The following is a 57,671-nucleotide window of genomic DNA, read 5'->3' as shown; positions in this document are numbered from 1 at the left end:
CCTCACAACTGCTGTTATTGCGTCTATACCGTCGTCGAAGGTAAACAAGTACGCATTAACCCAGCAGATGAAGTAGTTGCGGAGATGCGCCAATTATACGATCGCGGCATTCGCAATTTCTGGTTTACCGATGCCCAATTCATCCCAGCGAAAAAATTTATCGCCGATGCCGTAGAACTATTGCAAAAAATCGTCGATTCTGGTATGACAGATATCCACTGGGCAGCATATATCAGAGCCGACAATTTGACACCCGAATTGTGTGACTTGATGGCGAAAACCGGGATGAACTACTTTGAAATCGGGATTACCAGTGGTTCTCAAGAACTCGTGCGAAAAATGCGGATGGGGTATAACCTGCGAAACGTCTTGCAAAATTGCCGTGACTTAAAAGCAGCTGGTTTTAACGATTTGGTTTCCGTCAACTACTCCTTTAACGTTATTGACGAACGTCCCGAAACCATCCGCCAAACCATTGCTTATCACCGCGAACTAGAACGGATTTTCGGTGCTGATAAAGTCGAACCCGCCATCTTTTTTATTGGACTACAACCCCATACTCACTTAGAAGAATATGCTTTCAAAGAAGGCATCCTCAAACCAGGGTATGATCCAATGAGTTTGATGCCGTGGACAGCCAAAAAACTCCTTTGGAATCCTGAACCCCTTGGTTCATTTTTCGGTGAAGTTTGCTTGCAAGCTTGGCAACAAAACCCCAACGACTTCGGGCGCGAAGTCATGAAAATCTTAGAAGAAAAGCTGGGTTGTGCTGATTTAGAAGCAGCACTTACAGCACCATTAGAGACGAAAGAAAAACAGTTAGCAGGTGTATCCTAGAAAACACGAATTCTGAATTTCTCTCACTCTCTTCCTCTGTGCCTCTGCGGTTATTTTTACCAAATCCCATGTTAGAAGGTTCAATCCTACAACAGCTAGAAACAGCCCATCGCCATACCACCAGGCCAATTCGATTCGGTGTTTACTACAAAAATACCCTAGTTGCCCTGTGCCACGCCCTAGAAGACCATATCTTAACCGATGACGGTACACCCCTAGTGATCACAGCCTTCCAACAGGGGAAATGGTATCTACAAGAAGCTGAACGATATGCAGACATCGCCCAGCACAGCCGCCAAATTGCGATCATGGCTGCCTCTGAATCCGGTTTTGCTAAACATCCCACCAGCCAGCTACCCAATGTAGACTTAGTAGGATTAGATGCAGGCGATCCAGTTGAACAGGAGTGGCACTTAATTATTTTATCGCCTAAATACACAGCAATGGTAATTTGTCAAGAATTATCAGAGGCAGATTATGGCAGCGCGGGAGTGCCGACATCAGACTTAGAGCGTAAATTCTATGGTTTGTGGACATTTGAGCCAGAGTTAGTGCAAGATACAGCAGAAATAGCGATCGCTCACATCAAAAAATACAACCCAGAACTGGCAAAAAAACTCACAGCCGATAAAGAACAAATTGTACCGTCAATGGACAGATCCCAAAATTTAGGTGCAGTTGTCTCCCGTGTAGTAGATTACCTCCAGACTGGGCAAGATAATTTATCCATCCCTACAGCGCTTCAGAAACAAACCCTAGATCGCAACTTGGTTTCTAACGAAATCCAAGCCTTTTTGCGAATGGCGCAACTGATGGATATGGCAGATGTCAACAATCCAATGGCAGCTGCGGAAGTAGTAGTACTTGCTGAAGCGATCGCCCAGCTTTTGGATCTTCCCGCATGGCAGATTAAGAGGTTGCGGCTAGCGGCTTTGTTACATCGCATAGATCCATTACAAAAAGCAGAAAGCTTACTCACTGGCGGTATAGCCACACGCTACCAAGAAGATGCCCCCAGTTCTCCCTTAACTTGTCCCTTAGTACCAGGGGCGCAAGTATTGCGAACTATGCCACGGCTGCGAGCAGTTGCCCAAATTATTACTCACCAAAGCGAGTGGTGGAATGGCACAGGGGAACCAGCAGGTTTAGCTGGAGATGAAATACCCCTAGAGTCGAGAATTTTGGCATTGTTGGCACATTTTCAGTGGCGACTCAATGAGCGAAAATCGTCAAATCAAAGCCGGGAACTGATATTTACTCAAGCTTTAGATGAGTGCAGACAGCAACAATCTACCCGCTTTGACCCTAAACTTGTAGATACCCTAGCTTTATTAGTTATGGGTTTACAACAGGGACTCGACTTACCCTTGATAACACCCAAATTCAGCGCCGGTATCTGGATACTTGATTCCCAATGGGATAGCCACAGCAAGATCAGTGAAGAGATTGGTAGTTACTTTACATGAATATTGAAGCCATTAGATTAGGAAAACTCAAACAACTTCCAGGGGCAAATTTAGAAGACGAGGAACTCTCCCGATTGGATTTAAGCAGGATTAATCTTGCTGGCGCTACCCTTGTAGGCACTAATTTTGCTGGTTCTAAACTCGAAGGTGGACATTTCGAGGGGGCAAATTTGATGGGAGCAAACCTCCAAGAAACTGACTTGCGGGCAAACTTGATGGGAGCGAACCTGATGCAAGCAGATTTAACCGGCGCTGACTTGCGGGGTAGTAATTTACGCGGCGCTAACTTGATGGGAGCAAGACTCAGTGATGTGTCATTGGTGGGTGCTTTCTTAAGTGGTGCCAATTTGATGAATGTGAATTTGCAAGGCGTTGACTTGCGGGGCGCTGACTTACGCGGTGCAAACCTGACTGGGGCAAATCTCAAAGGTGCAGATTTGAGTCGCGCCGATTTGCAAGGGACTTTGTTGAGTGAAGCAAACCTGGAAGAAGCCGACTTGCGGGGCGCAAATTTAGCGGGGGCGAATTTTTCAGGAGCGAATTTACTCTGTGCAGAATTAGAAGGTGCAAATTTGAGCGGCGTTAATTTGAATAAAGCTTGTGTGGTGGGGACAGTGGTTGAGACGAGTTTATGAGGATCGCAAATAGTTCTAATATTCTTTGCGATCGCTGGTATTTAATGGTGTTAGATTGCGTCATCGTTTAATTAAAGACTTCCCCTAAGTGCGCTCTTAATTTATCGATACTACCCCACTGCTTCATCAAGTTGTCACTAGACAACAATTTAGCTTTAGTGTTCTGAAAACTCCAATTGGCTCTCATTTCCTTCTGATCAAGAGGAATACGGCTGACATCTGTGAAATCAGCAATCCAATGAACCTTAACCCATCGGAAAATACCCCATGTACCTGTTTCCCATTGAGGTTTATCTTCACTTCCCTCATTAACCAGTTCAACTACGTGCGTCAAGTATCGGTCATGATACCCATCTGGTTTTTGAGAAAGGATGATAAGAGATCCTTTTGGTAAGTAAAAGGCGTGAGTATCTACACCTATACCCTCTTTAAAGTTTAACTGAAAGTAAGCTCCAACAGGAAAACTTTCATACGCCCAATCTTCATCATCATTGACATTTTTTATATATTCCAAACGAGCTAAATCCATTATTTATAACCCTAAATATTTGTTTGATGTTGAATCTTTAAAAACCTTTTGGCTACACTCTGACACTTTGCCTAAATGGAATATTAATTAATGTAGTTTCTTTTTAGCCGATATTTTATTTTTGTACAAGTTCATTACCCATTTTTAATTTTTCACTGTTCGCCCTCGTATCCACAAAGCTAGTACACTCATTAACAACACTCCCATAACTCCTTGTAGGGGATTATTATTTACACCAGTTACCCAATCAGGAACCTGACCAGAATATTTCACTAATTCCCCAACATTAATAATGTAGTAACCCCAAACTAAACCACCATGCAAAGCAATTGGAAAACCCAAGCGTCCCCTCCGCCAACGCTTTCCCCACACTTGCGTTAACCCCAGCAGTACTAAAGCTGGAAATTGCGGCAGTGTATGAATAATTGCCTCCAAGGGTTTAATAAAGTGCAATGTAGCAAAGGCAGTTGCATCTGTCCACAGTGCCACACGCGGACTGTAATCTCGTTGTAATTCATCTAACAACCAGCCTCGGAATAACAATTCCTCAGCAAATCCAACACCTAAGCCAACAAGTAAACCCTCTAAAACAACTTTCAGCAAAAAAACTTTCGGTTGTTGCCACACCAACCAACCCAACAAACTTTCTACCCCAAAAATTATCAGAATATTAATTATCCCCAGAGCCAAGCCACGCAGTAAATCCACACCATTTTGCCGCGTGAATTCTAAGCCATAATGTCGCAGAATTTGGGGCTGTTGGTAGACATATTTACCCCATAGTCTCAGGACAAAAATAAATACTACATATAACAATACCAATGTCAATATACTTTCTAAGTTTGAATCATGTACTAGTAAGTATATTGGTGTAGCCAATGGCAACCATAGCAACAATAAAGTCAAAATAAAACAACCCAGCCTGATAGGGGCAGAGCGTTCAGCAAGACGGGCAAGGTTTTTTTTCATACTAAATAGGTCAAAATAATGCGTAATCCGTAATTCCAATCAGTCTGAGCTAAGAACTTTCCACAGTTTTGCTCTCCACTAAATTAAAAATTCAGCGTGGGCTGCTGTACCCTCTTGAATTACGAATTACGAATTACGAATTACGAATTATTTGACTATTCATCAGGTTCAATCGTGCTACTTAAACCGTGACTTATCAATGTTTCGCAATAAAACTCAGCGTGTTCCAGAGCGCAAGTAATGACTAAAGCTAGCCCGTTAGTATGGGCTTCCATCATGATACTCACGGCTTGGGGTTGGGTAAGGCTTGGTACAGTGGCTATTAGTGACTGTACAACATGCTCCATAGAGTTGTAGTCGTCGTTATGGAGCAAAACGCGATACCGAGGCGCGAGCTTGCGGGTTGTGGAAGGCTTTTGAATAGTTTCAACTGACACGGCTCTTTGCTCTTTTCTCGTTACTTCACTACAACAAAGTCTCTGTTTTGCGATCGCTAAACAGTCGTTCACCTATTCTATAGTATTTCTGCTCAGATACTATGCTAGGAAAACCCTTTGCTGCTAGGGATTGCTCGTATTAGTTTTGCGTAGCAACTTGTGAGGCAGATGTCTAAGACATGGCTGCCGTCAGAGTGCTACCATAATCTTACAGAAGCTTTCCTTAAACGTAGCGCATTTTCACTTTTAAGATTAAGGAAGTTGCAAAATAATCCTTGCCCCTGCCCAAAGTGCATAATGATGGACATCAGCCTAGATTTTCTTCAACCGGGACAAATTGTGTCTTTAGAGCATGGTGACAGGAATCTCTATGCAGAAGTCATTCAATTTGTAGTTTCCCGTCAGTTGTGCTGGGTGCGTCCTTTATTAATGGTTACTTTTATTGAAGAATCGCCCCTAATTACCGATTTGCGAGATGCATCTGATTTGCTTTGGCCTGCCAATTTATTTCGCCCAGCTTTAGACACAGAAGTAATTACCTTCTTGAGTCAGGTTTTAGCAAAAGAACCAAAAACTGAACCTGACTCAGCAGCGAAGCAGCAACTCAACCAGTTTATTCACCAACTTTGGCAAGCATATCAATAGGGATTGGGTATGGGGCATTGGGCATTGGGCATTTATCATTCTCCCCTTGCTCCCTCATCTCCCTACTGCCAATTTCTCATTCCCCATCCCCTTATCAACCGTAGCGAATACCAGCATCTTTATTACGAATTACGAATTACGAATTATTTTAAAATCCCAGGCTAGGAACCAACTGGATTCGGCCAGCATCCATCTCTGCCATTAATAATTCTAAGGCTTCGTAATCAACATCAGAAATGTAACCCCTTTCCGTTAGTTCTGAGTTTATTTCATTTTCTATCTCAGGAGTTAGTTTTTTAATGTCAAGAGCTTTTTCTACCAATTTACGAATAGCGTACTGAGTTCTCATAAGTAATAACCCAACTGTATATGATAATAATCATCCCCGATTAGTCTAGGTATAAAGAGTGATCAAATACTAACTTACTAGTGACATATATCACAACCTAATTAGTTAGATAGATGATGTGCGATAACCTTGCCACAAGACATCAGCAACGGTAAGGCTTGAGATTTCACCTACCATTAAGACTTGGCTAAATTAGGTTGAGTTATAGACTAAGCAAGTTTTCTCAGCATAGTTACTGATGAATTTGTCTGTTCTATGGCTGTCTATAGTTGATTGTTTTTGAACTGGGATAAAAAAAAAGTATACATAAACACATTTTAACCTGGAATTATAACAATCTTTAAACAGAGATACTAAAGCAATAAAGATTCAGCAAAGAGAGCTAAGACATAAGGACGATGCTACAAAATAGAGTTTATGTTCAAATGATCCTTAGCTTGACGCTCTCACAATTCTCGATAGGATGTAACTATGCAAGCAGTGCTTAACTATCCCAAGATTGCAGTTATTCGCCCCCAAGGGTGTTTGAATGCTGCAAATGCCTTGGAATTTGAACGAGATATGACCACAGCGTTGGCACAAAATGGTATTTCCATCTTGGTAGTAGATCTAGCATTGGTAGAATCCTTAGACAGCGCGGGGTTGATGGCATTGTTATCTACACACAAGTTGGCTCTTACTTTAGGACGGAGTTTCAGACTTTGCGCGATCGCTCCGTCAATTAGAATTATTTTTGAACTGACGCAACTTGATAGGATATTTGAAATCTTAGACGGCGAAGCCGAGTTGGCCGTAACATAAATTTATGTAAAAGCACAAAGGTTCGGGCAAGAAGTGGACTTTATGTAAAGGAGTTGTAAGTTACAACGATAAACTCTGTTATAAGAGCTAATTCAATGCTAAGGTTGGGGTTGAGTAGCTGTAATTAAGGTAGCTAGAAGATAGCACAGTGGTTGTTGCAGTTGAAAGATTAATAACGTCAGATATTTCAAAACCAGCCCGTTACCTGGGTAACGAGCTGTTAGCAGTACACAAACCTTGGGATACGACAGCAATACATTGGGTTTTAACCTACCCAGAAGTGTATGAAGTCGGTGCATCTAACTTGGGGCACATCATCCTTTATAACATCTTGAATGCCCAACCGCGTCAATTATGCGATCGCGCCTACCTCCCAGGACAAGACTTGGTAGCCAAACTACGCGAAACTAATACGCCGTTGTTTGCGGTAGAGTCAAAGCGATCGCTGACAGAATTCGACATTTTAGGCTTTAGCCTCAGTTACGAACTGGGTGCAACTAATATCCTCGAAATGTTGGATTTGGCTGGAATTCCCTTGACGTGGAGAGAGAGGCAGGAGGGCAGGGGAGAGTTGAGTGATACCCAGTCCTCCTATCCTTTGATTTTTGCTGGTGGGCAAACAGCGACATCAAATCCTGAGCCTTATGCCGACTTCTTCGACTTTTTCGCCCTTGGGGATGGAGAAGAACTGCTGCCAGAAATTGGTTTAGTGTTGGAAGAAGGCAAACAAGCAGGATTGAGTCGGGAACATCTGTTACTGGATTTGGCACAGATACCAGGCGTATATGTTCCTCAGTTTTACGAAATGGCAGAGGATGGCTCAGTTCATCCTCGTCGCCCAGACATCCCAAAACGAATTTTGCGAAGGGTTGCAACTCCCATACCAGCATATTCCATTGGGTTAGTTCCTTACGTAGAAACGGTACATGACCGTCTGACCATTGAGATTCGGCGTGGTTGCACTCGTGGCTGTCGCTTCTGTCAACCAGGAATGCTGACTCGACCAGCCCGGGATGTAGAACCCGATCAGGTTGTGGAAGCAATTGAACAGGGAATGCGAGCAACTGGTTACAATGAGTTTTCTCTACTATCTCTGAGTTGTTCTGATTATTTGTCCCTACCAGCAGTGGGGATGGAAATCAAAAATCGCTTAAAAAATGAAAACATTTCTCTGACTCTACCAAGCCAACGGGTAGACAGATTTGATGAGAATATTGCCAACATCCTGGGAGGTACACGCCAAGGGGGACTGACTTTTGCTCCCGAAGCTGGTACTCAGAGGATGCGAGATATCGTAAACAAGGGTTTGACGAATGAAGAATTGTTGCGGGGGGTGAAAACGGCTTGGGAGCAAGGCTGGGATAAAATCAAGTTGTATTTTATGATTGGCTTGCCGGGTGAGACGGATGTTGACGTTTTGGGCATTGGGGAAACAGTAAGCTGGCTACAGCGAGAATGTCGAGGTAAAGCCAGAAAACCCCTAAACTTTAACCTGACAATTTCTAACTTTACACCCAAGCCCCATACACCATTCCAGTGGCACTCAGTTTCTACGGCTGAATTTAAGCGTAAACAAAACCTGTTGCGGCAAGAATTCCGCCGAATAAAGGGAGTGAAGGTAAATTTCACCGATGTCCGTATTTCGGCAATGGAAGATTTTGTGGGACGAGGCGATCGCAATTTGGGCAAAGTAGTCCGCCGCGCCTGGGAATTAGGTGCAGGTATGGATTCCTGGTATGACAATTTAGAGCAAGCTTTTAGTGCTTGGGGATCTGCGATCGCCCAAGCAGGTTTAGATTGGAAATACCGCCAAGTAGAAAATGGCGAATGGAACTTGTTTCACCCAGAAGCGCCCAAGAGCAGAGAAGATGGAGAAAATACCCAACTCCTAACTCCTAACTCCCCACTTACCACTCCCCACTCCCTCGATATTCCCCTTCCTTGGGATCATATTGATACCGGGATTGACAAAAAGTGGCTCAAAGAAGACTTGCAACGCGCTCTAGAAGCCGCAATTGTACCCGACTGTTCTTTTGAAGGGTGTTCTCACTGTGGCGTTTGTGGCACAGACTTTGGGCATAACATCGTGATTGAATCACCTGCTATCCCAAAATTCGCTGGCGAGTTTATCCCCAACAAAACTAAGGCGCAAAGACTGCGAGTTTGGTTTGGCAAACAGGGTAATATCGCTTTAATCAGCCATCTAGATTTAATCCGTCTGTTTGATCGAGTTGTGCGGCGAGCAGCCTTGCCAATCGCTTTCACTGGTGGATTTCACCCAATGCCGCGAATTTCTCTAGCAACTGCGTTGGCTCTAGGGGCTACTAGTAGTGGTGAAATTGCAGATTTTGAGTTAACCGTGCCAGTGGAAATTGATACTTTCCGAGAACAGTTGGCTCGTGAAATGCCCACAGACATACCTATATATAATGTGGAGCAGATAGATTTAAAAGCAAGTGCCGCTACCCAACTGTTAGAGTCGGCAGAGTATTTGATTACTGTAGCAGCACTTGCAGAAACAACATCTATACAATGGCAAGACTGGATTGATACAATCAAAGCAAAAGAGGAGTTTTGGTACGAGCAAATAACTAAATCAGGCAAGAGCCAATTAATAAATCTGCGCGATCGCTTATTTGAACTCGAATTAGTCGAAACCCACAATAGCAGAGCAGAATCTATCTCATCTGTGATCCGTTATTTAGGTAGTTATCGCCAGGACGGTTTACTGTTGCGTCCCGAACAAATCCTGTTTATGTTAGAGACAGTGGCTAATGTAGAATTTCAACTCCTGCATATTCACCGCAATCGGCTAATTTTAGAGGTATAATCCCTGTAGGCCAATTTGCTAGTAGTTGTCCTAACACGGCAGATCGCAGGAATTGATTTTTAGCAAGGTTGCGTTAGAATAGGGTGAAGAGAAATTTTCTGGCGCTGCATTGAATTAGCTGGTTCACTACCCTGGTATTCAGGGGGCGAAAGCAAAGATATTAGAGTGCAACTTCTAGGATTTTATCCTAGACAAACAAAAAGCAGATTAAAGAATGCACACTCTCTCTATAGCTACCTTGTGAATCAGTAACTAACAGCAGGCTCGGTTAGCTTCTCTAAATCCATGCTTTTTAAACAACTGCTGAATGTCTAATCCACGTAGTGCCCACGAGCTAGTGCATTACTTTTTTAGAGTTGAAGCACTACTGTTGGTTATACCAACTTGTAGAAGTTCACAGACGCGGAAGGCGAGGCTTGTCTTAGGCTAGAGCGGCTCAAGGCAGGATGGCTACTGGCGCTGCTGAGTATAACCCTAAGATAAATCCGGGGAATGGAAAATAGAAATAGTTTCTTTTTCTTAACGAATTCAGTAGGTTACTCTCAAATAAAGCGTCCTGAGTTAAAATTCTTACTCAGGATTTAGAACTTTCAACTCAGAACTCTCAAGATTTGAGGGTATTGCATCACAAATCAACCACGGACGGTTGATTAACGGTTGATTTAATTTCTTAAACGATATGCAGCCGTTCTCGAATCATCAGCAGTGGAAATGCTCTTAAGAGCGCCAATAGCTATTTAACTTAGAAGCTCAGATTGACGATTTTTATTACCAGTAGCGCCTTTTGAGGGTTGTGAGGGCAGCAAAAGTATAATATCAAACCGATAAAACACTGATAATTCAAACTGAGGCGGAGACGCGGGTAGTTTTGAAATATAAGTAATTAACCGGATTTGATACAACAAACCTCAAACCTGTAAGTGCTGCCAATTTTTGAGGAAATTGAATGCCAAAACAAATTATCATTGCGGAGCAGCACCAAATTGCTGCAGTTTTTTCTGAAGATCAAATACAGGAACTCGTTGTTGCTACGGGTCATCATCAAATAGGTGATATCTACTTAGGAGTAGTAGAAAACGTATTGCCTGGGATAGATGCGGCTTTTGTCAATATTGGCGATCCAGAGCGAAACGGTTTTATTCACGTCACCGACTTGGGGCCATTGAAGCTCAAACGTACCGCAGCCGCAATTACAGAACTACTAGCACCACAGCAGAAAGTTTTGGTGCAAGTAATGAAAGAGCCAACGGGGACAAAAGGCCCCAGGCTCACAGGTAATATCACCTTACCTGGACGCTACGTAGTACTAATGCCCTATGGTCGGGGCGTAAATTTATCCCGACGAATTAAAAGTGAAAGTGAGCGCAACCGCTTGCGGGCACTGGCGATTTTGGTAAAGCCGGCGGGAATGGGTTTGCTCGTGCGTACAGAAGCCGAAGGCAAACCCGAAGAAGCGATTATGGAAGATTTGGAATTGCTGCAAAAGCAATGGGAGGCCATTCAGCAGGAAGCCCATTCCACCCGCGCTCCAGCACTGCTCAACCGAGACGATGACTTTATCCAGCGCGTATTGCGAGATATGTACGGCGCGGATGTAAATCGGATTGTTGTGGATTCTAGTACTGGTTTGAAGCGCGTGAAACAGTACTTGCAGAATTGGAGTGGCGGTCAAACACCGCAGGGATTGTTGATTGACCATCACCGCGATCGCTCCCCAATTTTAGAGTATTTCCGCATCACTGCCGCCATTAGAGAAGCCCTAAAACCCAGAGTGGACTTACCTTCTGGAGGTTACGTCATCATCGAGCCGACAGAGGCATTAACCGTAATCGATGTTAACTCAGGTTCCTTCACGCGATCGGCAACAGCTAGAGAAACAGTTTTGTGGACAAACTGCGAAGCTGCAACCGAAATCGCTCGCCAATTGCGTCTGCGGAATATCGCTGGGGTGATTGTCGTTGATTTTATTGATATGGAATCACGACGTGACCAACTACAAGTTCTCGAACACTTTAATAAAGGACTCAAAGCAGACAAAGCTCGTCCCCAGATTGCCCAACTCACCGAACTAGGTTTAGTAGAATTGACCCGCAAACGTCAGGGTCAAAATATTTACGAATTATTTGGTGAAACTTGCCCCACCTGTGGCGGTTTAGGACATACTGTGCGTCTCCCTGGAGAAATCGAAAACCGATTACCAATACCGGCAGAGACACCAGACCGTGAGCGTTTTGTATCCCTACCTCACCGAGAACCACGTCAGCCATCTGCCCGTACCCCGGAACCACGAGAAACTTATGATGGATTTGGGGAAGCATTTGATGGCGACCCAGAATTGAGTAACCTAAATCTGATCAATCATCCTAGTTATCAAGAGCTTAATGATAAGCGTCGTACCCGCACTCGCCGCAGTCGAATTGGTGTCAATGGCTTAAATGGGAAAGATGAAACTCGGATTGTTCCCAATCCCCTGACTTTTGTCAATGAGCCAGATTTAGATATTGATGTAGAACCAGAAATAGGAGTTGCACCAGAGATCCCCTCACCAACCCTTGGAAAACCAGGTTGGAGTGAAAGAGCAGAGCGGACTAAAGTTATCAAGGCAGACCCAATCAAACCAGTGGTAGAACCACCGGAAATTAGAACTGTAGAAATGAGCCTCCAAGAACAGGATATGTTTGCCTTGATGGGAATATCTCCCTTGGTGAAGTTAGAGCAAGAGGTTAAAAATACCAAGTCTGTGATTATTAATGTGATTCAGCCTGGCCAATTGCCAACTACCCCAACAGAATCAACCTCAGAATCAACTATTGTCCAAAAAGCAATACCTGAAATAACCCCTATTGTCCAAAAAGCAACACCTGAAATAACCACTATTGCTCAAAAAGCAATACCTGAAATAACTGCAAGCAAAATACCCACACCAAAAGTTATTGAAGCAGAACAAAAATCTTTGATCGAAGAGACAACCGAAGCATCGGAGTTGACTGTGAATCCTTCGGGACGCTTGGCGGCAAAAGCCGTCGCCAACGAGAGTGCCGATGAAAGTGAAGCTGAAGCTAATAGCAGCGCTACTGCCAGTCGTCGCCGTCGTCGTCGTTCCTCTGCGATCGAGGATAATTAGTTTCCTTTATGGTAGAAACATCGCCGGCATCCTTGGAACAATCTAGTTGGCTAGAGTTTTCTACCTTCTCAGGGATTCCAGGGTTGCTTGCAGGTGTAGATGAAGTCGGGCGAGGTGCTTTATTTGGTCCTGTGGTGGCGGCAGCAGTGATCCTACCAGATCACGCTTTGCCAATACTGATGGCAGCTAAAATTAAAGACAGTAAAAAGTTGTCTAGTTCTCGTAGAACTCAGCTAGCACAGCAAATTTGTGAGCTAGCTATAGACTGGAAAATTGGGTTTGCTTCCACTGCTGAAATTGACAAGATAAATATTTTGCAAGCGACGCTGTTAGCAATGAAGCGGGCTGTGCTGAAGTTAAAGGTACAGCCTGCCCTCTGTTTGATTGATGGCAATCAGTTAATCAAAGATTTGCTATTGCCACAACATACAATAGTCAAAGGAGACGAGCGATCACTCGCTATTGCCTCTGCTAGTATTGTTGCTAAGGTTTGGCGTGACGATCTAGTAATGCGTCTAGCATTAAAATACCCTATGTACAACCTGGAGTGTAACAAGGGTTATGGTAGCCAGCGCCATTTGCTGGCTTTGCAACAATACGGGTCTTCGCCCCTGCATCGTCAGTCTTTTCGTCCTTGCCAAATCAAACTACCAAATGCTGACTGATGAAATAATTACTCAGCATTCAAGATTGGTAATTCAGTACTATCACCGTCAAGTCCTCTATCTTTGGTTTGTGATATCACCCAGTAGCGATAATCCGCCAAAAGTTGATTTAATAACCTTTGTTTAACTGACAACAGTACGCTTTTGAGCAAACCATTGCCAGTAGCTTCTAAAATTGGCTTAGGAGTGAAGGAAAATGGCGGGGGGAAATCCACCAGCACTTCTAAATCAGCCCTTCCTTGCAGGCGAGTGCCAGTGCTAAACTCTTTCGGAGACAAATACCCTTTTAAATTGAGAGCAAAGCGCTGGTTAATATACTCGAAACCCAAGATTTCACAGCCTAGCGATCGCAAATAAATTATTCCATTTGATTCTGCCCAGACTCTCATATCCACAGTAGGTTGAATACTTAGTGACATAAAAGTTAGCGGACGCATTTTCAAGCGAAATACTTCCTCAGAAAGCTGCTGAATCCGGCTATTGTCAACCAAAGCCTTAACCAGACGTTGAGGCTGACGCAAGTATTGCTGAATGGGAATAGGCTGCTCTGGAACAGCTATTTCAACCGATTGGGAGGCAGTGAACCGGGTAGCCATGAGCGGGTAAAAGTATCTTTCTTCTTAATTTTAATATTTTTTAACAAGTTATATCTAATTACAGAAAAGTATATAGTTTATTCACTATGAAAATTATAGTTGCTTATTAGCTATACATTATTAGCAAAAAGTTGTTACGCTCGTTATTATCTTCACTTTCAGAAAGTCTAGATTAAAAATTAAGCCTTGACAAAACGCTATAAATATGCAGGAAAAATTGTAGAAACTAATATAGTTTATCTTAAATCTTCAGAGGGATTTAATGAAAAAGTTGCCCAGAAATTTGACAGTGAAACTATCAACTCAAGGTTAAAGGCATGACTATATTGATCGCACATTTAGGTCCACCCGGCACTTACACGGAACAAGCAGCTGCTTTTTATATCAACTGGCTGGGCACAAGTATGGGAGTTGAAGCTACATTATGCTTATGCCCCTATCCCACCATATCCCAATCACTGCATGCGGTTGCCGATGGTCATGCCCACTTCGCTGTTGTGCCAGTGGAAAATTCTATTGAAGGGAGTGTCACCACAACACTGGATACACTTTGGCAGTTGGACAGTTTGCGAATTCAGTTGGCTTTAGTATTACCTATTGCCCATACATTAATTTCTTGTGCGCCTAATTTAGATAGCATTAAAACTATTTATTCTCACCCACAAGCTTTGGCACAATGTCAGGGATGGTTAGAGCGGTTTCTCCCAACTGTACAAATTATTCCCAGCAATTCAACAACCGAGGCACTACAGGGATTAGAGCAAGAAACAACAGCAGCAGCGATCGCTTCTAGTAGAGCTGCTCAATTATACAACTTGCCGATACTTGCTAGTGGTATCAACGACAATCCAGAAAACTTTACTCGTTTTTGGGTAGTAAGTCAGGGTGAAATGAAGGCTGGATACCAGACATCAAAAGTGCCTACCAGTCATACATCCTTGGCTTTTAGTATGCCTGCTAACACACCTGGAGCATTAGTCAAACCTTTGCAAATATTTGCTCAACGAGGGATTAACCTCAGCCGGATTGAATCTCGTCCGACGAAGCGATCGCTAGGCGAATATTTATTTTTCATGGATTTAGAAGCAGATGCCAACGAAGCACAAATGCAATCTGCTTTAGCAGAGTTAACTATCCACACAGAAATTTTAAAAATTCTTGGCGCTTACAATGTTTTGCCGATTAGCGCTGTTACTTGAGAAGTTAGGATTTAAGAGTTATAAGTTATCAGTTAGGGGATATCAATTATAAGTTGTCAATGTTTTATTTTTTGTTATTTTTTCCTAACTTCTCACTCCTCATAATTTTAACTCCCAACTCCTCACTTTTCACTAAATGTGTCTTTGAGAACAGCGCGAGCTGCCAAGTGATTCCGAGTAGAAGTTAAAATTTCTGCTTCCCGCTCTAGACGAGTTACAGTATCTTGCATTTCTAGCAATAATTGCTGCTCTGCGGCGACACCATAAAGATTACTAGCTACCCAATAAGATAACTCTGTTGGTAGATCAGGCAAATCTTCTGGCAATTCGATATTTTGTTCGGTTAATTTAGCTGACAGACGCACAACATCTCGCAGTAGCTGTTCTACTTCAGTTGATAAAGGTCGTAAATCTTTAGTTGGTGGTTGGTCTTCTATCCACTCCACTAAGCCAACGCGGTATGGCTTTTCACGAACATACTCTAATACACGAAATCTTTGCTGCCCTAAACTCATCATCTTGATCCGATCATCTGGCAGCCTTTGATGATGAATGATTTCGGCACAGCAACCAGTGTTTGCAATTGTACCTTTGACTGGATCGAACATCAAAACACCGAACCTGCGATCGCTCTCCAAAATCGTGTTCATCATGATTCGGTAGCGAAATTCAAAGATGTGCAGGGGTAATGGCCTGGTAGGAAACAGAACTACTTCGGGTAACGGGAACAGAGGTAGTTCACGAACTGCAATTTTAGAAGATGATGTCATTGTTACTTTGGTATAAACTTAATCTTTAAAATTTCTTTTTCTCTGCTTTTCCCGCACTTTCCCTACATTCTATCATTTGTTTACTAGCTAAATAAAAGCCCTGAGATATATTTCTTCAGGGCTATGTAAATATTCATACTAACGTCATTTGTCATTTATCCTTTGCTAATGACGAATGACTAATAACTAATTAAAGTTTGACTTCAATATCTACACCCGATGGTAGATCCAATTTCATCAAGGCATCTATAGTCTTAGAAGAGGGCTGGTAAATGTCAATAATCCGGCGATGAGTACGGGTTTCAAAGTGTTCCCGTGAATCTTTATCTACGTGAGGCGATCGCAGCACACAATAGATCCGGCGTTTTGTTGGTAAAGGAATTGGGCCTATAGCTGTAGCGTTGGTGCGGTTAGCTGTGTCTACAATCTTCTCGCAAGATGTATCTAATAAGCGTCTGTCAAAGGCTTGTAAGCGAATTCTAATCTTTTGCTGCTGTAGAGTTGCCATCTTTAATTTTCCAGGTTCTGCGTAATTAGGGGAGTATTTACAGGTTAAAGGTTACAGGGTAAAGGTTACAGAAAACTCTCAACTGTCCCCTGTAACCTATTACCTTATTTATAGAGGGAAGAGAAAGGAGCAGAGAGGAATTATACCATCTCTGCTCCTTTGTTATGAGCGAAAAGGTGCTACTTGATAATTTTGGAGACGACACCAGCACCGATGGTGCGGCCACCTTCGCGGATAGCGAAGCGCATTCCTTGTTCAATAGCGATCGCGTTGATCAATTCAACTGTCATCTTGATGCGATCGCCTGGCATTACCATTTCTACTTCTTTACCTTCATCAGAGGTATAGGCTTTGATGGTACCAGTTACATCGGTTGTCCGTACATAGAACTGGGGACGGTAGCCAGCGAAAAATGGAGTCTTGCGACCACCTTCTTTTTCTGTTAGGACGTATACTTCACCTTCAAATTCCAGGTGAGGTTTAATTGAATTTGGTTTGGCAATTACCATACCCCGTTCAATATCAGCCTTCTGGATACCCCGGAGTAGTACACCGGCGTTATCTCCAGCCATACCTTGGTCAAGACTCTTCTTGAACATTTCAATACCAGTTACGGTAGTGGCTTTAGTATCTCTGATACCCACTAGTTCAACGTTATCGCCAACTTTGACAATACCCCGCTCAATCCGACCAGTGGCGACAGTACCACGACCTGTAATTGAGAACACGTCTTCTACAGCCATCAGGAAGGGTTTATCAACATCCCGCTCAGGAGTGGGGATGTAAGAATCTACAGCATCCATCAGTTCATAGATTTTGTCTACCCAGGGATTTTCACCGCGTTTGGTCTTGGGATTCTTGGTCATTGCTTCTAGAGCTTGCAGACCAGAGCCTTTGACGATGGGGATGTCGTCACCAGGAAAATCGTAGCTGCTTAACAGTTCTCTAAGTTCTAGTTCCACTAGTTCCAGGAGTTCTGGGTCATCCATCAAGTCTTCTTTGTTCAAGAAGACAACCAGACTGGGAACGCCTACCTGTTTTGCCAACAGAATGTGTTCGCGGGTTTGGGGCATAGGTCCATCGGTAGCAGCTACTACAAGGATTCCTCCGTCCATCTGGGCAGCACCGGTGATCATGTTCTTCACATAGTCAGCGTGTCCTGGACAGTCTACGTGAGCATAGTGCCGACTTTCGGTTTCATACTCTACGTGAGCGGTATTGATGGTAATACCCCGTGCCTTTTCTTCTGGAGCATTATCAATTTGGTCGTAGCCCTTAGCTACAGCTTGACCCATAGCTGCCAAGGTCATGGTGATGGCTGCTGTCAAGGTAGTTTTACCGTGGTCAACGTGGCCAACTGTACCGATATTAATGTGGGGTTTATTCCTTTCAAACTTTGCGCGTGCCATGAATGCTCATTTCCTTATTTTAACTAAGCGTTCCCTTTGCTTTTTGCAATGATAGTTTCAGCTACGCTGCGAGGCACCTCTTCGTAGTGGCTGAACTCCATAGTGAAGATACCCCGACCTTGCGTTTTTGAACGGATATCAGTGGCGTAGCCAAACATGGTCGCTAGTGGAACTTTGGATGCGACCTTAGCGATTCCCTGTTCAGTGCTTTGGCTTTCAATCTGCCCTCGGCGGGAGATGAGGTCGCCAATGACGTTCCCGATATAGTCTTCAGGAACTTCAACTTCAACTTTCATCATAGGCTCTAAGAGGACGGGTGAAGCTTTCAGCACAGCCTCTTTCATCGCCATTGAGCCAGCGATTTTGAAAGCCATTTCCGAAGAGTCTACATCGTGGTATGACCCATCAATTAGCGTCGCTTTGACGTCAATTAAGGGATACCCAGCTAGTACACCGGATTCGCAGCTTTCTTTCATTCCTTGTTCTGCAGGACCAACGTACTCTTTAGGTACTGTACCGCCGGCAATTTTGGACACGAATTCAAAGCCAGTACCGGGTTCTCCAGGCTCCAAATTGATCACAACGTGACCATATTGACCTTTACCACCACTCTGGCGGATGAATTTGCCCTCAACTTTGTTCACAGCTTTCCGAATTGTTTCTCGGTAAGCTACTTGCGGCGCACCTACATTCGCTTCCACCTTGAATTCTCGTAACATCCGGTCTACTAGAATTTCTAGGTGTAGCTCTCCCATCCCCGCGATCACGGTTTGGTTTGTTTCGGGATCGACGCGGACACGGAAGGTGGGGTCTTCTTCTGAGAGAGATTGCAGAGCCTTGGATAGTTTATCCATGTCGTTCTTGGTTTTGGGTTCAACCGCCACCGAGATTACAGGTTCAGGAATGAATAGGGATTCCAGAATTACTGGCGATGCATCATCACAGAGGGTGTCACCTGTCAAGGTATCTTTCAATCCCAGAGCTGCTCCCAAATCACCCGCTCGCAGCTCATCGACATCTTGCCGATCATCTGCCTTCATGAGAACTAAGCGGGAAATCCGTTCTTTTTTATTCTTACTAGCGTTGAGAACGTAGCTGCCCTTTTTCAGGACACCAGAATAAACACGAACAAATGTCAGGCGACCGTAAGGGTCAGCCATAATCTTGAATGCCAGAGCCGCTAGGGGTTCGTTGTCATCAGCCCGCCGCTCAATAGCATCGCCATTGGGTAGTAAGCCTTGAATTGGCGGTACTTCACTTGGCGCTGGCAGGTAATCGACAACTGCATCCAGCATCAACTGCACGCCTTTGTTTTTGAATGCCGAACCACAAAGTACTGGTACAATTGTCCCCGCAATTGTGCCTTTACGCAGGGCAGTCCGAACTTCCTGTTCTGTAAGTTCTTCGCCCTCGAAGTACTTAGCCATCAGAGCATCATCGGTTTCTGCCGCAGCTTCTATTAGCTTGGTGCGGAATTCTTTTACCTGCTCTTGTAATTCTTCCGGGATATCTGTTTCCTGGATATCGGTTCCTTGGTCATTAGCGTAAATATACGCACGTTGTCCTACTAGGTCAACGATACCTTGGAAGTCGTTCTCACTACCAATTGGTAGTTGAATAGCGATCGCATTTGCCCGCAGGCGATCGCGAATTTGCTCGTGAACTCTATAAAAGTTCGCTCCGGTGCGATCCATCTTGTTGATAAAGGCGATCCGAGGAACTTTGTAACGTTCTGCTTGACGCCACACTGTCTCAGACTGCGGTTGCACGCCGCCCACAGAACAAAATACGGCGATTACACCATCCAACACGCGCATGGAACGCTCAACTTCAATTGTGAAGTCTACGTGACCTGGAGTATCGATAATGTTAATTTGATGATCTTTCCAACTGGTACTGATAGCAGCAGCAGTAATGGTAATTCCCCGCTCCCGCTCCTGCTCCATCCAGTCTGTGACGGCAGTTCCTTCATGAACTTCGCCAATTTTATGAATTATCCCAGAGTAAAATAATATTCTCTCTGTTGTTGTTGTTTTGCCCGCATCTATATGCGCCGCAATACCAATGTTGCGTACTTTATCTAGCGGGATCGTGCGTGCCACAGCTACCTCCTATAGTTTTTGCCTCATGATATCTTGTATATTACTCTTTGTTAAGATTCTATACTTTTACGGAAAACCGTCTTTTTTTGTAAATCCCCGATATACCGCTTCGGCAAGGCGATATATCGCTTTTCTACTTAATAACGATAGTGTGCAAATGCCTTGTTAGCTTCCGCCATCCGGTGCGTTTCTTCGCGTTTGCGAATGGCATTACCAGTTTCGTTGGCAGCATCCATTAACTCATTTGCCAATTTGCTTGCCATTGTCCGGCCTGGTCTAGACCGGGAATATTGCACTAACCAACGCAGTGCTAGGGTAGTGCCCCGTTCTGTACGCACTTCCATTGGTACTTGGTAGGTTGCTCCACCAACTCGCCGAGCTTTTACTTCTACTAAAGGCGTGGCATTTCGCACTGCTCTTTCAAAGGTTTCTAAAGCACCGTTACCAGTGCGTTCCTCAATAGTTTTTAATGCTTCATAAACAATCCGTGCGGCAAGGGATTTCTTGCCATGACGCATGATCCGTCTGATAATCATGCTCACAAGGCGACTGTTATATACAGAGTCAGACGGAACTGGGCGCCTTTGAATAACACCACGACGAGACATACTTCACCTTTAATTCGGAATTGGCAACGAAATTATATGCTATCAGACACCGGAAACTAAAAGTGGTAGAACCCAACCCTCAGACTTCCTCAATTTTTTTCGACCGTTGCAGCAAGGCTGACTTATTGACTGCCAATTTTTGATTTTGGATTTTTAATTTTGGATTAAAAGTTTTCGGTATATATTTCGACCACAGGGGTCAGAAAAATCAAAAATCTGTTAAGCCTCATCCACTTCTGGGTTCGACCAATCCAAAATCGCAAATCTCAAATCTCAAATTGTTTGACTTGCTACCTACAACTAAATACTCAAGGCGACAAGATTATAAACTTTAATGTCCAGATGAGAATTATGCTGTTAGTTACAGCTTTCTCTTCAGAACCTCTACACTTGCTCGCTTAGTGTAGCTTGCTTGATTTTTTTGAAACAGACATAACTGCTGTTAGAACACAGGCGGCGATGGTTTTTTGCAGCGCTTTTAAGGTAGACGATTAATCGTGTTGGCTGCGATTAATCGCCTGATCCTATTTTTTCGCTGCTTTAGGACGCTTGGTTCCATACTTGGAACGGCCTTGTTTGCGATCTTTGACTCCGGCTGTATCTAGGGTGCCACGGATAATGTGGTATCTCACGCCTGGTAGATCCTTAACCCGACCGCCACGAATCATCACAACTGAGTGTTCTTGTAAGTTGTGACCAATGCCTGGAATGTAAGCTGTAACTTCAAATCCAGAGGTAAGTCTGACTCTTGCTACTTTGCGTAGGGCTGAGTTAGGCTTTTTTGGTGTGGTCGTGTAAACTCTGGTACAAACTCCCCGACGTTGGGGACATTGCTTCAGAGCGGGTGACTTGGTTTTCTGACGCGCTTGTTCGCGCTCATTTCGTATTAGCTGCTGTATTGTTGGCATGAGTTACAGCGCGTAAAGCTGCTTATGGTCTAAGTTTTAACAAATCCTAATTATATCTTTTTTTACGGCTTTATGTCAATTGTCATTTCTCATGGTTTTTTGCTCAATGACTTATACTTATAGAGAAGGAATTGCCACAGCCACAGGTTGCGATCGCCTGGGGGTTGTGGAAGCGAAAACCACCACCCATTAAGTCTTCTGAATAATCCACCCTCAAACCGTTGAGGTAATTTAAGCTTGCGGCATCTATGACTACTTGAATCTCATCCAAATCGAAAACCTGGTCGCCAACTTTTATTGCTTCATCGAAGGACATATCATAAAATAACCCGGAACAGCCACCTAGTTTTACTGCCAATCGAAACAATACATTTGGCTGCTGCTTGGACTTTATTCGCCCAATCTCACTTGCTGCTGCTTGACTCAGATGAATCATGGAACTCGTTTTTTGCAATTGAATACCCCATCTTTCATTTTACAGATGGGTTGACCCTCGCTTGTGCAAAATTCCAAATCACCGAAGGCATGAGCGCGATCGCTATTACTACATTTATAACACTAATATGCTTCAGTCCCCACCTTAGCTAGGTAGGGACTTCTGGGGTGCAATATTTCCCAAAGACGCTTTGCACAAAAATGCATTTGGTTTTGCGATTAAAGCCTTTAGAGCTTTAATATGGTTCTTTTCGTTTTAATCCTTAGTACGGGCATAGTCATCTTGGTAGCGAATAATATCATCTTCGCCCAAGTATTCGCCATTTTGCACTTCAATCAATACCAAGGGGATCACGCCAGGATTCTCTAAACGATGAGATGTACATTGGGGTACATAGGTTGATTCGTTATTGCTCAATAGTACTTCTTGCTCACCACAAGTTACCCTAGCTGTACCAGATACGACAATCCAATGTTCGCTGCGGTGGTGGTGCATTTGTAGACTGAGGCGGTGTCCGGGCTTAACTTCGATGCGCTTAATTTTGTATCCGCGCCCTTCTTCCAAAACTGTAAAGGCACCCCAAGGACGCAATTCAGTTGCAGCAACGCCCCTGGAAGTTATGTTTGGAGGCAGGTGTAGAGTTTCAGTCTGTGTAGTTTCTTGATATCGAGCCATAGTTACCTCATTTGGAGACATAACAAACCGTTGGTACTCTTAACTATTGATAAAAAATTTGGCGCTATCTTGCAACTTTGAAAATTAGCAATTGTGTTGCACCTTGATAAACATAGCAAAATCAGACGTTATGGTGTAAATCATCACTACTAAAAATACTATGTCTACACCAACTCTTCATCAAGCAAAATGACAGCTTGTTCTAAACTTTAAAAAGTGACTGGGGGCTGGAGATTAAGTTTTTTTCTATTACCTCATTTTCGTGGTTGCAGGAAAATACCAATTCCGTTATGAACACGAGCTGCTGTACTAGGCAATCGGTCGAGTAGTTGCCCTCCTAAGTAAAGGCTGGTTGAACTACCACCATCCAAATTTAGGGCATCCACACAGCCCATGAGTTGCATCAATTGGGCGTGTTCTGCCAAATTTGGCCCATAACCCCCTACACGATTATGTGTGGCAGTAATCATTAGTGTGCCTGTTGTCGTTGTGCAAATACCGCTACGAATAGCTTTTTCGGCAATAAAGGCATTGCTGAATTTTTCGCTTTTGGCATCAAGGACAATTTGACGGTTTTGGACTAATAGTGGACCCGCTCCGATAATGTGGGGATAACGACTAAAATCAGTGGGAGCAGTGGTGCTGGAAATACTTACCGTGCTTCCAATAGGTAGCTGTGAGGCGGCACTAATAGCGTTGGCGCGTAAGGTTAGCAGGTAGCCATCCTGGGGAATGGGAACCACAATACCACCAACTTTACCACCTGGTAACTGTTCAGTAATTTGGTCTTTCTCTACCACTAGAATAATTTCGTTATCCGTCAGAGGCGTATAAGTTGATCCCCAAGCTGGGGTGTAACGAGCAATACCACTTTGGATGTAGCCACTGTTAAGAAACAGAATCGGTAAGCGCTGGTTATTTGCTGTGATTAAAGTTTCTTCTAAGGTGAGACGACCGAAGTAAAATTGGCCTGAATCATTCCAAGCGATCGCACCTCGATTTAAAATAGGGCCTGATAACCACTGATTATCCCGACGAATCGCACCCAATGGCAATCTATTATTGCGGTTAAAATAACCACCATTAATCCCAGCTACTGCTAAGTAACGTTGTGCTGTTTGAATTAAGGGAGCAGTACCCGCAAGCCCATCAGGACTAGCCCACATCGGCTTCAAAGTTAACCCAAATTTGCGGGGATTAACTTCTAACCAGACCACCGGAAAGCGTTCTGTGCCTAAATTGACATAATGCTGTCGCCAGCGCAATCCAGGTGCCCAAGTAATATCCCGCTCTTCTAGAGGATCGGGTCGAATATCGATAATCAGGCGATTGGGATTATCTACAGTGCTAACTTGAGGCGATAGACCAAAGGGAACGCTCAGATGAATAATCGTTTGGTTTTTCACCACCTCCACTTGTTGAATCAGTGTTTGGGGGGCTGGTGGTATTGGTTCTGTTGGTGTAGCTGGTAATAATTGTTTGAGCAGGTTTGGCAGCAATGCTGGTGGTGCTGCTGGTGGCTGGGGGGTATAGCGTTCGATCAAAACAGGATCAGCGATTCCATCCAGGGTAACTGTCCACTCTCGATTTGGCGGTGTAGTGGGTTTGGGAGTTGGCGTATCTGGATCAGAGGATGAACTTTGGGGTTTGGCGATCGCTGACCCTTGTGCAACTTGCCAGGGTGTTGGATGATCTAAATCTACAAGAATGCGAGCCTGTTGCAAAGGGGCACTCGCCTCTGGAGGTTGCTGGCTCTGAACAATATTTGTGATTTGCGCTTTTGGGGTAGCAATTACTAAGGTGTTGCCATTGGCTTGGATTTGCCATCCAGATGTTTGGGCAAAATTAGTAATATCCAAATAGCGATATGCTCCTAATAGTCTGGCGGCTAACACTTGTGGCGTTGTCACCGAGGAAAACCACTGTATCGGTTGCCTCACCCAATTACTACTGTTTAAGAAATTTATTCCAATTAATTGTCTGAATGCCCCGTCACTAAGATTAGTTGTCACTTGACCAGATTTTCCAGGTCGCTGTAACCAAGTTCCTGGTAAAGTACGTCCATTGAGGGAAATTTGATTACCAGAGGATGCCACACCTGGTAAAGGAGGTGCAGGTGACTGTGAGGTTAACGTGGGTATTAAATTGGTGGTTTTCGGGGACTCCTGGGCGTTGAGAGGATAGGTAGTAATTAAACACAGGGCTGTCAAAAGTATTGGTGACACAGTAGCCCGAAAAAACTTGCGATGCCTGCGGTGGGCGGAGCGATCGCTAATCCCTGATTGGCAAAAATTTGGCATTTTTACCATATTTTACTAGGTAATGAATGAAAACTATCACCCAAGGTATAAACTAACTAATTATTTGGAAATATAAAAATAACATGAGTTTGTTTTTAAATAAATATGGTATTATATATATTGGCTAGTTGTCTCTTTTAAGCATAAACCACCAATTTAGAAGCTAAAGCCATTGCAATAAAGTGTTTTAATCGGCACTAATTCTAACCACAACATACACGGTAGCTTTGGCCAGCAAAACTGGATTAAGATATTTAATCCTCACGGAACCTTGCTACTGTTGCTACTTCAGTTGGGTGTAGTTAGTAGTAATATATGTGGTAAGTGGTAAACACCAAAACTATAGACAACAACAAAAATATTTGGGAATTGTCAAATGGGTATATATTGTAATACGCTGATTTTATTGCTGAATCAGGATGATTTCGGCTTTAAAACATAGTACAGCGTTAAGTTTTAGTTTTGTTTCAGGTGAGCCGAAATAGGCTCTATGAGTAACTAGCGTGCATCTGGAAAAAGGGGATTGAGAAAATACTTAGCTTCACAATATAAAAAAGAAACTGTCAGGGCAAAAATAATGTCTTGGCGGAGGTAAGTTGTCTGAGACCGCATAAATACATAAGCAATACGCAACTATTTTAACACGGGTGAACTAATAAAGTAAAACCGAAGTTAAAATTTTTTTTCCCTAAATTTCGGTGCTTATATATATTATCCACAGCGAAATTTAGAAGTTTTTTCCCGTAAGTAGTGGCAAAATTGGTAACTCAATACTTCAGGAACAGGGTATGAATAATAAACCGATGAATCAAGACCAGAAAATCACGGCGGATATCAACTCAAGAGATACCTATCAGGGGCAAAAGTGGTTAGTAGAGGAACGAGATGCCTGTGGTGTAGGTTTTATTGCTCATCGCCAGAATCATACCAGCCACGAAATTGTCGAAAAAGCCTTAGCTGCTTTAACCTGCTTAGAACACCGGGGAGGTTGTAGCGCCGATCAAGACTCTGGTGATGGTGCTGGAGTATTGACAGCAATACCTTGGGAATTGTTCCAACAAGACTTTCACCAAAGGGGTAAGGAATTTCCATCCACCAATAATATAGCTGTGGGGATGATATTTCTCCCACAAGACCAAGAAGCTGCACAAAAAGCTAGGGCGACTGTTGAGCAAGTAGCTGCTGAAGAAAAATTAATTGTACTGGGATGGCGAGTAGTGCCAGTGCAATCTGATTTACTGGGGGTACAAGCCAGAGAAAATCAACCCCAGATTGAACAAGTTTTGTTAGCTTCTGTTGAGAAAAGCGGCGATGAATTGGAACGGCAGTTGTACATTACCCGCCGCCGAATTAGTAAAGTTGCAACCAAAATCTCAGAAGAATTTTATATCTGCTCGTTGTCAAGTCGGACAATTGTCTACAAAGGGATGGTGCGTTCCGCCGTCTTGGGCAATTTTTATGACGATTTAAAAAATCCAGCTTATAAAACTGCCTTTGCTGTCTATCACCGCCGTTTTAGTACCAACACGATGCCCAAGTGGCCTCTAGCCCAACCAATGCGGTTTTTGGGCCACAACGGCGAAATCAATACCTTATTGGGTAACATCAACTGGATGATGGCACGAGAAGCTAGCCTGAATCATCCAGTATGGGGCGATCGCATCCAGGAACTTAAACCATTAGTTCACATTGATAACAGCGACTCAGCTACCCTAGACAATGTAGTGGAATTGCTGGTTTGCTCTGGACGCAGCCCCTTGGAAGCTTTAATGATTATGGTTCCAGAGGCTTATCAAAATCAGCCTTCTTTACGTGAATCTCCAGAAATTGTTGCTTTCTACGAATATTACAGTGGTTTACAAGAAGCTTGGGATGGGCCAGCACTTTTAGTATTCAGCGATGGCAAAAAAGTTGGTGCGACTCTAGATCGTAATGGTTTAAGACCAGCTCGTTACTTGATCACCAAAGACGACTACATTGTTGTAGCTTCCGAAGCTGGTGTAGTGGAATTCCCAGAAGCCGATATTGTCGAGAAAGGTAGACTCGGCCCAGGGCAAATGATTGCTGTGGATTTAGAAAACCATGAAGTGCTGAAAAATTGGGATATAAAGGGGCGCATCGCCAAGCAGCACCCTTATGGGGAATGGCTACAAGAGTACCGTCAAGAACTCAAAGAAATTGTCAGTAGTCAAGATGGTAATGGAAATGGACATCTGGCTGCTGAAAATGGTAATGGGCATAGTAAGAAAATTGAGAAGGAAACCTTGCTTCAGCGTCAAACCGCCTTTGGCTACACCACAGAAGATGTAGACATGGTGATTAAAGAAATGGCGAAGCTTGGTTCAGAGCCAACTTTCTGCATGGGGGATGATATTCCTTTAGCAGTGCTGTCAACAAAACCTCACCTGCTTTATGACTATTTCAAACAGCGCTTTGCTCAGGTGACGAACCCGGCGATCGATCCCCTGCGGGAAAAGCTGGTAATGTCTCTGAAAGTCGAACTGGGTGAACGGGGTAACTTATTAGAACCCAAGCCAGAATATGCTCGGAGATTGAAGCTGGAATCGCCAGTATTAACGGATACTGAATTAGAGGCGATTAAGCTGTCAGGATTTGCCACAGCAGAGTTGTCAACTCTATTTGCGATCGCCGACGGCCCAGAAGGATTGAAAGCAGCTGTGCAGTCTTTACAAGCACAAGCTGCTGAATCAGTCCGGGCAGGGGCAAGGATTTTAATCTTAAGCGACCAGATCCCCCCAACCCACGCCAGTTGCTTCAAGTCGGCAGAGCCGCCCAACGCACTGGCTCCCCTTATTAATGGGGGCAATGAAGGAATCAGTACAGAATATACTTACATTCCTCCCTTATTAGCAGTGGGTGCGGTGCATCACCATCTGATTCGTGAAGGGCTGCGAATGAAAACATCCCTGATTGTCAATACTGCTCAATGCTGGAGTACCCATCACTTTGCTTGTCTGATTGGCTATGGTGCTGGTGCAGTTTGTGCGTATATGGCTTTAGATACAGTGCGTGATTGGTGGTCTGATCCCGGAACTCAAAAAAATTTAGTGGGGTTGCAAAAAACTCCAACCCTCACCCTAGAACAAGCTTTAGGCAACTATCGCAAAGCAGTAGAGTCAGGTTTGCTAAAAATTCTCTCCAAAATGGGAATTTCTCTGCTCTCTAGCTATCAAGCAGCCCAAATCTTTGAAGCTATTGGCATCGGTGGAGATTTAATCGAGCTAGGATTCCGTGGTACGACTTCCCGCATCGGGGGTTTGAGTGTGAGCGATCTGGCAGATGAAGTGCTTTCCTTCCACAGCAAGGCTTTCCCGGAATTTACGACCAATAGGTTAGAAAACCTGGGCTTTGTGCAGTACCGCGCTCGCGGCGAGTACCACATGAATAGCCCAGAAATGGTTAGGGCGCTGCATAAAGCTCTAGATGGCAAAAACTACGACCACTACGAAGTTTACAAAAAGCACCTGCAAGGTAGACCAGTAACGGCTTTGCGGGACTTACTAGACTTCCAAGGTGATGCGCCGCCAGTTCCTCTCGAAGAAGTGGAATCGGTATATGAAATTGTCAAACGCTTCTGCACTGGTGGGATGTCTTTAGGCGCTTTGTCAAGAGAAGCCCATGAAACTTTAGCGATCGCCATGAATCGCATTGGCGGTAAATCAAATTCTGGAGAAGGTGGCGAAGATCCAGTGCGCTATACAGTTTTAGATGATGTAGACGAGTCTGGCCACTCGCCAACCCTACCTCATTTAAAAGGATTGCGGAATGGTGATCAAGCTTATAGTGCCATTAAACAAGTTGCATCGGGACGCTTTGGTGTCACGCCAGAATACCTAGTCAACGCCAAACAAATTGAAATCAAAATCGCCCAAGGCGCCAAGCCTGGGGAAGGTGGACAACTACCAGGACCAAAAGTCAGCCAATACATTGCCATGTTAAGGCGCTCCAAAGCAGGTGTAACGCTGATTTCGCCACCACCGCACCACGATATTTATTCCATTGAAGACCTAGCGCAACTGATTTTTGATCTGCACCAAATTAATCCCAAAGCAAAGGTGTCGGTGAAGCTAGTTTCAGAAGTTGGCATTGGCACGATCGCGGCTGGTGTAGCTAAGGCAAACGCTGATATTATCCAGATTTCTGGACATGATGGTGGTACAGGTGCATCGCCACTCAGTTCAATTAAACATGCGGGTTCACCTTGGGAACTGGGATTAACTGAAGTGCATCGCGTTTTGATGGAAAATAGCCTGCGCGATCGCGTGATTTTACGCGTAGATGGCGGACTCAAGAGTGGCTGGGATGTGGTAATAGGTGCATTGATGGGTGGTGAAGAATTCGGTTTCGGCTCCATTGCCATGATTGCCGAAGGCTGTATCATGGCGCGTATCTGCCACCTAAATACTTGCCCTGTGGGTGTTGCTACTCAGAAAGAAGAACTGCGTAAGCGGTTTACAGGAATACCAGAACAAGTTGTCAACTTCTTCTACTTCATTGCCGAAGAAGTGCGTAGTTTGTTAGCCGGACTTGGCTACCGTTCTTTATCAGAAATCATTGGACGTGCAGATTTGTTAAAACTGCGCCAAGATGCAAAACTTACCAAAACGCGATCGCTGAATCTTGACTGTTTACTTCAGCTACCAAATAGTAAAGACAATCGTAGCTGGTTGGTGCATGAAGAAGTCCACAGCAACGGCGTGGTTTTAGATGACAAGTTCCTGGCCGATCCTGACATTCAGACTGCCATTAGGGATCAGTCCACTGTTACTAAGACTTACCCCATTGTCAATACTGACAGAACAGTGGGTACAAGATTAGCAGGTGCGATCGCTTCCCAATACGGTGACAGTGGCTTTGAAGGACAAATTAATCTCAACTTCACAGGCAGTGTTGGGCAAAGCTTTGGTGCTTTCAACCTCCCCGGCATAATTTTGAGCCTGGAAGGAGAGGCAAACGACTACGTAGGTAAAGGGATGCATGGTGGTGAAATCATCATCAAACCTCCAACTGATGCTACCTATAACGCATCACAAAATGTGATAGTTGGCAATACCTGCCTCTATGGTGCTACTGGTGGGATCTTATTTGCCAACGGTTTAGCAGGAGAGCGCTTTGCTGTGAGAAACTCCAAAGGCATAGCAGTGATTGAAGGTGCTGGGGATCACTGCTGCGAATACATGACAGGTGGTGTGGTTGTCGTCCTCGGCAAAGTAGGACGTAACGTAGCAGCTGGAATGACTGGAGGATTGGCATACTTCTTGGATGAAGACGACTCATTTCGTGAGTTAGTCAACCCGGAAATTGTCAAAATGCAGCGAGTAATTACAGAAGTAGGTGCAAAGCAACTGCAAGAGTTAATCCAAACTCATGCGGAACGCACTGGTTCACCAAAGGCGAAGAAAATTCTGCAAAACTGGCAAGAATTTTTGCCGAAATTCTGGCAGTTGGTTCCACCTTCTGAAGCTGATAGCCCCGAAGCTAATCCTGAAAAAATAGCTGAGTTTAATTTAGTAACTACTCATTAGACATCGGAATCAAAATCACGTAGGCACAATTCACAAATTGTGTCTACCAATAATTTTCGGCAAGAAAAATTCAATGTATAGGTTGAAATATTAGCGCCGACTTTCTTATAGCGTTTCCTAATCACATGAGGTAAGCTAAAAAACATTTAATTTGCATAACCCTTATTAAATATAACTCTTGTGGGGTGGGCATCCTGCCCGCCCAGTATATGCAAGTTTATTTGTGGAACAGCTTACATCATAGCCCCCTCTTTGCTTGCGGGGAGGGGGTTGGGGGTGGGGTTCTTGTACTTCATTTAACTGAGAAATGTTATAAGTCTTTTCTTGCTAACTGAACTGGATTGATTTATAAACGCCAACCAAATACCTTTCTCATCATAAATATAGCTATACTTGCACCTATTGCCCCTAATACACCCGGAATGAAAAATATCCAATCAACTTGATAAAAATTAATAACTGTTTGAAGTATTCCATGATTAAAACCAATAATTAGTTCAAATATTTTATTTGGATGTTTAAATGAAGAATTAAGCAAAATATAGATTAATGCACCTTCATACCCTCCTATAGCCCCAATTAATAGTCTAAATATTTCAATAAAAAAATTACTTTTCTTTGTGATAATTAGAGTAGCTATCCCAGCAAATGCTCCTCCAAAAAAAATTAGTCCAAAGAGTGTTGTAACAAATATTAAAAACTCTAGAGTGCTTGGTGGTTCAGGAAAAGGCGATCCAAATAATATTGTGAGAAGTCTTGATAATTTTAGACTCTCTGGTTGCCACATAATAAATAATTATTGCTTTTTGTTAGCAAGCAACTTTTGCTCTGTATCTTGAATTTCTAAAAGTTCTGGAATAGTCACAAAGCGATAGCCTTGCTTTCTAAAGTTGCTAATAATTTCTGGTAAAGCTTGCACAGTTCTAGAACGGTTGCCACCACCATCATGCATTAGCACAATCCCACCAGGTTTTGAATCTTGAATCACATTATTGATCAACTTTGATACAGCTGGCTGCTTGTAGTCTGTGGAGTCAGCTGACCACATCACCACAGCATATTTTTGACCTTTAGCATAAGCAACTAATCCATTGTGCAGGAAGCCACCAGGTGGTCGAAAGAGATTTGTTTTAACACCTGTAACTTGATAAATTAGGTCTTCTGTGCGATCTATTTCAAAAGCAGCTGCTTGTGGATTCAAGAAATGATACCAGTGATGCCAAGTATGGTTGGCAATGACGTGACCTTGAGCGACAATCTGCTTTCCTAACTCTGGATAATTTTTTAGATTCTGTCCGACGACAAAAAACGTCCCTTTGATATTATTTGATTTCAGGATATCTAGCACTTGCTCTGTGGTTTGAGGCCAAGGACCATCATCAAAGGTGAGAGCAATGACTTTCTCACCTTGAGTAAGTTTTGCCGATTCAATTATTGCTCCTTGAAAACGTGATGGTAGAGCGTAGGCTAAACCTTTTGTTTGCGCTTCTTGCTGCCAACTTGTAAGCATCGCCGCCTTTAATTTTTCAATGCGCTGCTGAGTTCCTACATTTGCAGCGACATCCTTGATATTTATACTTTGTCTACTCTGAGCCTCCGAAGCATTTGGCCTTAGAAGCATCATGAAAGCAAGGCTAAAAACACCACCTAAGGCAAGCAGCGCAATTAATATTCCTTCTGGCCAGAGAAACGACTTATTGTTTTCCACCTCATAGCTCCTTCAAAGATCGAACCGTCACTAAGGTTATGACGGTACGTTATACCACATTTTTTTTATATTTAGATACCAGTTACTTTCTGGTAATTATGAAAATTGGAACTGGGACTAACGGAAATTCAGAATCGAGAAGACAGACTATTTACTTTAACTGAAATCTATACACTCTAGATTTGAGCGATGTTTAATGTCAATCCACTCATCAGAGGCAAGGTCTGCACTTTCACATTCTTACCGCTAGCTCTCAGAAGGAGCGCAATCAGATAATTAACCACACCCCACAATCCTCTTAATAGGAGTTCTGAATTAGTTGCTGTTTTTCGCTTCACCGCGAAGGCAGCATTATCCTTTCAAGTCTTATCGCTTTGCAAATAAGATGAACTAAGATGTCGCGCTGACAATTTGCACTTTTCGCAGCCTGAAGTTTTCATTGTCATATTTTCTCAAAGACAAGTTGTATAATTTACAACCTATTGAGTTATTTGATTAACATACAAAACTACTTAGAATAGGTGGGGTATCTTTCAAAAAAGAGTTTAGAGTTTAGTAAACTATTAGTTCTATTCTTGATAAGATATATTCTACTGCCTACTGCCATTAATTCCTTTTTAAGAAAAAGTTAAATCTTCAACTGACAGAATGTGACCTTGTACTTTCTATGAAATAGACCAGACGAAAATTGATTCAATATAGTTTCTCATTGCCAAGGGGCACTTATTCGTTAATCTAGATACTTTTGACTCATTTAGCAAAAATAGTTTTATCGCCAGTTTAGTTCTCTTTTAGATGTTGATACTTTAGCCTAAATTGCTAGTAGTTTTCTGTCTGTTAATGTTTTTCTCGATGATTAAGGAGATTTATATCTTAATTAATAGTGCAATTCTATATGCACCGTCACCGTGTAATTACGGAAGTTAATTCCATATATATAGGAAAATGTTAAAATTCCATTGCAATAGTATGGCATCTCTCTATTCAACCATTAAATTCTACATTCAAATGTGATATTTTTTACTAATTATACTTTATTCAGGTAAATTATGTATCTAAAACTACATTTGTACGGCGATTGATTTTATGTAATGTTACTTAATAGTACATATAAAAATATATTTTCTTTCAACTCAGCCTCGAGCAAGGCTGCCCTCTGCCTTTTTTCGGTAAAGTGAAGCAGATATTGTCAGATAGATACGGGGTAACTTATTTTGACACTCAATGACCAATTTTTTGCTCAAAGAAAAAATCGACTGACTGGATGACTCCACTACTCGGTAACTAGATTTTTTAGCAGGAAGAAGCAAAACTGAAAACTATCTTATAACTTGCCTTATAATTACAGCAATTAGAATTAGGTTTATTTGCGGTACTTTTGCTTATCTTTAGTAGATGCAATAAGTGTATTATTTAATATCTGTATGAGTTTGGCGCTAAACCCATCTTTCGTATTAATATACCTTTTGAGTCAAAATAATCAAGGTATTTATCTCACTTCTTAAACTGGGTAGAAACTTTTATGATTCCTGACGAAAGTGATGCAAAAGAAGAGCGCGCATCTTTAAAAGTATGGCGTAATTGGCAGGAAAATCTGATTTTAATTGCGATCGCATTGTGTTTGGCATTCCTAATCAGGACTTTTATCGCCGAACCCCGCTATATACCTTCTGACTCGATGTTACCCACCTTACATACAGGCGATCGCTTGGTAGTTGAAAAAATCTCTTACCATTTTCACCCCCCCATAACTGGCGATATTATTGTTTTTCAGCCATCGGCAGAATTACAACGTCGTGGATATCCCAAAGACCAAGCCTTCATCAAGCGGGTTATTGGCAAGGCTGGTGAGGTAATTAGTGTTGATTCTGGGAAAGTCTACCTCAACGGTCAACCCTTGGCAGAAGACTATATCGCTGAACCCCCAAATCAGCCATATCGACCAGTGAAAGTCCCAGAAAACGAATTGTTTGTTATGGGAGATAATCGCAACGATAGTAATGACTCTCGCTATTGGGGCTTTTTGCCCACAAAAAATGTCATCGGTCGGGCAACGTTTCGCTTTTGGCCTCTCGATCGCATTGGGTTCATTTAACTTAGTTAGGAGTTAGGAGTTAGGAGTTTGGAGTTGAGTCTAATAGAGACCTAACCCCTTCCCTACTAGCGTTGGGGAGTCAGATTCAAAGCCTCTCTTCTAAAAGGAGAGAGGAATGGAAGTGAGGTCAAAGTGTATTGCATACAAATAAGAAGCCCTACACTTTAAACTTAAAACGTTAAATAATACATGATCTGAGCGATCGCATCACCAGTTAACTCTAACCGTCGTTGAAAATCAGCCAAGTTGCGGTAAAATCCCCCTGATTGCCGATTTTGCACCACTGCTTGCGCCAAAGACAAATCGATAAATGGAATTTGTGCTAATTTTTCAACGGTTGCTGTATTCGGATTAACTAAATGCGTGGGATTTTCTAAAGATTCGTGGTCATAGTAAATAAAATTCAGCAGAGGCTTTAATGGCTCTAGGCGCGGCGCGGGCATACCCAAAGCCGCAGCGATATCTTCAATACAGTAAAATTTCACACCCGAACGTGAAAGTTCCACAAGCGATCGCGCTTGGTGAATTGACAAACCTGGTAGGCGTAACCAATCATCTACAGTCGCTTGATTGGCATCAATGCGGATACCCAATTTGGCTGCTATCTGAATTTCTTCCCCAGATTGCAGGCGATAGTAAGGATCGTTGAGGAGCTTGGCGCGGAGTTTTTGCAGCCTGGAGTTTAAAGGTAGCCAGTTATTCATGATTGTCGCTCACCTCAAGAAATCTGGTCTAACAATTGGCGGCGCTTTTGCTCAAATTCATACTCTGAAATCAGTCCATCCTGGCGCAGAGCATCTAATTCACGCATTGCATCAGCGATCACTCCTACCTGATTAATCACCCGTTGTGAGTTCTTGGCTGCTGACTTCCCTAGATTAAAATTGCGATCGAAAGCTTCTTCATCTTGGGCTAAATACCAAACTCCCTCAATCGCACTAGCTACCTTGGGGATAGGTGTCCAGGAAAGCAACACATACAAAACACCCCAAAATGGCTGTCCCAAATAGAATTTATGTAATCCTGAAATTGTCAGCGTCCCAGAAAAAGCTAAAACAGCAGCAACACTTCGACTTTTGCGCTTAGTCAACATATTTATAACAAATATACCAATACCACAGTTCCTACAATCAGACAGTCAACTACCCTGCCTTGCCCTTCAGATATTTACAGGACTTACGAAAACAATAGCTAAAACCCTGATTTTTAGGTAGGGGCAATTCATGAATTGCCCCTACAGCGTGCAGTTTTGCGTAAGTCCTAATTTAGATGTGAAATCCCACAGAAAATTGGGTAAGTTTCACATGACTGTGCATTGAGCTTTGATGCTAATTTTAAGTTTTTAACAGCCTTATTACTACTATGTCACAGACCTTGCTACCACCAAAATGGGTTGAAAAGCTTTGTGATCCTTACGCTGTGCTAGGAATTTCGGTTCTTGCTGATGATCGTCAGATTTTCAAACGCTATCATGCTATAGCAAAGTTGCTACATCCCGATCGCCAGTCCAAAAACTCTAATTCCGACCAACAATTAGCAACGGCAATATTTAGCCATTTAATCAATCCAGCATATCAACAACTGAAACATCGACAGAAGCGCTTGATTGCGATCGCGATGCTGCGATCAGATGGAAGAGTTTTGGAGCAGAAGACTTTATCTTCTCAAAGTGCCATAGCTCAGGAAATTATGGAAATGCCTACACCCCAAGCAGAATTATTTTATGAAGAAGCGATCGCCTGTTATGCAGAAGCTCAATATAAATCACTAGATCAGTTTTATCAGGTGACGCAACAAATTACTATACTGAATTTAGTATACTTACGGTTGCATAAACCAGACCTATTCCTACCGCAAAAAACTGTTACCATCATTCCTGAGGTAAAAGTCAAGCTAGTTGAATTGACATTATCTGAACAAACTGATGTCAAACCAGTTTTGACAAACTACGCTCAACGTCACTACCAACGGGCTATTGAGTACGTTAGGCTAGCCAAATGGCCACTAGCTGTGCAAGAACTGCGTGATGCTATCAAGTTAGAGCCAAATAACAGCGACTATTATGCCTTATTAGGTTTGGTACATCTCAAACAGAAATTTACCGGTATGGCTAGGGTTTACATCTATCAAGCATTAAAACTGAACCCGCAAAATTCACTAGCCTTGAAATACGCTCCCGAACTGAAAATTCAACCGAATGAAAACACCAATCCTAAATCAATGGCTAAAGCTCTAAGTATTGCAGCTTTATTAAATCGGTTTAGATTAGGGAAAAGTCCTCAAGTCAAGTGTTGAAATTTCGGTAACAAACCGTACTAAAACCGAAGCTTTATCATTAAACTACTCACCTAGACTAAAATAATAAATAGAAGTAAAACTATTAAGCTACTGAGTCTGGGCGCTCAGTTTAATATAAGCAATATGGGATTCTTCGATTCCGAAATAGTTCAGCAAGAAGCGAAACAGCTGTTTGAGGATTATCAAGCGCTGATTCAGCTTGGCAACGGCTACGGCAAATTCGACCGCGAGGGCAAAAAGCTGTTTATTGAGCAAATGGAAACCATGATGGATCGATACCGCATCTTTATGAAGCGCTTCGAGTTATCAGAAGATTTCATGGCACAAATGACAGTAGAGCAACTGAAAACACAATTAGGTCAGTTCGGTATCACCCCGCAACAAATGTTTGACCAAATGCACCTCACTTTAGAACGGATGAAAGCCGAGCTAGAAAAACAAACCTAGTCCATTTTAGACTTCGGCTACGGTTCCATCGAGCGAAGTCGAGATGCTCAGTCGAACGATTTTGGATTTTGGATTGGCAATTAATCCAAAATCTAAAATCTAAAACCCAAAATTATTGCGACTTGGGGCGAGAAAACTGCGAAGTTGGCTTGAATTTTTCTACAGGTACGTTCTTAAGTGCTTTCTCCATAAAATCCTTCCAAATGGGAGCGACCATAACACCGCCTGTTGCATGGTCAGCTAATTGTCTGTTGTCGTCTCTCCCTACCCAGACAGCAGTTGTTAACTGTGGCACAGTGCCCACAAACCAAATATCCTTTTCTGATGATGTTGTTCCCGTCTTCCCGGCAGCTGGGCGACCGATGGCAGCACCTTTACCAGTACCTTCATTGATTACCGATTGCATCACATCTAAAATTGCTGCTGATGCCCAAGGATCGAGAACTAGCTGGGGTTTAGGCGTATTGTCTAGCAACACGTTACCACTACTATCGGTAACACGGGCAATTACAGTTGGTGGAGATTGCCAGCCATAATTAGCAAAGGTAGCATAGGCACTAGCCATTTCCAAAGGAGTCACACCAATTGCCCCAAGTGGCAAAGAAGACACAGGTTCCATCGGACTGGTAATGCCCAAGGTACGGCAGGTTTCGATCACTCTATTCATCCCCACAGCTTTACCAATCTTAATTACGGGAATGTTGCGCGATTGGGCTATAGCCGTGCGGATTGGCATCGCTCCCCTAAAACTATTATCATAATTTCTCGGAAAGTACCAACCGTTACCATCTCGATAGCTGACTGGAGAATCGTCTACCGTTGAGTCTGGTGCATACTTGCCAGTAGCGAAAGCAGTATAATATACAAACGGTTTAAAGGAAGATCCGGGCTGGCGTTGAGATTGAGTTGCACGATTAAATTCACTGATCTTAGGATCTATACCGCCCACCAATGCTTTGATAAAATGCGTGCGTGGATCAACTGCTACCAGAGCCATCTGATTCTTAGATAATCCCTGCTCTAAAAGTGTTTTATGCCACTTCGTGACAGTTTCTTCTGCCATCTTTTGGAAGTCGGCATCAACTGTAGTTTGCACCCGCATCCCGCCTTTGAGTAGTGTCTCACGCCCAAACTTCTTAGCTAACTCTTGCGCTACAGTATTGGTTACATAAGGTAAGGCACTACCTTGAAAGGATTTGATTTTACCAAGTTTGATTTCTTGCTTGAGGGCATCGTCATAGTCTGACTGGCTGATCCAGTTCAAGTCCCGCATCCGTCCCAGCACTTCTTTTTGTTTTTGTTTTGCTTTCTCCATGCTGACAAACGGGCTGAATTCTTCAGGTGCTTGAATCAAACCCGCCATCATTGCCGACTCACCCAAGGTTAAATATTCTGCTGACTTATTAAAGTAACTGCGGGCTGCCGTTTGTACACCATAATTGTTATGACCCCAATAAACTTGATTGAGGTACATTTCTAATATTTGGTCTTTATTGAGAATTTGTTCTAAGCGAATTGCTAGCACCGCCTCTGCTAACTTCCGGGTAAAAGCACGCTTGTGAGACAAAAACAGGTTTTTTACCAATTGCATAGTAACAGTAGAGCCACCCTCTTTGACTCCACCCGCTACAGCATTAACTACTACAGCACGCCCAACACCCACGGGGTTAATACCGTGATGATCGTAAAAGTGGCTATCTTCACTTGCCAACACGGCCCGTTTTAAATTCGGGGAAATTCTATCTAGAGGTACTACTTCTCGATTGGCTTCCCCGTGAATACTCGTTAAGAGTTTGCCCTTAACGTCATAAATATAAGTCGTTTCTGAGGGGAAAAAGTTACGTAGCTGTCTGACATCTGGCAAGTTACGGAAACTAATCGCTAAACCAACCAGTCCTCCGGCTACAATGGAACTTGCCAGCATGGTGATTGAGAGCAGAGTACCGCCAGTTACCTGACCAACTCCTTTTAGAAACTCAAAACCTGATGAAGCCTGACGTTGTGGCTGTTTGTTTTCAAAAGTCCTAGACGACGACACGGCGATTTCACTTCCTCACTTATAAATTTAACTGTAATTGATTGGACGAAGCAAGGCGGTTAATTTTTTGCAATTATAGTAGTTTGGCAGATGAGAAAGTGGATAAATTGCAAGTGTTTATAACCAACTTAACTTCTAGTGTGCAAAACATAGCGAGTAATGAGTCTCTTAAGATGACACCAGATTTCACTTGGCTTCGTCGTGGTGTTGTAGAAGTTTTCCCACAATCAGTTGATGTTAACAGTGAAAGCCTAGAAAGGCTCTTACTAACTACAAACCAACCTTTGAGGATCAAATTGGGCATTGACCCTACAGGTACTGATATTCATCTCGGTCATAGCATACCAGTACGTAAACTGCGAGCGTTTCAAGATGCAGGCCATATAGCAGTTCTGATTATTGGCGATTTTACAGCCCGTATTGGCGATCCAACTGGTAAATCTGAAGTGCGTCGTCAGCTTACAGAAGCAGACGTAGCCCAAAATGCTCAGACTTATCTTGATCAAGTACGTCCTATCTTGGATTTTGACACACCAGGAAGATTAGAGGTGCGCTATAACTCCGAATGGCTCTCTGGGCTAAACTTAGAGAAAATTTTGGAGTTACTCTCCACGATGACGGTGGGGCAGATGTTGGCGAAGGAAGGATTTGCTGATCGCTATAAGAAAGAGAATCCGATTTTTATCCATGAGTTCCTGTACCCGTTAATGCAAGGTTTTGATTCGGTTGCAGTCGAGGCAGACGTGGAATTAGGTGGCACTGATCAGAAATTTAACATTGCTGTAGGCAGAGATTTGCAACGCCATTTTGGTCAAGAGCCACAATTTGGGATGCTGCTGCCAATTTTGATTGGCACAGATGGCGTGCAAAAAATGTCTAAGTCTTTAGGTAATTATATCGGATTGTCAGAACACCCAGGACAAAAGTATCAAAAGTTGCAAGGAGTTCCCGATCATCTGCTGTCACAGTATTTTGAACTATTGACGGATTTACCTTTGGATAAACTACCAGAAAATCCCCGCGATCGCCAGACACTCTTAGCTTATGAAGTTGTTAAACAGTACCACGGCGAAACCGCAGCCCAAGAAGCAAAAGTTGCAGCCCAAAGCGGCGGCAAAGAAGGTGCAGTTCCCGAATTTTCTCTAGCTGGCTTGGATCAGTTCCCTACTAAGTTAGCGTATATTCTCAATGCCACTGGCTTGTGCAAAAGTACAGGGGAAGGAAAGCGGAAAATTCAAGAGGGTGGGGTGCGCTTAGATGGCGATCGCATTACCGATGTCGATACTACTTTTGCTGATGCCGCCGAGTTACAAGGTAAGGTTTTACAAGTTGGGAAAAATAAGTTTGTCCGTTTAGTTTAAATGGGGAGTGGGGAGTAGGGAATGGGGAATAGTCAACAGGCAGAACAACAAGTTATTGTGGCTTTGGATGTGCCGGATGAACAAAGTGCGATCGCTCTTATAGATCAACTTCCGCAAGTGGTTTGGTGGAAAGTCGGCTTAGAGTTGTTTACCAGCACTGGCCCAAAAATTCTGGAAGTGTTAAAGTCTCGGCAAAAGCGCATTTTCCTAGATTTAAAGTTTCACGATATCCCTAACACAGTCGCCGGTGCTTGTCGTAGTGCGGCTAAATATGGAGTGGATTTATTGACAATTCATGCTGCATCTGGTACAGACGCTCTCAAAGCTGCAACAGAGGCGGCACAGGAAGGGGCTACCCAAGCAGGTGTAAAACCGCCTAAGTTAATTGCGATTACTTTGTTAACGAGCATTTCTACTAGACAGTTGGCGTTTGATTTGAAGATTCCCCTAGAATTACCAGAATATGCTCTAGAAATGGCATTAATGGCTCAAGAGGCGGGATTGGATGGGGCAGTTTGTTCGCCTCAAGAAGTGGCACAATTGCGGCAAACTTGTGGAGATGACTTTTTACTAGTTTGTCCGGGGGTTAGACCAACTTGGGCTGATATTGGCGATCAAAAGCGATCGCTCACCCCAGCACAAGCAATTATTGCAGGTGCAGATTATCTCGTAATTGGCCGTCCCATCACTACTGCTACGGAGCCGGAGTTAGCCTGGAAGAGGATTTCTGAGGAGTTAAGCACGGTGACATGAAGCTAGCAGTCAGTGAGAAGCAGGGGGACAGGGTAAAGGGTATAGCAAAGAGCAATCTTGTCTCTTCGCTCAAGAAGAAAAATTATAGTTGGCTTTTAGCTTGCGGCTTCTGGATTTTAGGATCAAATAGCCTTGCTTACCCAGCGTTCTCGATCAACCTCACCCCTAAACCCTCTGCGATCGCAGAAAAAGAAAATGTCAACGATAGAGCCAAGTCTTTATGTTCTGAGCAAAATTTAGAAACATTAACTATACAGCTAGTACAAGATTTACCTAGTTATACCAATCGCGCCAGTCAACGCGCCCGTCGCCTCAGCAGAAGCGGTGATGTTTATAGTTATATGCTAGTGGCAGGAAGACCTGAGTTTACTCCTCTGCCCCTTAATCTGGAAGAATATAGTGCAGATGCGGCTAAAAGCTCTGCATCAGGAATTGAGCAAGTTTTCTTTACGACCTTGGAGCGGCAGTACATAGGAAAGAAAGCCATAGAATTGCAACAATTCCATTGGCTGTTGCTGACAAAAACTACAACTGGTTGGCGTTTAGTGATGATGTTTTCTCAAACTGGTTCCCAGTCACCACAGCAGCCACTATCCCCGCCACGTGATAGTAGTAATGGTGCGATCGCTCAAGGGGTTAAAGCTTGGTTACGCGATTGTCAAGCTGGAAGTGTGCGACGGATGCGTACTATGAATGTGGGTGGTAGATAAAATTGAACTTCGTCGAACTCAGATTAGTTTAGTAATGTACTATTGATACAAATTAAAGTAAATTCAAATTTATTAATATTTTTTCATCATTTAACAACAGGCAAGGGAGAATGCCACTATCCCCTTACTGTGGAGCGGAATATGGGTGATCTGTTAAGCGGTTTTCGTACAGCAAGCGACAGGTCGGGTTTGTATTTGGATCAGTGGAATTTCACATATATCTTTGGGAAGATTTTCAGGAAAAATAGGTGATAAACAGCTAAAAAAAAGCAGACATTATTTAAAAACACAGACTGGCTTGAATTTAAGCGTTGTAACTCACGTTTTTTGGCGATAACATAAGGATAAGTTTATTTCAAGCTTTTCAAACCGCGTTTAGCGTCAGTTTTTTTATGGATATTCAGTTAATCAACATCGGCTTTGGTAACATCGTGTCTGCCAACAGAGTAGTTGCCATTGTCAGTCCAGAGTCTGCCCCGATTAAGCGGATTATTACCGAAGCACGGGACAAAAATCAACTCATTGATGCAACTTACGGTCGTCGGACTAGGGCTGTAATTATCACCGATTCCAGTCACGTCATTCTCTCAGCAATTCAGCCAGAAACGGTAGCGAATCGCTTTGTGATTTCCCGCGATCATCAGACTGTAGATAATTGACCATTACAACACGGCGTAAATAAACCACCCATTCCAAATCAATAAAACCCTTACGCTGTATACCTAGTTTGAATTTTAAATTTTGAATTCCGCTCTGCGGTACTAGTGTACTTGGCCAGGAACACAAGACTGATGAATAATATCTATTGATTGATTTATAGGTTTAAGGGATGATGCCAGTTTTACCCATCCAGAATAGTGCTATTACCGAAGAATGCTTACATTTAGGCAAACTAATTGTTTTAACTGGCCCCAGTGGGGTTGGGAAAGGGACTTTAATGCGATCGCTCCTACAACGTCATCCAGAACTCTACTATTCCGTATCTGTAACGACTCGTTCTCCCCGTCCAGGGGAAACCGATGGTAAAAGTTATTACTTTATCAGCCGCAGTAAGTTTGAACAATTAGTTGCTGAAGGTGAATTTTTGGAATGGGCAGAATTTGCTGGCAATTGTTACGGCACACCCCGTGAAGCTGTGCTTAACCAAATTAATTCTGGTAAGTTGGTAGTGCTGGAAATTGAACTAGAAGGAGCAAGACAAACTCGTGCTTCCTTCCCTAGTGCCCTCAGCATTTTTATTTTACCGCCTTCTTTTGATGAATTAGAGAAACGGATACGGTCTCGTGGCCAAGACTCTGAAGAAGCGATCGCCCGTCGTCTACTCCGCGCCCAAGAAGAAATTCAAGCCGCAGACGAATTTGATATTCAAATCGTTAATGACGATTTTGAAACTGCTCTAAATGATATTGAAGCGGTTTTGTTTAAATAAGTTAGGAGTTAAGAGTTAGAAGTTAGGAATTTAAATTCCTAACTTCTAACTCCTACTAATTAACCAAATAGACCTTGAATTAGTGCCAAGTTACTACTCAAAAAGTAAGCAACTACTGCACCACCAATACCACCAATCAAGAAAGAACTGGCGAAGTTGTTCCAGCTTTCTTTAGAATTAAAAGCATCTGCCGGAGGATTCGGTACGGTAACACTAGGAAGTGCTTTGGGCGGATTGCTATTGGCATATAGCGATAGTCCGGCGGTGAAAACTACAACCAAGCCGATACCTCCCAGTAACCCAGCTAAGTTAGCGTTAGCTGTGTCCCGCAGTGGCCCCAATTTCGCAAAGGGGCCAAATAGAAAGTAACCATGAGCCATACCAACTTCTAAACCACGTCTAGCAGGAGCCAAACCTGGGCGATAGGCAGGTAAGTTATTAATGAACCACTTGATCAAGGGAAGAGAATTAACTGGGGTTTCTAGGTTCCCAATCTGTGGATCGCCGAATGCGGGAAAAACAACTTCCCGATTTCTAGGATCGCTGGGAAGATTTTTTGATGCATCTACTGCTTGTGCCATATTTTATGTTCAGCCTCTAAATTAAAATGGTGGCATTTTTATATTAATAATAATTGTAGCCAAAGATGTCTTTTTGCTAGGAAGTTTAGAAAAATTAATTTAGCGAGTTTTAAAACTGTGAAACTCGCGATCTGTAAACAGAATCACGAGTTTCAAAAAACTATTTTTGCTGCCTATTCTGGTGATAATTCTGCCTAACTAAGCTGAATATACCAACTACACAATATTAGGCAAAAGACAAGACATTCAACTTTCGTAAATTCCATTTGACCAACAATTTTGGATTTTGGGTCGCACCTCTGGTGCGCTGACAGCGCAACTTGGATTTTAGATTAAAAGAGTTTTTTGGTTCATGTCCCGCCCCTTGTGGGCAGTGTCAATCCAAAAGAGGCTCTCTACGAGACGCTAAAAGCGAACGGAGACTCGCTAACGCTAGGAAGAAAGCAAATCTAAAATCCAAAATCCTTTGACCCGTCCCTTGTGGGCAGTGTCAATCTAAAAGAGGCTCTCTACGAGACGCTAAAAGCGAACGCGCTAACGCAAATCTAAAATCCAAAATTGTTTGACACTTATGGCAGTGGGTGGAAAAGTAGGTCGGGGAAAAAGCGGTTGAATTCAATCAAGATCCCTGCTGTGATGGTCAGCCAGATTGTGGCTGCCACGGGCGCTGTGGAAATGAATTTAATCAAATAAGATGCTTGATCTTCTTTGTCTGCCATGAATTTAGTCTCCAAAACGAATGAATTAGTTAAGCTGATTTAGCGTGGGGAAACAGTGATTTCTGAATCCTTGGCTGCTAATTTTCCAGAGAGAAGTTCTTGGACTGCTGCTGCTGGCCAAGCAAAGCCTGACAATATTAGGGGTAGTGCCAAACCAAGATCGATTTGGATTTCTTTGAGTTCAGTGTCAGATTCCTTTTTGATTGCTTGCAGATAGGCACGACCTACCCAACCAATCCAACCAGCAATATATAAAAACAGAATGCTAGGGATCAAAAAGTCACCAGCATGATCTAGACGACTATCAACAATCAAGTGAGGGTATCCCTCAGGACCGCATAGCGCCTGAGAATAACGCTCAAACCGCTTTTTCCCTGACTCGGGATCAGCAGTGGTATTACGGGCATTAGCTGCTAGCTGTTGAAAAGCGGGATTGTCTTTGCAGGGTGTCAAATTAGCCCCTAAAGCCTGTGCTGGGGGAGCAAAGTTGAACCAAAGACAGATCGCTAACATCAAAGCAAACAATCGTCGCATAGAGTTGTTTCCTTTTATTACAAAACAAGAAGTTTTTTGTACAAAACGAAGCGGCTTGTACAGTTGTTTATTTGCATAACTAGGAAGTCATCATACTCTTGGGTGGGAACCGAGTAAAGTTTAAGTAAATAAAAGTTAAAGCTTCTCAACCAAAATAGAGTGTTGACTGCCCAGGAAGAAGTGCCAACTATAAGAATTGTTGTTGTAGGGTAGTAAAGAAGCAAGATTTTCTCTATCACTCAGGACTCCAGACTCAGCACCCAGCACTGATTACTCTCAATGACAACCGTTTTAGCAATAGAAACCAGCTGTGATGAAACTGCCGTCGCAATTGTTAACAATCGTAAAGTTTGCAGCAGTGTCGTCGCCTCGCAAATTCTAGTCCATCAGCAGTATGGCGGGGTAGTGCCAGAAGTAGCATCTCGCCAGCACTTGGAAACGATCAATGTTGCGATCGCACAAGCCTTAGAACAAGCCCAACTAGACTGGGGAAAAATTGACGCAATTGCTGCCACCTGTGCCCCTGGACTTGTAGGAGCGCTATTGGTGGGGTTAACTGCTGCCAAAACCCTGGCAATGGTACACAACAAGCCATTTTTGGGAGTTCATCACCTGGAAGGTCACATTTACGCAACTTACTTGAGTGAATCAACTTTAAATCCCCCTTTCCTTAGCTTACTGGTTTCAGGCGGACATACAAGCTTGATTTATGTCAAAGATTGTGGTAATTACGAAACCCTGGGTCAAACCCGTGATGATGCTGCGGGTGAAGCCTTTGATAAAGTGGCGCGATTGTTAAAGCTGGGTTATCCCGGTGGTCCAGTGATTGACAAGTTGGCAGAACAGGGGAATCCTCAAGCCTTTGCCCTACCAGAAGGAAGAGTTTCTGTACCGGGCGGGGGGGTTCATCGTTATGATACGAGTTTTAGCGGATTAAAAACGGCTGTATTGCGTTTAGTGCAGCAGTTAGAAAAAGATGGTGGACAAGTGCCAGTGGCAGATGTCGCAGCTAGTTTTCAGGATACTGTAGCGCGATCGCTAACCAAAAGAGCGATCGCCTGTGCCCTAGACTATCGTTTAGACACAATTGCCATTGGTGGCGGCGTAGCAGCTAATAGCGGGTTGAGAAAAAACCTCCAAGCCGCCGCCGTTAAACATAACTTACGCGTCCTATTCCCACCTCTCAAATTCTGTACCGATAACGCCGCCATGATTGGCTGTGCTGCCGCAGATCATCTATCGCGTGGTCATACATCCACCCTCACACTAGGCGTTGAGTCTAGGTTAGCGCTTACCCAGGTGATGAAATTGTATCAATCTGTTGAGTAGTCATTAGTCATTTGGGGACTGACAAATAAAAAAATACTTAACTATTTCTTGTGGGGTGGGTGTCTCACCCGCCCACAGCCAAAGGCGCTCATGTTGCCCACCCCACAAGATTGGATAATTTATTTGTTGTCAGTCCCTTGTCATTTGTCATTTGTCAGGAGAGAAGAACTTTCTGTTTGCTCCAATGCCCAATCCCCAATAATTATTGACTTGTAACTATCGCCCGAATGTGATTAGCCACAGCATCCGGCTGTTCCAACATAGCCAGGTGTCCGCAATTAGGAATTTCCAGAACATTGTCACCACAGTATTGAAACAGTCTGTGAAAGCTAGCTAAATGACGCACATACTTAGGTTCCATAACCTTATCTTCCGCGCCAGCCAAAAAATAAACTGGCTGCTTCAGTTGAGATACTAGCTCAGGTAAACGATTGATTTCTTCTTCCGTTGTGGAGTCTAATAGAGTTCCAAGAGCTGCTTCTGGATCAGCCACAACGAAATCTATTACTCGTTGACGTGCCCAATAGCGCTCCAAAGGACGAGCCACACTCGCTCTAGTAAACAGCAAATCAATCAAAGGTACTTGGGAGAGCCAGCGCGGACGGACTTGCAAAAATTTCTGACCAGCCGAGCGAAACTGCTCAAAGGATTCTTTGAGATAAATACCACCACCAGCATTGATACAGATAACACCCTTAACACACTCAGGTATTTGATCTGCTCCCCAAAGAGCGATCGTCCCACCCAACGAGTGACCAATTAGCCAAGCACTGGTAATATTTAGCTGTTTTAGGAGAATTGCTAAATCCTGAGTATATGCAGCAGGAGTATAAAGAGATTCCATTGGTGAGCCAACCGCACTACTTGAGATGGGCGTAAGACTCAGAGACGTTTGTGCTTGACTAAAATCGGTTTTTACCTGAGATTGCGATTCACCAAAACCCCGCAAATCATAGGAAAGGCACTGCAAATCATCTGATAGGCGGGAAATCACAGGTTGCCAATATCCACGGCTATTGAGCCAACCGTGGATAAATACTAAAGCGTGGGGGCAAGAAGTGGGAGCCGTTAGCTCGTATGCGTGTGGAACGCCCAAGATTTCAATAGTTGCCATACTTATATCGTACCCTTAAGGGCGGGTGCGACTAAATGCGAAGAATTAGGAGTTAGGAGTTAGGAATTAGAATTTAGAAAGTTGTTAACTCATAACTCCTCACTCCTCACTCCTCACTCATAACTTTTTTCATTTCCCTAACAACCTCTGTCGCACCCCTTCAGCGATTTTGTGACCCAGGTATTCGGGAATGAGGCTTTCATTTGGCCCCAGCAAGTAGAGAATTAGCCGTGTACGTCCGCGCCAAACCAATAAATTGGCATTGACTACCAGAAGGTCTTCTTGCCAGATGGCGTACATCACTTTGTAGAATAACCCTGGTTGATTATCAGCTTCAATCACTAGGGCAGGGAGATGAAATACCGGATCAACATAGAACTCAGTTTGTACCTGCTCTAAGCCAGTGTCAAGATTGAATTCCACTGCCAGCATCTCTTCTACCTCAAACCGACCTCCTAAAGCCTCACGAATAGCACGACAGACATTTTCTGCGGTTTTCTCGGTCAAAGCTTTGCTACCACGAGATACCAACAGTTTGATAAAAACTAACATTGGCGGACGGATCTGACCGTATAGACTTAGACCGTGGATAGTCAACCCATAAGCTGCTAGTACACCAAAAATATCGCTGAGAAGAAAAGACTGATTGCGGTAAGCAAAATGCAGGGCACTTTTGCTACCTTCCGGTTTCAGTTCAATCACAGCGCGTCTAGTTTTATAAAGACGGTAAGCTAGCCGCAAATTTTGCAGTTGAATTTCACTGCTGACGAATTGCTCATAAAACTGGGGAAACGCTCGGTTAAAGCGCTTTAGGAGTTCCAGTGTCGAAGATTTTAAACCAGAAGCCATTGTTAAGGGTAAGACTCGCTTGCTTTCGTCACCTGGGGGCTGGGTGTTGGGGATTAGGGATTAGGGATTGGGGACTGGGGGACAAGAGAAGAGTGTTCTCAATACCGATGCCCCATACCCCATGCCCAATTTCTTATATACAATACACTCCTAAGCTAACGTGCATTTAAGCACTATACGAGCAATTGCCAGGATTAGATTTTTCCATTTTGAATTTTGAATTTTGAATTGTTTATATTCTTCCCTTTTGGTGAATTTCTACTAGCCTCTACAACAAAATGCTAAAGTTGAAAATGATTGGTGTGAGACACGCCCTAAATGGCTGTTACCATTGCAAATCCCGAAAACAACCGAAAAACTTTGAGTGTCAGGGGTAATAAATGGGGGTAGCTATGTTAAACGTGAATCAACACTCCTGAGAGTGGAAACCAATTCAGTTATACTACCCGAACCACGTTGGCATGGGTTTTTGGAAAACTTGGTTTAGCACTCCTGAATCTGTAGGGACAACTAGGACAAACTCTTTTGAAGAGCATAGAGCTGAAACTGCGGGCAATTCTGGCCTCGGTAGCATTAGCGAAGCTTCTTCAAAGGAGACTCGCATCGTCTTCAGCACGGAACGAGACATTGACCTATATGAGCTAGAAGAACTCTGTGATGCAGTTGGTTGGTCGCGTCGTCCGCTAAGAAAAGTGAAAAAAGCTATTGAGCATAGTTTTCTCGTTGCCTCAATGTGGCAGGTGAGAGGAAACCAAAAGCGGCTCATTGGTTTTGCCCGCGCTACCTCAGATCACGCTTTTAATGCCACTATTTGGGATGTGGTGGTTCATCCAGACTTTCAAAGTCAAGGATTGGGCAAGGCACTGATGAAATACATTCTCAAAAAACTTAGGAGTGAAGAAATTAGTAATGTCACTCTCTTTGCCGATCCTCATGTTGTAGATTTCTACCGAACTATGGGGTTTATGGCTGATCCAGAAGGCATCAAAGGTATGTTCTGGTATCCTCACTAGCGCTCAATCCAAATAAAACCCGATTCGCACAATAAAATCAGGTATAGTAGTACAAATCTATTATTTCGATTTGGTTTGACAAGGTTTAGCCGACGAACGAGCAAGTATATCTCTTGTAAAACTAAGTCGGCAGCAAAACCTTTATCAGTCTAGGGATGTAATCTAGCTCAGTCGTTGCAGAAGATAAAAGATATTAGGCGTGAGCCGTGTTATATGATATGATTAATTTAACGCTCTTGTGAAAGGGCGATCGCTTTGATGGTAAGTTAAAACCAAGCCAAAAAAGTCGATAAGTCTAACCGGGATGTAGCGCAGCTTGGTAGCGCGCCTGCTTTGGGAGCAGGATGCCGCAGGTTCAAATCCTGTCATCCCGATTTAATTAATGAAGATATTAAAGCGATCGCAGATGGAACGATTGATTAAGTAGTAGCGTCACCCCATATTAGAAAAAGCCGATAAAATGGCATTTATCATTTCTAAGCTGGGAAAGCTTTCCACTGTTTGAGAAGACATATAATAGGCATCTACAGTATTTCGCAGTGAATAGCAAAGCGAAATCGGGAAAAACACAAGTCGAGTACAGTCAATTGGTGAAAGGGATACTATAGCAACCCTAAGTAGTTAGGGAATATTGGATTTTGTCCGTTGACCCTCCGAGTGACGCTCCTGCGTCGCTACCGCTTGCGCTAACGGCAGTCCCAATGCGTTGGAACAACAAGACCGGGCTGCTTCACAGTTAACACTCAACCTCAACGCGCATAATGAATTTTTCACAACTGAAATAGATTGCTATATAACTAAAGCTAGTTGGTGCTGTGCAAATCCAACCATTTGTTTAATTTAATTGGACTATTGATGCGAGGAGCAGTCATGAAATCATTTATTCGCTTGGGCGCAACATTGGGTATAGCTACCAGTGTATTTTTAACGGGGCTTTCAGGAATAGGCAATCTACCAGGGATGGGCAATCTAGAGGCGATCGCATTGCCACAAGATCAGATAGTGAAAAAGCTCCAAGAAGTACCTGTATTCACCCTCACCAATCCTAAAGGCGAATTCGTAGTTCTTTCGAGGAAAAACGAATCCAAGACGATCTCCCAAGTGGGATTTTTTATTAGCAAGCAAGATGCTCAAAAATTCCTTGACAATCGGCTCAAAAAAGAAAATCCCCAGTTGGCAAGTACCCTACAGGTGAGACCTTTGTCTTTGGCAGACTACTTTAAAATAGTGCAAGAAAGCAAAAAGAAACCAGATTCTGTGATTTATACTTTAGTGCCGACGCAAGAACAGGTAGCATCGGCAACTAGTATGCTGAATCAGAATGGTAAAAAAGGGGAGCAATTCAATGGTATTCCCTTATTTGTACCGAAATTTAAGAAAGATAATAGCTATCTGACTATTCCCCTCGCCAAAGGCAACGAGCGCTACATCCCTTTCTTTTTTGAGAAAGAACAAGCAGTGGCTCTGTTAGACCAATTCAAAAAAGCTGTGCCAAAGGAAGCAGAAAACACTGAAATTCAAGTGGTGGATTTGTACGGTGTTCTAGAGGCTCTCAATAGCAGCAACGATCCTAGTATAAATAAAATTGTTCTGTATCCATCGCGGGAGTCGATCAATTTTATTCGCTCCCTTGCGCCAAATCAATCACCAGCTCCTGCGGTCGCTCCGAAAAAATAACGGATAGGCGCTCCAAGGTTGAGGTATGGAAGAGAAACATCTGATAGTTTCTGGTTTACAACTTTGGCAGTGGCGAAATGTAGCTATCCAAGCAGCGATCGCCACTGATGTTCCACCAAGGGAGGTAGACTGGCTACTTATAGAGGTGGCTGGATTAGACCGCTTGGCACTACGTTTGGAGTCTTTTAAAAACTCGCCGCAAATTCAGATGCAATTGCCTCTAGTAGAGTTAGACCATCTTTGGCAGAGGCGATTAAACGATCGCTTACCAGTGCAGTATATTGCGGGTGTTACACCTTGGCGTAATTTTAAAATTGCGGTGTCGAGTGCGGTTTTGATTCCCAGACCAGAGACAGAGTGCTTAATTGATTTGGCGAAAGCATTGTTCGCAAATGCTTCAGGACATTGGGCGGATTTGGGTACTGGGAGTGGTGCGATCGCCATCGGATTAGCAGATGCCTTGCCAAACGCAACAATTCATGCAGTGGATTACAGTTTAGCAGCTCTGGCGATCGCCCAAGCCAACGCCGATGATTTGGGTTTTGCTGACCGGATTAAATTTTATCAAGGTTCCTGGTGGGAGCCACTGGCATTGTTAAAAGGTCAGTTCAGTGGTATGGTTTCCAACCCTCCTTACATCCCCACCAGCATCTTACCTACTTTGCAGCCAGAAGTAGTTAACCATGAACCGCATCTAGCTTTGGATGGTGGCGCTGATGGCTTAGATTGCATTCGGAATTTGGTAGAAATTTCACCTAGTTATTTGCGATCGGGTGGCGTGTGGCTGATTGAGATGATGGCTGGACAGGCCGATGGAGTGCGAGAACTTTTGCAAAATCAAGGTAATTATTGCAATATTCAAATTCACGCTGATTTAGCTGGAATTGAACGCTTCGCCCTAGCTTATAGAAGTTAGGGTTTCCCTTACTCAATTTGGCTATCTCCATCTGTTTTAGCTATTCCAATATCACTCTAATATTATCAATTGCATCGGCAATTTGTCGTAACAACTTATGTGCTTGTGATATATCTAGTGAGATTCTGTATCTATATCTACCTATATATTTTTATCTAAACATCTTGTTTAACTCATTTTATTTAGCTTTTGTTGATTGACAACAAAATCTAAATAGTGGTAGCTTTAATCTCGGATTGAAAATTCACTCTAATCCAGATTTCCAACACATCCAAAAAGATTTAGATATTGATACGTTTAGATCAGAGGAAAAACTTTTAGTGCTTAATCTTTCACTAGAGAAGGGCTTTTCTATTTGTATGTCTTCTCTTCCAGCTAAAATCATGTTTAAAGTTGAAAATTGGTTACAATATTGGCCAACTGGTACTCCTCGTTAGATTAATATTACACAGCAATCTTAAATGCTTTATAAAAACCGAGAAAATGTTGATTTTCTCTGATTTTAGGATGCTCACACTTCAAATAAGATTGCTCTACATAAAAAGTAATTGATGATATTTATTTGCTAATTTCCATTCTTTAGTGAAATCATTTTGAGCAGTTTTCTTGGTGTGCGAGTACTTTTTAAAGTACTGCATATAAAAAACACAAAAAAGTCTTAAGAGAGCCTTTACTCAGATAAAAACTGCTTGCTATTCTCAATGTCTTCACCAATAAAGTAGATATAGATTTTGTGAAAAAAATGCAATGAAACTGTGCGATTGACTATTAGAAAAAATGCATACTCACAAACTAGCGACTTATCTGTTGAGCAGTTCATAATCTGATTCACACAAGAGGTCTATTGCTTAAGGGACTTCCAAATAAAAAAACATCCCAAATTTTCTTGTGGGATGGGTGTCCTCACCCGTCCTATATTCAGGGCGGGCAGGATGCCCACCCCACAAGATGAATAATTTATTTCTTGGAAGTCCCTAAAAGACTTAAGCGGTTAGTTTGCTTTGCTAAAAACAGAGAAATAAATCTAGGTTAGAGTTCACAATGTTAAGTAAACAGACTAATAAATTCCCAGAAGATGTTAGGAATATATGGGTTGCACCGGATACCAGCAGCCATGCCGAGAATTTTTCCTTCAAAGATTTTTTCCCAACGATTGGTTCATCCTTAGCGGAGCGCGTGAAACCTTGCTCTAATTGGTTGCATACACCAAATGCCTCTATCGGTCCCAATGCCTGTATGCTCACCTATTTTCCTCGTGAGGTCGTTGGGCCGATTGAAAATCGAACTCTGATTAAAGATCCGCTCACTGGTGAAATCAGGTCAATGCTGATGTTCGGATCAAATAACTACCTGGGATTGACCACCCATCCCTATGTTCGAGAAGCAGCAAAACGAGCTATTGAAGAATTTGGTGTTGGTATGGGTGGACCACCTCTACTCAATGGCATGAGTAGCCTCCATCGCCAACTTGAAGCTCGTATAGCCCAGTTCAAAGGCGCAGAAGATGCTCTCCTTTTTGCCAGTGGATTTCAGGCACAGTTAGGGTGGGTTAATGGTCTGTTACGTGATGATGATGTTTTAATCTGCGACGAGTTAAGCCATGCCAGTCTTTATGATGCCATTAAGCTTGTCTCTATGGGTTCCAGCGTTCGCGCTTTTAGCTTCAAGCATAATGATTGTGATGACCTCGAACAGCGTCTGATCAAATGCAAGCAAGTTGGAGGAGCATCAAATCGATTAATCTATGTGGCTATAGAAGGCGTATATTCGATGGATGGCGATTTAGCTGCACTCCCAGCAATTCGTGAACTTTGCGACGATTACGGGGCTATTCTTGTCGTGGATGATGCACACGGCACTGGTGTTATGGGTAAAAAGGGCGGTGGCACTGATGAACACTTTGGTCTGAAAGGTCGAATTGATGTCACGATGGGGACTTTCAGTAAGGCATTGGGTGTCACAGGCGGCTTCATCGCTGCCAGTCGTGAGGTAATCGAGTATCTGCGCTTCTTTGCTCGGTCTTATATGTTCTCGGCATCTTTGCCTGCTCCTGTTGTTGCGGCTATCTTGGCAGGTCTAGATATCATTGAGCGGGAGCCGGAGCGTGTTAGTCAACTTCGAGCCAATAGCACTTACTTATTGCAGCAACTGCAAGCGGCAGGATTCCAAACCAGCAGCGACTCTGCAATTATACCAGTGAGAATCCCGTCTGAAGTCGAAATTCGCACTCTTGCCTGGAGATTTCACCAAGAAGGCATCTTTGTGAATTCGGTCGAGTACCCTGCTGTTCCCCTCAATGCCCAAAGACTCCGAATCAGTGTCATGGCAACCCATACACGTGAAGATTTAGATACATTTATTCACGTTTTCCAAAAATTGGATCGTGAATTAGGCATCATTCGATAAATCGTTGACGGTTAGAGAGACGCGAAAAATCGCCGTCTCTACAGGGAATTTATCAATTATTTATTGACAGACTCGTAGCTGACAAACCCATACATACAGATGACGTTACTGTGTAAACTGTGAAATTGGCTTATGACTATTTGTTTGGCTGATCTCCAAAACCCTCTTGACAAATTTTCAAATTTAATAGAATTACTCAGCTACAGAGCTAAAAATCAGCCTCAGCAAAGGGCTTATATATTTCTCAAAGATGGAGAAACTGAAGAAAACAGCCTGACTTATGGAGAATTAGACCTGCAAGCGCGATCGCTCGCTACCCATCTTCAGTCTCTAGTATCTCCTGGCGAACGGGCTTTGCTGTTGTATCCACCGGGATTAGAATTCATTAGCGCCTTCTTTGGCTGTTTATATGCGGGTGTTATCGCCGTTCCCGCTTATCCACCCCGAGCCAATATGAACTTGCTCAGGTTGCAGGCGATCGCTAAAGATGCCCAAGCCAAGATAGTCTTGACCACAAAATCTTTGTTAACGGTCGAAAATCCAGAATTGGCAACTATGCGCTGGTTAAATACTGATTGCATTGACAGCAATCTCAGTTCAGATTGGCAAAAACCAAGACTAGAGAGAGACACTCTGGCATTTCTGCAATACACTTCAGGCTCTACGGGAACGCCGAAGGGAGTGATGATCACTCATGGAAATTTACTGTGCAACCAGAGATCCATCAGAATGGGTTTCGGACATACAGATAAAACAATTTTTGTCGGTTGGTTACCCTTATTCCACGATATGGGTCTGATTGGGAACGTTTTGCAGCCTCTATATTTGGGTATCCCGTCTATTTTGATGTCACCAGTAGCTTTCCTGCAAAAGCCTTTTTCCTGGTTGCAAGCTATTTCTCGTTACAAAGCCACTACTAGCGGCGGGCCAGATTTTGCTTACGATTTGTGCGTTCGCAAGATTACTCCCGAACAGCTTTCTAGTCTTGATTTAAGCAGTTGGGAAGTCGCTTTCAATGGAGCCGAACCAGTCCGTGCCGAGACAATGGAGCTATTTGCTAACTATTTCGCTCCTTGTGGTTTCCGTCGAGAAGCATTTTATCCCTGTTACGGGATGGCTGAGGCAACTTTATTCGTTTCTGGAGGTTTAAAAACAGCTTCGCCGATTCTGTACCAAGTTGAAGCAGCAGCCCTTGAGGAAAATCAGGTGGTGGCGGCTGAATCTGGGGAAGGAACTAAAACAATTGTGGGCTGTGGTCGCACCTGGTTAGATGAAAAAATCGTCATTGTCGATCGCGAATCTTTAACTCAGTGTCCTCCTGGGAAGGTGGGAGAGATTTGGGTATCAGGTTCTTCTGTGGCTGGTGGCTATTGGAACCAACCAGAAAAAACTGCGGAAACTTTTCAAAGTTATCTGGGGGATACAGGAGAAGGGCCGTTTCTTTGCACGGGTGACTTGGGATTTTTGCAAGATGGCGAACTATTTGTTACCGGACGACTAAAAGATGTGATTATCATCCGAGGACAAAATCATTATCCCCAGGATATTGAGTTAACAGTGCAAAAAAGTCATCCAGCATTGCGATCGCATTGTGGAGCAGCTTTCACTGTAGATCAGAAGGGACAACAGCGATTAATTGTTGTTCAAGAGGTAGAACGAACCTATTTAAGGCGGTTGGATATTCAAGAAGTCGTCGGCAATATCACTGAAGCAGTTGTAGATAATCACGGTTTACAAGTGTATGCCACAGTTTTAATTAAACCTGGGAGTATTCCCAAGACATCTAGCGGGAAAATTCAGCGTCATGCCTGTCGGCGTGGGTTTCTAGATGGCAGTTTGAATGTGGTGGCGCACTGTAGTGGAACTCTTCAGCATCAAGCCCAGTTTCACAAGTTGGAAGTTGATGTCAACTCACTCTTAGTAAAAGTGCAGCAAGATAATCCTGATTCTCAAAAAGTAAATATTCAGGAGGGCGCAAAAGCTAATGCAGTTCAATAGTCAAAGTCAGTCTTTAGAAAGTTCAAGTCGTCAACGTGCAGAGCAAGTCATCCATTGGTTACGTGACTATGCCCAAAGACGAATCAATTCTAGACTTATGGACGAGCGACGGTGTATAACTCCTCACGTCGTTCTAGACTTTGGCAAAAAAGGTTTGTTGGGAATGATTGTGCCTCAATCATGCGGGGGTCTTGGCTTAAGTTACAGTGATATGTTGCAAGTGATGGAACAACTTGCAGCTATTGATCTCAACTTAGCTTCATTTGTTGGTGTAAACAATTTTCTCGGAATCTACCCAATTCTTAAGCATGGTACACCTGAGATTAAAGAAACCTATCTCCAGAATTTAGCCCAAGGGAGAGATTTAGCAGCCTTTGCCATTACCGAACCATCTGCCGGATCTAATCCTAGAGGAATCAAGGCTGAAGCCCATCCAGATGGAAGTGGTGGGTGGTTACTTAGCGGCACCAAAATTTGGAGCGGTTCTGCATCTTGGTCAAGCGCGATCAATATTTTTGCTCATGTTGTAGATGAACAAGGCGACTCTTTGGGAATCACAGCATTTACCATTCCCGAAAATGCTCAAGGATTGAGGCAAGGTACTGAAGCTCTGACGATGGGAATGCGAGGTATGGTTCAGAATACTATTCACCTTGAGCAGGTAAAAGTCAATCATGAAAATGTTTTAGGCGAAATTGGTTCTGGTTTTGAAGTAGCCCAGGACGCAATGCAACTAGCGAGATTGGGAATTTCTGCCACCTGTATTGGCGGAATGAAACATTGTGCCCAACTCATGCTTCGTTATGCTACCCGTCGCTCAATTGGTATAGAACGGCTAATAAATCAACAGATTACTTTACAACGTCTGAGTGATTTAACAGCAGCAATTGGTGCAGTTGAGTGCTTGGTGAAAACCATTGCAACATCCCTAGATGAAGAGAAACCTGTTCCTTTAGAAGCTTATCTTGTCGCTAAGATTATCGCCCCCGAATTAATGTGGCAAGCAGCAGATAATCTAGTTCAGCTACTAGGTGGACGGGGTTATATCGAATCTAATATTGCGCCCCAAATCTTACGGGATGCTCGTTTATTTCGGATTTTTGAGGGGCCAACTGAAACTTTACAGATGCATTTGGGTTTATTAACTTTATACCAAACACCTCAAGTCTTTTCATCTCTTAATGAGTTTTTGGGAGCGACAAAAATCAGCGAACAATTGCAACAGACGGCTGAAACTTGTGCTTCTTACCTCAAAAAGAAAAACCTCTCTGGGAACAGTAATAAGAAATTAAGTAAAATATTATCCCAGAAATTGGGTGATGTAGCTGCATGGGCATTTGTGGTTGCTTGCA

At 43.2% G+C, this 57,671-nt stretch carries 50 protein-coding genes and 1 tRNA gene (2 of these 51 running past the window's edge); 27 read left to right on the top strand and 24 right to left on the bottom strand.

The features are described from left to right. The 3 genes from V7K50_RS28140 to V7K50_RS28130 all read left to right on the top strand — a co-directional run. On the top strand, positions 1–837 hold the 3' portion of the coding sequence (locus V7K50_RS28140; RefSeq protein ID WP_334965908.1) for a photosystem II high light acclimation radical SAM protein. The gene continues 756 nt to the left of window position 1, outside the view; the window shows 837 of its 1,593 coding nt (coding positions 757–1,593); its start codon lies beyond the left edge, outside the window; the stop codon is at positions 835–837. Between the two features lie 68 nt (positions 838–905). Continuing rightward, positions 906–2,303, top strand: coding sequence for a DICT sensory domain-containing protein (locus tag V7K50_RS28135; protein WP_334965906.1), 1,398 nt, complete (start codon positions 906–908; stop codon positions 2,301–2,303). Beyond that, positions 2,300–2,938, top strand: a complete 639-nt coding sequence (locus tag V7K50_RS28130) for a pentapeptide repeat-containing protein (RefSeq protein ID WP_334965904.1) — start codon at positions 2,300–2,302, stop codon at positions 2,936–2,938. Before V7K50_RS28135 ends, V7K50_RS28130 begins: the two co-directional genes overlap by 4 nt. Before the next feature lie 67 nt (positions 2,939–3,005). Here V7K50_RS28130 and V7K50_RS28125 read toward each other — a convergent pair whose 3' ends face one another. The 3 genes from V7K50_RS28125 to clpS all read right to left on the bottom strand — a co-directional run bounded on the left by V7K50_RS28125 (position 3,006) and on the right by clpS (position 4,873). Further along, the gene (locus V7K50_RS28125) at positions 3,006–3,467 is read right to left on the bottom strand and encodes a hypothetical protein (protein WP_334965902.1); all 462 of its coding nucleotides are present in this window, start codon (positions 3,465–3,467) and stop codon (positions 3,006–3,008) included. 144 nt (positions 3,468–3,611) lie between these two features. Next, positions 3,612–4,436, bottom strand: a complete 825-nt coding sequence (locus tag V7K50_RS28120; protein ID WP_334965900.1) for a CPBP family intramembrane glutamic endopeptidase — start codon at positions 4,434–4,436, stop codon at positions 3,612–3,614. Positions 4,437–4,591: 155 nt separating this feature from the next. Beyond that, complete coding sequence (gene clpS, locus V7K50_RS28115; RefSeq protein ID WP_012410249.1) at positions 4,592–4,873, bottom strand: ATP-dependent Clp protease adapter ClpS; 282 nt, start codon at positions 4,871–4,873, stop codon at positions 4,592–4,594. A gap of 300 nt (positions 4,874–5,173) precedes the next feature. On the opposite strand from clpS, the gene V7K50_RS28110 reads away from it, so the two are divergent. Then, entirely contained in the window at positions 5,174–5,518 is a 345-nt protein-coding gene (locus V7K50_RS28110) for a hypothetical protein (RefSeq protein ID WP_334965918.1), read from the top strand. Positions 5,519–5,666: 148 nt separating this feature from the next. Here the strand turns inward: V7K50_RS28110 and V7K50_RS28105 are convergent, their stop codons facing one another. Then, positions 5,667–5,867, bottom strand: coding sequence for a hypothetical protein (locus V7K50_RS28105; protein ID WP_334802212.1), 201 nt, complete (start codon positions 5,865–5,867; stop codon positions 5,667–5,669). Between the two features lie 471 nt (positions 5,868–6,338). Here V7K50_RS28105 and V7K50_RS28100 point away from each other — a divergent pair, with 471 nt between their 5' ends. The 4 genes from V7K50_RS28100 (at position 6,339) to V7K50_RS28085 (ending at position 13,287) form a co-directional block, all read left to right on the top strand. After that, positions 6,339–6,668, top strand: coding sequence for an STAS domain-containing protein (locus V7K50_RS28100; protein WP_334965898.1), 330 nt, complete (start codon positions 6,339–6,341; stop codon positions 6,666–6,668). Between the two features lie 148 nt (positions 6,669–6,816). Further along, complete coding sequence (locus V7K50_RS28095; protein ID WP_334965897.1) at positions 6,817–9,498, top strand: TIGR03960 family B12-binding radical SAM protein; 2,682 nt, start codon at positions 6,817–6,819, stop codon at positions 9,496–9,498. 946 nt (positions 9,499–10,444) lie between these two features. Then, positions 10,445–12,622, top strand: coding sequence for an Rne/Rng family ribonuclease (locus V7K50_RS28090; RefSeq protein WP_334965896.1), 2,178 nt, complete (start codon positions 10,445–10,447; stop codon positions 12,620–12,622). An 8-nt stretch (positions 12,623–12,630) separates the two neighbouring features. Beyond that, on the top strand, positions 12,631–13,287 hold the full coding sequence (locus V7K50_RS28085; protein WP_334965895.1) for a ribonuclease HII: 657 nt from the start codon (positions 12,631–12,633) through the stop codon (positions 13,285–13,287). 8 nt (positions 13,288–13,295) lie between these two features. Here the strand turns inward: V7K50_RS28085 and V7K50_RS28080 are convergent, their stop codons facing one another. Further along, positions 13,296–13,883, bottom strand: a complete 588-nt coding sequence (locus tag V7K50_RS28080) for a DUF1997 domain-containing protein (protein WP_334965893.1) — start codon at positions 13,881–13,883, stop codon at positions 13,296–13,298. Positions 13,884–14,200: 317 nt separating this feature from the next. Between V7K50_RS28080 and pheA the strand changes: the two genes are divergently transcribed. Beyond that, complete coding sequence (pheA, locus tag V7K50_RS28075) at positions 14,201–15,082, top strand: prephenate dehydratase (protein ID WP_334965891.1); 882 nt, start codon at positions 14,201–14,203, stop codon at positions 15,080–15,082. A 122-nt stretch (positions 15,083–15,204) separates the two neighbouring features. Here pheA and V7K50_RS28070 read toward each other — a convergent pair whose 3' ends face one another. The 9 genes from V7K50_RS28070 to V7K50_RS28030 form a co-directional block, all read right to left on the bottom strand. After that, positions 15,205–15,852 (bottom strand): LON peptidase substrate-binding domain-containing protein, encoded by a 648-nt coding sequence (locus V7K50_RS28070; protein WP_334965889.1) that lies wholly within the window; start codon positions 15,850–15,852, stop codon positions 15,205–15,207. 190 nt (positions 15,853–16,042) lie between these two features. Then, a complete protein-coding gene (gene rpsJ, locus V7K50_RS28065; RefSeq protein ID WP_008232935.1) occupies positions 16,043–16,360 on the bottom strand; it encodes a 30S ribosomal protein S10 in 318 nt (105 codons plus the stop codon). A 179-nt stretch (positions 16,361–16,539) separates the two neighbouring features. After that, positions 16,540–17,769, bottom strand: coding sequence for an elongation factor Tu (gene tuf, locus V7K50_RS28060; protein ID WP_334965887.1), 1,230 nt, complete (start codon positions 17,767–17,769; stop codon positions 16,540–16,542). A gap of 23 nt (positions 17,770–17,792) precedes the next feature. Continuing rightward, positions 17,793–19,871: an elongation factor G gene (gene fusA / locus V7K50_RS28055; RefSeq protein ID WP_334965885.1), complete on the bottom strand. Its 2,079-nt coding sequence runs from the start codon at positions 19,869–19,871 to the stop codon at positions 17,793–17,795. Between the two features lie 137 nt (positions 19,872–20,008). After that, entirely contained in the window at positions 20,009–20,479 is a 471-nt protein-coding gene (gene rpsG, locus V7K50_RS28050; RefSeq protein ID WP_094331156.1) for a 30S ribosomal protein S7, read from the bottom strand. 524 nt (positions 20,480–21,003) lie between these two features. After that, positions 21,004–21,387, bottom strand: coding sequence for a 30S ribosomal protein S12 (gene rpsL, locus V7K50_RS28045; protein ID WP_045868172.1), 384 nt, complete (start codon positions 21,385–21,387; stop codon positions 21,004–21,006). A 103-nt stretch (positions 21,388–21,490) separates the two neighbouring features. Then, complete coding sequence (locus V7K50_RS28040) at positions 21,491–21,823, bottom strand: HesB/IscA family protein (RefSeq protein ID WP_334965916.1); 333 nt, start codon at positions 21,821–21,823, stop codon at positions 21,491–21,493. Between the two features lie 255 nt (positions 21,824–22,078). Next, complete coding sequence (locus V7K50_RS28035; RefSeq protein ID WP_334802202.1) at positions 22,079–22,498, bottom strand: cupin domain-containing protein; 420 nt, start codon at positions 22,496–22,498, stop codon at positions 22,079–22,081. A 254-nt stretch (positions 22,499–22,752) separates the two neighbouring features. Next, positions 22,753–24,807: a phosphodiester glycosidase family protein gene (locus tag V7K50_RS28030; protein WP_442944674.1), complete on the bottom strand. Its 2,055-nt coding sequence runs from the start codon at positions 24,805–24,807 to the stop codon at positions 22,753–22,755. Positions 24,808–25,586: 779 nt separating this feature from the next. Here V7K50_RS28030 and V7K50_RS28025 point away from each other — a divergent pair. After that, on the top strand, positions 25,587–30,344 hold the full coding sequence (locus tag V7K50_RS28025; protein ID WP_334965881.1) for a glutamate synthase-related protein: 4,758 nt from the start codon (positions 25,587–25,589) through the stop codon (positions 30,342–30,344). A 346-nt stretch (positions 30,345–30,690) separates the two neighbouring features. On the opposite strand, the gene V7K50_RS28020 is transcribed toward V7K50_RS28025, so the two are convergent. Further along, entirely contained in the window at positions 30,691–31,131 is a 441-nt protein-coding gene (locus tag V7K50_RS28020) for a hypothetical protein (protein WP_334965879.1), read from the bottom strand. A 9-nt stretch (positions 31,132–31,140) separates the two neighbouring features. Then, positions 31,141–32,052, bottom strand: coding sequence for a polysaccharide deacetylase family protein (locus V7K50_RS28015; protein WP_334965877.1), 912 nt, complete (start codon positions 32,050–32,052; stop codon positions 31,141–31,143). Positions 32,053–33,574: 1,522 nt separating this feature from the next. On the opposite strand from V7K50_RS28015, the gene lepB reads away from it, so the two are divergent. Then, positions 33,575–34,147, top strand: a complete 573-nt coding sequence (lepB, locus tag V7K50_RS28010) for a signal peptidase I (protein WP_334965875.1) — start codon at positions 33,575–33,577, stop codon at positions 34,145–34,147. A gap of 170 nt (positions 34,148–34,317) precedes the next feature. On the opposite strand, the gene V7K50_RS28005 is transcribed toward lepB, so the two are convergent. Then, the gene (locus V7K50_RS28005) at positions 34,318–34,851 is read right to left on the bottom strand and encodes a ComEA family DNA-binding protein (RefSeq protein ID WP_334802197.1); all 534 of its coding nucleotides are present in this window, start codon (positions 34,849–34,851) and stop codon (positions 34,318–34,320) included. Between the two features lie 14 nt (positions 34,852–34,865). Next, positions 34,866–35,240: an NINE protein gene (locus V7K50_RS28000; RefSeq protein WP_334965873.1), complete on the bottom strand. Its 375-nt coding sequence runs from the start codon at positions 35,238–35,240 to the stop codon at positions 34,866–34,868. 269 nt (positions 35,241–35,509) lie between these two features. Between V7K50_RS28000 and V7K50_RS27995 the strand changes: the two genes are divergently transcribed. Both V7K50_RS27995 and V7K50_RS27990 read left to right on the top strand, forming a co-directional pair. Continuing rightward, positions 35,510–36,442, top strand: coding sequence for a J domain-containing protein (locus tag V7K50_RS27995; RefSeq protein ID WP_334965871.1), 933 nt, complete (start codon positions 35,510–35,512; stop codon positions 36,440–36,442). A gap of 126 nt (positions 36,443–36,568) precedes the next feature. Continuing rightward, on the top strand, positions 36,569–36,892 hold the full coding sequence (locus tag V7K50_RS27990; protein ID WP_334802194.1) for a DUF1825 family protein: 324 nt from the start codon (positions 36,569–36,571) through the stop codon (positions 36,890–36,892). 112 nt (positions 36,893–37,004) lie between these two features. Here the strand turns inward: V7K50_RS27990 and V7K50_RS27985 are convergent, their stop codons facing one another. After that, a complete protein-coding gene (locus tag V7K50_RS27985) occupies positions 37,005–38,930 on the bottom strand; it encodes a transglycosylase domain-containing protein (RefSeq protein ID WP_334965869.1) in 1,926 nt (641 codons plus the stop codon). 173 nt (positions 38,931–39,103) lie between these two features. Here V7K50_RS27985 and tyrS point away from each other — a divergent pair, with 173 nt between their 5' ends. The 5 genes from tyrS (at position 39,104) to gmk (ending at position 43,183) form a co-directional block, all read left to right on the top strand. After that, the gene (gene tyrS / locus V7K50_RS27980; protein WP_334965914.1) at positions 39,104–40,291 is read left to right on the top strand and encodes a tyrosine--tRNA ligase; all 1,188 of its coding nucleotides are present in this window, start codon (positions 39,104–39,106) and stop codon (positions 40,289–40,291) included. Positions 40,292–40,312: 21 nt separating this feature from the next. Then, a complete protein-coding gene (gene pyrF / locus V7K50_RS27975; RefSeq protein ID WP_334965867.1) occupies positions 40,313–41,044 on the top strand; it encodes an orotidine-5'-phosphate decarboxylase in 732 nt (243 codons plus the stop codon). Further along, a complete protein-coding gene (locus V7K50_RS27970) occupies positions 41,041–41,754 on the top strand; it encodes a hypothetical protein (RefSeq protein WP_334965865.1) in 714 nt (237 codons plus the stop codon). Before pyrF ends, V7K50_RS27970 begins: the two co-directional genes overlap by 4 nt. Positions 41,755–42,146: 392 nt before the next feature. Continuing rightward, positions 42,147–42,413 carry an extracellular matrix/biofilm regulator RemA gene (gene remA, locus V7K50_RS27965; RefSeq protein ID WP_334802189.1) on the top strand — a complete coding sequence of 89 codons (267 nt, stop codon included), beginning with the start codon at positions 42,147–42,149 and terminating at the stop codon, positions 42,411–42,413. Between the two features lie 170 nt (positions 42,414–42,583). Next, positions 42,584–43,183: a guanylate kinase gene (gmk, locus tag V7K50_RS27960; RefSeq protein ID WP_334965863.1), complete on the top strand. Its 600-nt coding sequence runs from the start codon at positions 42,584–42,586 to the stop codon at positions 43,181–43,183. 59 nt (positions 43,184–43,242) lie between these two features. On the opposite strand, the gene V7K50_RS27955 is transcribed toward gmk, so the two are convergent. From V7K50_RS27955 to V7K50_RS27945, 3 genes are all read right to left on the bottom strand, one after another. Further along, a complete protein-coding gene (locus tag V7K50_RS27955; protein ID WP_334965861.1) occupies positions 43,243–43,764 on the bottom strand; it encodes a photosystem I reaction center protein subunit XI in 522 nt (173 codons plus the stop codon). A 569-nt stretch (positions 43,765–44,333) separates the two neighbouring features. Beyond that, positions 44,334–44,483 (bottom strand): photosystem I reaction center subunit IX, encoded by a 150-nt coding sequence (gene psaJ, locus V7K50_RS27950; RefSeq protein WP_334802186.1) that lies wholly within the window; start codon positions 44,481–44,483, stop codon positions 44,334–44,336. Positions 44,484–44,522: 39 nt separating this feature from the next. Further along, entirely contained in the window at positions 44,523–45,017 is a 495-nt protein-coding gene (locus tag V7K50_RS27945; RefSeq protein ID WP_334802185.1) for a Photosystem I reaction center subunit III, read from the bottom strand. 279 nt (positions 45,018–45,296) lie between these two features. Here V7K50_RS27945 and tsaD point away from each other — a divergent pair, with 279 nt between their 5' ends. Further along, the gene (tsaD, locus tag V7K50_RS27940) at positions 45,297–46,346 is read left to right on the top strand and encodes a tRNA (adenosine(37)-N6)-threonylcarbamoyltransferase complex transferase subunit TsaD (RefSeq protein ID WP_334965858.1); all 1,050 of its coding nucleotides are present in this window, start codon (positions 45,297–45,299) and stop codon (positions 46,344–46,346) included. Positions 46,347–46,548: 202 nt separating this feature from the next. Here tsaD and V7K50_RS27935 read toward each other — a convergent pair whose 3' ends face one another. Together V7K50_RS27935 and V7K50_RS27930 are read right to left on the bottom strand one after the other, a co-directional pair. Further along, entirely contained in the window at positions 46,549–47,460 is a 912-nt protein-coding gene (locus V7K50_RS27935; protein WP_334965856.1) for an alpha/beta fold hydrolase, read from the bottom strand. A 129-nt stretch (positions 47,461–47,589) separates the two neighbouring features. Further along, positions 47,590–48,309, bottom strand: a complete 720-nt coding sequence (locus V7K50_RS27930) for a hypothetical protein (RefSeq protein ID WP_012410214.1) — start codon at positions 48,307–48,309, stop codon at positions 47,590–47,592. 461 nt (positions 48,310–48,770) lie between these two features. Here V7K50_RS27930 and V7K50_RS27925 point away from each other — a divergent pair, with 461 nt between their 5' ends. The 8 genes from V7K50_RS27925 to V7K50_RS27890 form a co-directional block, all read left to right on the top strand. Further along, positions 48,771–49,322: a GNAT family N-acetyltransferase gene (locus V7K50_RS27925; protein ID WP_334965854.1), complete on the top strand. Its 552-nt coding sequence runs from the start codon at positions 48,771–48,773 to the stop codon at positions 49,320–49,322. 300 nt (positions 49,323–49,622) lie between these two features. Next, positions 49,623–49,696: transfer RNA gene (locus V7K50_RS27920), tRNA-Pro, on the top strand. Positions 49,697–50,192: 496 nt separating this feature from the next. Continuing rightward, positions 50,193–50,999 (top strand): Tic22 family protein, encoded by an 807-nt coding sequence (locus V7K50_RS27915; RefSeq protein ID WP_334965852.1) that lies wholly within the window; start codon positions 50,193–50,195, stop codon positions 50,997–50,999. Between the two features lie 25 nt (positions 51,000–51,024). Next, on the top strand, positions 51,025–51,915 hold the full coding sequence (prmC, locus tag V7K50_RS27910; RefSeq protein WP_334965850.1) for a peptide chain release factor N(5)-glutamine methyltransferase: 891 nt from the start codon (positions 51,025–51,027) through the stop codon (positions 51,913–51,915). A gap of 236 nt (positions 51,916–52,151) precedes the next feature. Beyond that, a complete protein-coding gene (locus V7K50_RS27905) occupies positions 52,152–52,352 on the top strand; it encodes a hypothetical protein (RefSeq protein WP_334965848.1) in 201 nt (66 codons plus the stop codon). Between the two features lie 604 nt (positions 52,353–52,956). Further along, positions 52,957–54,321 carry an aminotransferase class I/II-fold pyridoxal phosphate-dependent enzyme gene (locus V7K50_RS27900; RefSeq protein ID WP_334965846.1) on the top strand — a complete coding sequence of 455 codons (1,365 nt, stop codon included), beginning with the start codon at positions 52,957–52,959 and terminating at the stop codon, positions 54,319–54,321. 132 nt (positions 54,322–54,453) lie between these two features. After that, entirely contained in the window at positions 54,454–56,319 is a 1,866-nt protein-coding gene (locus V7K50_RS27895; RefSeq protein WP_334965844.1) for a fatty acyl-AMP ligase, read from the top strand. Next, positions 56,306–57,671, top strand: the 5' portion of a protein-coding gene (locus V7K50_RS27890; protein ID WP_334965842.1) for an acyl-CoA dehydrogenase family protein. It continues 242 nt past the right edge of the window; only the first 1,366 of its 1,608 coding nucleotides appear in the window; the start codon lies at positions 56,306–56,308; the stop codon falls past the right edge of the window. Before V7K50_RS27895 ends, V7K50_RS27890 begins: the two co-directional genes overlap by 14 nt.

It is taken from the genome of Nostoc sp. (genome assembly GCF_036917135.1).
GTDB lineage: Bacteria > Cyanobacteriota > Cyanobacteriia > Cyanobacteriales > Nostocaceae > Nostoc.
Note: the sequence above shows the minus strand (reverse complement) of the source record. Positions and strands in the feature narration are given on the sequence as shown.

What these genes read in the sequence shown, in the direction of transcription:
- V7K50_RS28135 (WP_334965906.1), top strand. Translation starts at nt 906, where the DNA reads ATGTTAGAAGGTTCAATCCTACAACAGCTAGAAACAGCCCATCGCCAT.
- V7K50_RS28130 (WP_334965904.1), top strand. Translation starts at nt 2,300, where the DNA reads ATGAATATTGAAGCCATTAGATTAGGAAAACTCAAACAACTTCCAGGG.
- V7K50_RS28125 (WP_334965902.1), bottom strand. Translation starts at nt 3,467, where the DNA reads ATGGATTTAGCTCGTTTGGAATATATAAAAAATGTCAATGATGATGAA.
- V7K50_RS28120 (WP_334965900.1), bottom strand. Translation starts at nt 4,436, where the DNA reads ATGAAAAAAAACCTTGCCCGTCTTGCTGAACGCTCTGCCCCTATCAGG.
- V7K50_RS28110 (WP_334965918.1), top strand. Translation starts at nt 5,174, where the DNA reads ATGGACATCAGCCTAGATTTTCTTCAACCGGGACAAATTGTGTCTTTA.
- V7K50_RS28105 (WP_334802212.1), bottom strand. Translation starts at nt 5,867, where the DNA reads ATGAGAACTCAGTACGCTATTCGTAAATTGGTAGAAAAAGCTCTTGAC.
- V7K50_RS28100 (WP_334965898.1), top strand. Translation starts at nt 6,339, where the DNA reads ATGCAAGCAGTGCTTAACTATCCCAAGATTGCAGTTATTCGCCCCCAA.
- V7K50_RS28090 (WP_334965896.1), top strand. Translation starts at nt 10,445, where the DNA reads ATGCCAAAACAAATTATCATTGCGGAGCAGCACCAAATTGCTGCAGTT.
- V7K50_RS28085 (WP_334965895.1), top strand. Translation starts at nt 12,631, where the DNA reads ATGGTAGAAACATCGCCGGCATCCTTGGAACAATCTAGTTGGCTAGAG.
- V7K50_RS28080 (WP_334965893.1), bottom strand. Translation starts at nt 13,883, where the DNA reads ATGGCTACCCGGTTCACTGCCTCCCAATCGGTTGAAATAGCTGTTCCA.
- pheA (WP_334965891.1), top strand. Translation starts at nt 14,201, where the DNA reads ATGACTATATTGATCGCACATTTAGGTCCACCCGGCACTTACACGGAA.
- V7K50_RS28070 (WP_334965889.1), bottom strand. Translation starts at nt 15,852, where the DNA reads ATGACATCATCTTCTAAAATTGCAGTTCGTGAACTACCTCTGTTCCCG.
- rpsJ (WP_008232935.1), bottom strand. Translation starts at nt 16,360, where the DNA reads ATGGCAACTCTACAGCAGCAAAAGATTAGAATTCGCTTACAAGCCTTT.
- tuf (WP_334965887.1), bottom strand. Translation starts at nt 17,769, where the DNA reads ATGGCACGCGCAAAGTTTGAAAGGAATAAACCCCACATTAATATCGGT.
- rpsG (WP_094331156.1), bottom strand. Translation starts at nt 20,479, where the DNA reads ATGTCTCGTCGTGGTGTTATTCAAAGGCGCCCAGTTCCGTCTGACTCT.
- rpsL (WP_045868172.1), bottom strand. Translation starts at nt 21,387, where the DNA reads ATGCCAACAATACAGCAGCTAATACGAAATGAGCGCGAACAAGCGCGT.
- V7K50_RS28040 (WP_334965916.1), bottom strand. Translation starts at nt 21,823, where the DNA reads ATGATTCATCTGAGTCAAGCAGCAGCAAGTGAGATTGGGCGAATAAAG.
- V7K50_RS28035 (WP_334802202.1), bottom strand. Translation starts at nt 22,498, where the DNA reads ATGGCTCGATATCAAGAAACTACACAGACTGAAACTCTACACCTGCCT.
- V7K50_RS28030 (WP_442944674.1), bottom strand. Translation starts at nt 24,807, where the DNA reads ATGGTAAAAATGCCAAATTTTTGCCAATCAGGGATTAGCGATCGCTCC.
- V7K50_RS28025 (WP_334965881.1), top strand. Translation starts at nt 25,587, where the DNA reads ATGAATAATAAACCGATGAATCAAGACCAGAAAATCACGGCGGATATC.
- V7K50_RS28020 (WP_334965879.1), bottom strand. Translation starts at nt 31,131, where the DNA reads ATGTGGCAACCAGAGAGTCTAAAATTATCAAGACTTCTCACAATATTA.
- lepB (WP_334965875.1), top strand. Translation starts at nt 33,575, where the DNA reads ATGATTCCTGACGAAAGTGATGCAAAAGAAGAGCGCGCATCTTTAAAA.
- V7K50_RS28005 (WP_334802197.1), bottom strand. Translation starts at nt 34,851, where the DNA reads ATGAATAACTGGCTACCTTTAAACTCCAGGCTGCAAAAACTCCGCGCC.
- V7K50_RS28000 (WP_334965873.1), bottom strand. Translation starts at nt 35,240, where the DNA reads ATGTTGACTAAGCGCAAAAGTCGAAGTGTTGCTGCTGTTTTAGCTTTT.
- V7K50_RS27995 (WP_334965871.1), top strand. Translation starts at nt 35,510, where the DNA reads ATGTCACAGACCTTGCTACCACCAAAATGGGTTGAAAAGCTTTGTGAT.
- V7K50_RS27990 (WP_334802194.1), top strand. Translation starts at nt 36,569, where the DNA reads ATGGGATTCTTCGATTCCGAAATAGTTCAGCAAGAAGCGAAACAGCTG.
- tyrS (WP_334965914.1), top strand. Translation starts at nt 39,104, where the DNA reads ATGACACCAGATTTCACTTGGCTTCGTCGTGGTGTTGTAGAAGTTTTC.
- pyrF (WP_334965867.1), top strand. Translation starts at nt 40,313, where the DNA reads ATGGGGAATAGTCAACAGGCAGAACAACAAGTTATTGTGGCTTTGGAT.
- V7K50_RS27970 (WP_334965865.1), top strand. Translation starts at nt 41,041, where the DNA reads ATGAAGCTAGCAGTCAGTGAGAAGCAGGGGGACAGGGTAAAGGGTATA.
- remA (WP_334802189.1), top strand. Translation starts at nt 42,147, where the DNA reads ATGGATATTCAGTTAATCAACATCGGCTTTGGTAACATCGTGTCTGCC.
- gmk (WP_334965863.1), top strand. Translation starts at nt 42,584, where the DNA reads ATGATGCCAGTTTTACCCATCCAGAATAGTGCTATTACCGAAGAATGC.
- V7K50_RS27955 (WP_334965861.1), bottom strand. Translation starts at nt 43,764, where the DNA reads ATGGCACAAGCAGTAGATGCATCAAAAAATCTTCCCAGCGATCCTAGA.
- psaJ (WP_334802186.1), bottom strand. Translation starts at nt 44,483, where the DNA reads ATGGCAGACAAAGAAGATCAAGCATCTTATTTGATTAAATTCATTTCC.
- V7K50_RS27945 (WP_334802185.1), bottom strand. Translation starts at nt 45,017, where the DNA reads ATGCGACGATTGTTTGCTTTGATGTTAGCGATCTGTCTTTGGTTCAAC.
- tsaD (WP_334965858.1), top strand. Translation starts at nt 45,297, where the DNA reads ATGACAACCGTTTTAGCAATAGAAACCAGCTGTGATGAAACTGCCGTC.
- V7K50_RS27935 (WP_334965856.1), bottom strand. Translation starts at nt 47,460, where the DNA reads ATGGCAACTATTGAAATCTTGGGCGTTCCACACGCATACGAGCTAACG.
- V7K50_RS27930 (WP_012410214.1), bottom strand. Translation starts at nt 48,309, where the DNA reads ATGGCTTCTGGTTTAAAATCTTCGACACTGGAACTCCTAAAGCGCTTT.
- V7K50_RS27925 (WP_334965854.1), top strand. Translation starts at nt 48,771, where the DNA reads ATGGGTTTTTGGAAAACTTGGTTTAGCACTCCTGAATCTGTAGGGACA.
- V7K50_RS27915 (WP_334965852.1), top strand. Translation starts at nt 50,193, where the DNA reads ATGAAATCATTTATTCGCTTGGGCGCAACATTGGGTATAGCTACCAGT.
- prmC (WP_334965850.1), top strand. Translation starts at nt 51,025, where the DNA reads ATGGAAGAGAAACATCTGATAGTTTCTGGTTTACAACTTTGGCAGTGG.
- V7K50_RS27900 (WP_334965846.1), top strand. Translation starts at nt 52,957, where the DNA reads ATGTTAAGTAAACAGACTAATAAATTCCCAGAAGATGTTAGGAATATA.
- V7K50_RS27895 (WP_334965844.1), top strand. Translation starts at nt 54,454, where the DNA reads ATGACTATTTGTTTGGCTGATCTCCAAAACCCTCTTGACAAATTTTCA.